The organism is Streptomyces sp. NPDC053542 (genome assembly GCF_044544685.1).
Lineage (GTDB): Bacteria > Actinomycetota > Actinomycetes > Streptomycetales > Streptomycetaceae > Streptomyces.
The window spans coordinates 442,391-500,061 of sequence record NZ_JBITXL010000007.1; the positions used below are offsets into that span (position 1 = coordinate 442,391).

Sequence of the window (57,671 nt, forward strand, 5' to 3'; positions counted from 1 at the left end):
ACAAGAAGGACGGCTCCAGCAAGGTCGCGGGCAAGTTCGCCGTCGCGCCGTTGCCCGGTCTGGACGGCCCCGGCGCCTCCAGCCTCGGCGGCCACAATCTGGCCCTGTCGGCCTCGGCCACGAACAAGGCCACCGCGATCGACTTCATGAAGTTCTACTCCAGCGAGGAGACGCAGCGCTCCCGGCTGGCCGCCGCGCCGGCCGCGCCGACCTACGACGCGCTCTACAAGGACGCGAAGCTCGTCGAGAAGTACCCGTACCTCCCCACGCTCAAGGCGTCGATCCTGCACGCCGTACCCCGCCCCCGCGTCTTCCAGTACGGCGACATCACCGCGGCGATCCAGCAGGAGGCGTACGCCGCCCTGACCGGCAGCAAGAGCAGCGAGCAGGCACTGAAGGACCTCCAGAAGGACCTTCAGCGGCAGCCGGCGGCGGATTAAGGAGAACCGTCATGGTGAAGACACACAACCCGCCTGGATCCGCCGAGGGCCGGCACGACGACACCGCGGGCCGCGTGTACGGCGCCCCGCGCGAGAGTGCGCGCGGCGGCTCCTCCGCCCTGCCGCCCGCCTCGGCCGCGCGCCGGCGGCGCAAGCCCAGGGCGACCGCCGGCTCGGGCCGGCTCGCGGCCCTGCTGGTCTCCCCGACGCTGCTGGTGCTGACCGTCGTCGTCCTCTACCCGACGATCGTGGCACTGAAGGACTCGCTGTTCGGCACACCCGGCCTCGACCCGAAGACCGGCTTCGTCGAGGAGACCGACCCGTTCGTGGGGGCACAGAACTACACCGACATCTTCGGAGCGGCCGGCGAGCGCTTCTGGAACGCCTTCTGGAACACCTCGTTCCTCACCGTCACCACGGTCGCCATGGAAACGGTGATCGGCGTGGCCATGGCGCTCATCATGAACCGCGCGTTCCAGGGCCGCGCACTCGTACGGGCCTCCATCCTGGTCCCATGGGCCATCCCCACCGCCGTGACCGGTCTGCTGTGGCGCTGGATCTTCAACAGCAACGGCATCGCCAACGCCCTCATCGGGCAGCAGGTCCTGTGGACCACCGAGGGGTTCCACGCCAAGGCCGCGGTCATCATCGCCGACGTATGGAAGACCGCGCCCTTCATTGGCCTGCTCGTCCTCGCCGGCCTCCAGGTGATCAACAAAGAGGTCTACGAGGCGGCCAGGATCGACGGGGCCGGCGCGGTACGCCAGTTCTGGAGCATCACCCTGCCGCTGGTCAAGCCCGCCCTGATGGTGGCCGTGCTCTTCCGGACGCTGGACGCGCTGCGGATGTTCGACCTGCCGTACATCCTCATCGGCGCGCAGAAGGAGTCGGTGGAGACGCTGTCCATGCTCGCCCAGGACCAGGCCGCGAATGTGCGGTTCGGCCCGGCAGCCGCCTACGCGGTGATCCTCTTCCTCTACGTGTTCCTCATCGCGCTGGCCTTTGTCCGGCTGCTGGGCGCCAACGTCGTCGGCGACGACGACGCGGCACCCAAGCGCCGCCGCCGGTGGCTGCCCGTGCGTCGTCCCGCGGAGGTGGCGGCATGAACCTCGCACTGAACTGGCGCAAGTGGCTGCTGTACGCGGGAGTCGCCGCGGTCGTCGCCTACTGCCTGGCACCGTTCTACTGGATGCTGGTCTCCAGCCTGCGGCGTACCTCGGACATCTTCGAGAACTCGCCCTTCCCCACACACCTCTCCTTCGAGAACTACCTCGCGGTGCTCGACCCGTCGCAGTCCTTCACCCGGGCCCTGCTCAACAGCATCGTCGTGGCCGGCATCACCACCTTCCTGGCGCTGATCCTGGCGACCTTCACGGCGTACGCGATGGCCCGGCTGGAGTTCCGGCTCAAGCGGCTGGTGCTCACCGTGATCATCGCCACCTCGATGTTCCCCGTGGTCTCGATCGTGGTTCCGCTGCTGAAGATGTTCGTCGGCTTCGGCTGGATCAACACCTACCAGGCGATGATCGTGCCGAGCATGTCCTTCACGCTGCCGCTCGCGGTCTGGAACCTCACCGCCTTCTTCCGGCAGCTGCCGCAGGAGCTGGAGCAGGCGGCGATGGTCGACGGCTGTACGCGGGGCCAGGCGTTCCGCAAGATCATCATTCCGCTGGCCGCACCCGGCATGTTCACCACCGCGATCATCACCTTCATCGCGGCCTGGAACGAATTCCTCATCGCCCTGACGATGACGAACAAGCCGGAGATGCAGACCGCGCCCGTGGCCATCTCCAAGTTCTCCGGGGCGAGCCAGTTCGAGACGCCGTTCGGCAGCCAGATGGCGGCCGGCGTCCTCGTCACCGTCCCGCTCGTAATCATGGTGCTGTTCTTCCAGCGCCGGATCGTCGCCGGCCTGACCGCCGGTGCTGCCAAGTAACCGTAAAGACGTACCTTTTGACGAGGAGTCAGTAACGCATGTCCAGCACCGCACCCTGGTGGCGCGACGCCGTCATCTACCAGGTCTACATCCGCAGCTTCGCCGACGCGAACGGCGACGGCATCGGCGACATCGCCGGCATCCGCTCCCGGCTGCCGTACCTGAAGTCGCTCGGCGTGGACGCGATCTGGATCAACCCCTGGTACAAGTCGCCGCAGGCAGACCACGGGTACGACGTGGCGGACTTCCGGGAGATCGACCCCCGGTTCGGCACCGTCGAGGAGGCCGAGGCCCTCATCGAGGAGGCGCACGCGGCCGGCATCCGCGTCATCCCCGACATCGTGCCCAACCACGTCTCCGACCAGCACGTCTGGTTCCGGGCCGCGCTGGCCGCCGGGCCGGGCAGCCCCGAGCGGGACCGTTTCATCTTCCGGCCGGGGCGTGGCGCGGACGGCGCCGAGCCGCCCAACAACTGGAAGTCCTGCTTCGGCGGCCCGGCCTGGACCCGGCTGCCCGACGGGCAGTGGTACCTGCATCTGTTCGCCCCCGAGCAGCCCGACCTCAACTGGGAACACCCGGACGTGCGCGCGGAGTTCGAGGACATCCTGCGGTTCTGGTTCCGCCGCGGCGTGGACGGCTTCCGCATCGATGTGGCGCACGGCCTGATCAAGCACCCCGAGCTGCCCGACCTGCCGGCCCGCGAGGGCCCGGACCCACTGGCCCCGCACGGCGGGCTCGACCACCCCCACTGGGACCGCGACGGCGTGCACGAGGTCTTCCGCGCCTGGCGCCGGGTGGCCGACGAATTCCCCGGCGACCGGAAGTTCGTCGCCGAAGCCTGGACGCAGGCCCCCGACCGGCTCGCCAACTACGTACGCCCGGACGGCCTGCACACGGCGTTCAACTTCGACTACCTGATGACCCCTTGGGACGCCAAGGAGCTGCGCGAGGTCATCGACACCTCGCTCGCCACCCTCGGCTCGGTCGGCGCGCCGGCGACCTGGGTGCTCTCCAACCACGACGTGGTCCGCCACCCCAGCCGCTTCGGCCGCAAGGTGGTGAAGAAGTGGGTGGCCAACGAGGTCTACCGGCCCGAAGGCCCGCTCGATTTGGAACTGGGTACGCGTCGGGCCCGTGCCGCCGCGCTGCTGATGCTCTCGCTGCCCGGCGGCGCCTACATCTACCAGGGGGAGGAACTGGGCCTGCCCGAGGTCGAGGACCTGCCCGAGGAGGTGCTCCAGGACCCGACGTGGGAGCGGTCCGGGCACACCGACCGGGGCCGGGACGGCTGCCGCGTGCCGATCCCGTGGTCCGGTGAGCGGGCGCCGTACGGCTTCAGCCCGGACGGCGCGGCCGGCGAGCCCTGGCTGCCGCAGCCCCCGGAGTGGCGCGAGCTGAGCGTCGCCGCGCAAGAAGGCGACGAGGACTCCATGCTGGCGCTGTACCGCCGCGCCCTGCGGCTGCGCCGCGACCACCCGGCGCTCGGCGACGGGACGCTGACCTGGCTCGACGCCCCGGAGGGCGTACTCGCCCTGCGCCGCGAGCCGGGCTTCCTCTGCGTGGTCAACCTCTCGGCCGAGCCGTACGCCCTGCCCGCACACAAGGACGTACTGCTGGCCAGCGGCCCGCTCGCGGACGGCCGGCTGGCACCGGACCAGGCGGCGTGGCTCGCGCTGTGACCACCTCCTGCCCCGAAGGAGTTACCGACATGGAGTACCGCACCCTCGGACCCAGCGGCTGCGGCGTCTCGGCGCTGGCCCTGGGCACCATGACCTTCGGTCATGAGACCGACGAGGCGGGCGCGCACGCCCAGCTGGACCGCTTCGTCGAAGCCGGTGGCACCCTCGTGGACACCGCCGACGTCTACACCGCGGGCGCGTCCGAAGAGATCATCGGGCGCTGGCTCGCCGCCCGCCCCGCTGACGTCACGGACCGCGTCGTCCTCGCCACCAAGGGCCGCTTTCCCATGGCCGAGGAGCCGAACGGCGCCGGGCTCTCCCGCCGCCACCTGCACCGCGCGCTGGACGCCTCGCTGCGCCGGCTCGGCGTAGAGACGGTCGACCTGTACCAGGTGCACGCCTGGGACCCGCTCACGCCCATCGAGGAGACGCTCCGCTTCCTCGACGACGCGGTACGCCAGGGGAAGATCCACTACATCGGGCTGTCCAACTTCACCGGCTGGCAGATCCAGAAGACCGTCGACGTCGCCGACTTCCGGGGCCTGGCCCGCCCGGTCACCCTCCAGCCGCAGTACAGCCTGCTCTCCCGCGAGATCGAATGGGAGATCACGCTGGCCTGCGCCTCCGAAGGGCTCGGGCTGCTCCCGTGGAGCCCGCTCGGCGGCGGCTGGCTGACCGGCAAGTACCGCCGGGACGCCCGGCCCGCCGGCGCCACCCGGCTCGGCGAGAACCCGGAGCGCGGCGTCGAGGCGTACGACCGGCGCGGCGGCGTCGCGCGCACCTGGGCCGTCGTCGACGAGGTGCGCGCGGTGGCCGAGGAGCGCGGCGTCTCCATGGCGCAGATCGCGCTGGCCTGGGTACGCGACCGCCCGGCCGTCACCTCGGTGATCCTCGGCGCGCGGACCGTTGAACAATTGGACGACAACCTCGCGGCGGCCGGCCTGCGCCTGTCGGACGAAGAACGGGACCGGCTGGACAAGGTGAGCGACCCGGGCGCCGCCGACTACCCGTACGGCGGCCCGGGCCAGGAACAGCGCAGCCGGAAGGTGGCCGGCGGGCGCTGACGCGCGGACACGGCACGGCGGCCGGCGGGCCCCAGGGACCCGCCGGCCGCCGCATCGTCGTCTAGCGCCCCGACCTGCGGATGTCGACATCCGCCGCGCGGACGTAGCCGACCCGGTGGCCGACCTGGATCTCGTAGTACGCGTCCTTGCCGCGCACGACCACGTGCTTGCTCGTGTCGAACGTCGGTGCGTAGAAGTACTCGCCGAGCGTCCAGTCGCCGACCGCGTAACGCTGGCCGGCCTTCAGGGTGTACGGGAGCGGCGAGACCGACTGGACCGGGACGCCGGCCGGGTAGGCGGCCTTCTCCGGGTAGGCCCGGCCGTAGACCGGGACCTCGGTCCTGCCCGCCTTCGGGACGGCCACCCAGCCCCTGGCGTCCACCGCCGTCGGCTCCGCCTCAGGGTTGTGGAACCACGCCTTCTGGCCGAGGTACCAGATCGCCGTCCAGTCGCCCTTCCGCTCCGCGACCGCGAACTGCTGGCCCGTGCTGGCGCGGGCGCCGGTGTCGTTCACCCCGGTGGTCGAGTCAGCGCCTCCCGGGTGCAGTCCCTCGTCCTTGATCAGCGGAGCGTCCTCGCTGGGCGCCGAGTACAGGCGTACCGCGCCCGAGCCGTGCGGGGCGCACGGTTGGCCCGCCTTCTCGCAGCCGGTGTACGCGGGCTGGTTCTCCTCGTACTCCGGGCGGATGGTGACCAGGCCGCCGTGCGGCCCCGCGGTCGGCGCCAGCGGCCTGCCCAGCAGGATGAAGTAGTGGTCCCAGTCCCAGTACGGGCCCGGGTCGGTGTGCATGCCCTTGATCGAGGCGGTGGTCGTCCCCGGCACGTTGTCGTGCCCGAGGACGTGCTGCCGGTCCAGCGGGATGTCGTACTTGCGCGCCAGATACCGCACCAGGCGCGCGGAGGTGCGGTACATCGCCTCCGTGTACCAGGCGTCCGGCGCCGCCAGGAAGCCCTCGTGCTCCAGGCCGATGGAGCGGGAGTTGATGTACCAGTTGCCCGCGTGCCAGCCGACGTCCTTGGTCGGGACGTGCTGGGCGATCAGCCCGTCGGAGGACCGGAGGCTGTAGTGCCAGGACACGTACGTCGGGTCCTGCACCAGCTTCAGGGTCGTCTCCCACGTCGCTTCCGTGTCGTGGATGACGATGTAGTCGACGGACTGGTCCTCGGGGCGGTCCGCCAGGTCGTGGTTGCCGTAGTCGTCGTCGCCCAGCTCCTGATACGGCGCGGGCACCGACTCGCACGCCACCTCCGGCGGGCACTCGGTCTTCCCGGAATCCGCCTCGCGCAGGCCCAGTACGCGGGTCTGGGCGCGGTCGGGGGTCAGGCCCGGGGACTTGGCGAGGGTGACGCGCTGGCCGGCGTCGGTCGTCCGGGACGCGCCGTCACGCAGCACGTCGTACACCTGGTCGGCGAAGACGGTGGCGCCCTTCGCCTCGCTCGCGCCCGAGTAGCGGGCCACCGCCGCGTACCAGTCGGCGGGGTCGGCGCTCGCCTTCAGGCCGAGCCTGCGCTGCTGGTCGGCGAGGAGGGCCGCGCCGCCGCTGATGTTCGCCGCGGCGTTCTCGCGCAGCTCGCGCGCGGACAGGCCGGTGAGCGCCGCGGCCTTCGGCAGCGTCCGCAGCCGCGCGGGCAGCTCCGAGGTCTTCGGCAGCGCCGCCTCGGGGGCCTTGCGGGGGCGTGCGTCGTCGCCGCGGGCGTCCTCGGTGCCCTCGCTGTGGTGCGGTGCCTCCCGGGCGAGCGCGGTCCGCGCGTCGGTGAGGTGCATCGGGCCGTAGCCGCCGGCCACGCTGGGCGCGCCCTGGTGCCCGTCCCAGCGGGACTCCAGGTAGGCGACGCCCAGCAGTACGCTCTGCGGCACGTCGTACCGGGCGGACGCGTCGGCGAAGGCACGCTGGAGAGAACCGGCGTCCGAGCCCGCGGTGGCGGTGGGCGCGGCCGAGACCAGTGGCAGAAGGAGGGCGGCCACCGCGACGGCGGTACCGGCCCTCCTCGTCGTTCTGCGGGGGGTGCGGAGAGCGTCGCGTCTGGCGACGCCGACAGGGGCGGATCCTCGCAATGCAGCCTCCTCGGGCCGGCCCGTACCGGGCGGTGTGGCGGATGGTGCGCCGTTGGGCGTGCGGGAACCTGTCAAGAGGTATCGGTTCACCGACGATCCGTCAATCACCCCGCAACCGGCCGATTTCGCAGGTCGGCGCGGGGCCCGAGAAGTTTTCGCGCCCCGGGCGCCGGGCCTGGGACGCGTCAGTGGAATGGACCAATGCCGGAGGGGACAACGGGCCGTGCACCGCTCGGAATCCGTACCGTCACGGGGTGCGTGAGGGTGATGCCCCGGAGCGCGCCACCGTACGCCACCCCACGCATACGGGAGCGGCGCGCCTCGGCCTCGAAGCACGCATACGGGAGCGGCGCGCCCCAGCACAGGCGCGCCGCTCCGTTTCCCCCCGTCGGCGGATCAGCGGGTACCGACCGCCGCCCGTACCGCACGCCGCGCCATCTGGGCGTCGTCGTGCAGCCGCCGCAGCAGCAGGCGTTGTTCCTCGCCCGCCGCGGGCGCCCCCGGCTGTCCCTGACCGGTGGAACCGGGCGGTACTTCCTCCCGCATGGTCCGCTGTACCGCGGTCTCGTAGCGCCGGATCTCCCGGGTCAGCACCAGCATCAGATTGACCAGGAAGGAGTCCCGGGCGGCGGGACCCGCGGCCTGCGCGAGCTGGCTGATCTGGCGGCGGGCGACCGGCGCGTCACCCAGCACCGACCACAGGGTCGCCAGGTCGTAGCCCGGCAAGTACCAGCCGGCGTGCTCCCAGTCCAGCAGGACCGGGCCGGCGGGCGAGAGCAGGACGTTGTTCAGCAGCGCGTCGCCGTGGCAGAACTGGCCGGGGGAGTGCGCGATGCCGTGCATCAGCTTCTGCAGGTCACCCAGGTCCCGGTCGGTCAGCAGGCCGAGGTCGTGGTACCGCCCGATGCGGTTCGCGTAGTCCAGGGGGGCGTCGAACATTCCGGCCGGCGGGCGCCAGAGGTTGATCCGGCAGATCGCCCCGAGGGCGGCCCGGACGTCCGCGCGCGGCGGCCCGTCCGTGGGATGCCGCTGCACGGCGGCGACCCGGCCGGGCATGCGTTCGACGACCAGCGTGCAGTTGTCAGGGTCCGCGGCGACCAACCTCGGCACGCGCACCGGTGGACGGTGGCGTACGAAGGCGCGATACGCAGCTATTTCGTGCCGGAACCGCTCGACCCACGCCGGCGAGTGGTCCAGTAAACACTTCGCCACCGCGGTCGTGCGCCCGGTGGTACCGACGAGAAGGACGGACTTCCCGCCCCGTCGCAGCACCTGGACGGGGTTGAACTCCGGACAGATGCGCTGCACCGAGGCGACCGCCGCGCGCAGTTGCGCGCCCTGGGGGCCGGACAAATCGAGTCTCCCGCTGAGCGGTTGCGGTGCTGCTCCCTGGGGGCGCCGGAGGCGGCCGCCCGGAGGCCCGGCGGCCATTCCCGAGGAGTGAGCGGGATCGAGGTACGGACCGCTGCCCGTGGGCTGCGGGCGGTACGGCCGGGGCGGGGCGGTCGCGGCGGACGATGCTGCGTACATGGGTGGATGAGGTCCCTTCGTGCGCCGACGAGTGGCGTTGCGCCACCGGCCCGGTGAGGGTCGACACCCTGGGGAATGCGTTTCCGCCACCGGGCCGGGGGCTGCGTCTCTACAGAACACGCGACTACGGGTGGCAGACCATCTGGCGGACCCTGGCGAACCCTGGCGAATGCTCGCCCGGCACATGACGGCCGGTTACTGTCAACTCAGTCGAGGAACCTGGGGGCTTGACGTGAACAGGGAGCCGAACACCCGTCTCGCGGACCTTTTCCAGCTCGCCGGCTGGTCGAAGGGCGAGCTGGCGAGGTTGGTCAACCGGCAGGCGGCGGCCATGGGCCACCCGCAGCTGGCGACCGACACGTCCCGAGTCCGGCGCTGGATCGACATGGGGGAGACCCCGCGGGATCCGGTGCCGAAGGTCCTGGCATCCCTGTTCACCGAGCGCCTCGGCCGTGTCGTAACCACCGAGGATCTCGGCTTCGCACGTTCAGGGCGCGCGGGGAAGCGGCAGGGCGCCGACGGCCTGCCGTGGCCGCCCGACCGTACGGCTGCGGTCCTCACGGAATTCACGGGAATGGACCTCATGCTCAACCGACGCGGCTTGGTGGGCGCGGGCGCGGCGCTCGCCGCCGGTTCCGCGCTCAGCAGCGCCATGTACGACTGGCTGCACGCCGACCCGGCCCTGGCAGCCGACGCACCCCGTACCGACAACCCCCTCGGCCACACCCTCGACCAGGCCGGCCTGGATCGCTACGAAGCGGCCCCCGTGGGCTCGCAGGAGATCGACGCGCTGGAACGCTCGGTGGAGGTCTTCCGCGCCTGGGACGCGTCCCGCGGCGGCGGGCTGCAGCGCAAGGCCGTGGTGGGCCAGCTCAACGAGGTGGGCGGAATGCTCGCCTACCGCCATCCCGAGCACCTCCAGCGGCGGCTGTGGGGCGTGGCGGCCAATCTCGCCGTCCTGGCCGGCTGGATGTCCCACGACGTGGGCCTGGAGCCCACGGCGCAGAAGTACTTCGTCATCGCCGCGCACGCGGCCCGTGAGGGCGGCGACCGCCCCCGGGCCGGCGAGGCGCTGTCCCGGGCGGCGCGCCAGATGGTCCATCTGGGCCGCCCGGACGACGCCTTGGACCTGATGAAGCTCGCCCAGTCCGGCTCCGGTGAGGAGACCCTGCCGCGCACGCGTGCGATGCTGCACACGATCGAGGCGTGGGCGCAGGCGTCGAAGGGCCACGGGCAGGCGATGCGGCGCACTCTCGGCGAGGCCGAGGAGCTGTTCGTCTCGGACAAGCGGGACGTGCCGCCGCCCAGTTGGATGCAGAGCTTCGACGAGGCCGATCTGCACGGCATGGAGGCCCTGGCGTACCGCACGCTCGCCGAGCACGACCCCAAGGCCGCCAAGGTCGCCCAGGGGCACGCGCGGCAGGCGCTGGCGCTGCGCAGGGAGGGCTACCAGCGCTCGCAGATCTTCGACTATCTGTCGATGGCCTCCGCCCTGTTCATCGCCAACGATCCCGAGCAGGCGGACCGGTACGCGCGGCTGGCCCTGGTGTCGATCGGGGAGAACTCCTCGCACCGCACCTGGGACCGGCTGCGCGAGATGTACCGGCTCACCGGGCAGTACACCGACTACGCCAAGGTCCAGGACCTGCGCGAGGAGATCAGGCTCGCCCTGCCGAAGCAGAAGAAGCCGAAGGACCGCAACGGGCAGGCGTGAACGGCCACTGGAGCTGCCCCCAAGACCTCGGGGCGGTTTCCCGTGTGCCGTCTGTCCTGTTGGTCAGTCACCGATCCTGGCGATCAACACACACGCGTCGTCCTCCCGTTCGGCGCTGCCGAACTCCTCGACGACGATACGGACGCTCTCCTGCGCGCTCCGTGCCGCCGCGAACCGGGGGGCGAGGGCGAGCAGCCGCTCCGCGCCCTCGTGCGTGCTGTCCGCGTCGGGCGTACGGCGCCGGGGCACCAGCCCGTCGGTGTACAGCACCAGCAGGTCTCCGGGCTCCAGTTGCACGCTGCGCTGCGTGTACACCGCCCCGGAGGTCGCGCCCAGCAGCACGCCCTCGGGCGGCTGCAGCGCCCGTCCCTGCCCGTCCCGGAACAGCAGCGGGGCGGGGTGTCCGGCCTGCGCCCAGTCCAGTTTGCGGGTGGCCGGGTCGAAGAGGCAGCACACCGCGCTGCCCAGGGCGGGCTGCGCGGAGGTGTCCAGGAGCTGGTTGAGGTAGCCCATCAGGGGGCCCGGCTCCTGGCCCGAGACGGCCATGCCGCGCAGCGCGCCGAGCAGCATCGCCATGCCCGACGTGGCGGTCACACCGTGCCCGGTGAGGTCGCCGGCGCTCAGCAGCGTGCGCCCGTCGGGCAGCTGCAGCGCGTCGTACCAGTCGCCGCCGACGAGGGCGCTGGAGCCGGAGGGGAGGTAGCGCGCGGCGAGGTCCAGGGCGACCGGGCCGCCGTGCGGGAACCGCAGGGAGCCGCGCCACGGCGGCAGCACGGCTTCCTGCAGCTCGACCGCAAGCCGGTGTTCGGTCTGCGCGATGTGCCGTTGGCGCTGCAGCGAGTCACGGGTCTCGCGCACCGCCCTCTGGCTGCGGCGCAGCTCGCTGACGTCGCGCAGCACGGCCCACATGCAGGCCGTGCTGCCGTCGGCGTCGAGCACCGGCTCGCCCACCATGTGCACCGTGCGCACGCTCGTGTCGGGGCGCACGATGCGGAATTCGCCGTCGATCGGCTTGCCGTCCACCAGGCAGTCCGTGACCATCGCGGTCACCAGAGGCTGGTCGTCGGCGAAGATCAGGGAGGGCAGCTCGTCCAGGGTGAGCGGCCCGTCGGCGGGCTCCCGGCCGAAGATCCCGAACAGCTCTTCGGACCAGCTGGCCTCGTCCGTCAGGAGATTCCACTCGGCGCTGCCCACACGGGTCAGCAGCGAGCCGCGGGCCTGCGCCTCGGGGTCGGGGCCGAGCGGGGCCGCGGGATGCGGCAGGGACTCGTCCAGGCCGTCCAGGGGCCCCGACGGCAGACCCTCTCTGAGCTGGTCCAGATGGCCACCGAGGTCGTCGAGGTGGTGGACCGCGAGGTCGCACAGCGCCCGCTGCCAGCGCAGCCGGGCGTCCTCGTCCGGGTGGCCCTCGGCCGCGGCCTCGCGGCGCACGGCGTCCAGACTGCCTCGGAGCCGGCGTGCCTGAGAGATGAGTGCGTCGACGGCGCCGCGCTCGGGCGGCTGCGCGTGATGATGGTCCGCGAAGAGATGGGACGGCATGACGTACTCCGATATCAGGCGGCGCGCGGCCATGTCTGTGGCCTCGTCGGCCATGTCTGATGGAAGGGCCGGTAACGACTGTTGCACAGGCTGCGACCGCGCGTAAGGGATTTGGCATGACCCGATACGGTGGTGCGCATGGCATATGCCCCCGGCTGTGCCCCGGTAACCCGCCCGGGCGCTGCGGAATCCGTCGCTCCGGGCTAGGCTTCGGCCGCCGTACGGCAGTCGTTCCGCCGATCCACCCTGGGGAACGACGCATACGGCCCGCGGACACCGGCAAGAATGCCGGTCAGCGGAAATCCCGTTGCCAGCCAGTCCCCCGCACCGGATGCTGACCTCATGTTCGATCCAGACATAGCGCCCAGTGGCACCCTGCTCGGCCTCCTCCAGCGAGGCCGCGGCGACGGGACCCTGCATGCCTTGGCGGCGCCCCGGGCCGAGGCCCTGGCCGCCCTCAACGACAGCGTGCTGCGCGACCCCCGGCGCGACTGGCAGCTGGAGAACCGCTCGCTGTACTACGCACGCCTTTACCTGCAGCTCGACGGCGGTCTCGAAGAGATCGAACGGCACCTCTTCCACCCCGACGACCGCACCGACACCCGTGAGGAGCGCACCGGCCTCGCGCTCTCCGTCCTGGGCCACCTCGCCTCCTACGGGCGCGACGCCGCGCTGCTCCTGTTGCGCAGCTACGCCGCGGTCGGCGGCAACTGGCGCTGGGCCCTGGACGAGCTCGCCCTGCGCGACGACGACGAGGGCCTGGCCTCCCTGGCGCCCGCCGTGCTGGCCCGGTTCCCGGAGACCCCGGAGGGCGAGGCCGAGCTGGCCGCTGCCGTACGGGACGCGTTCGAGCCCCGTCCCTGGCGGCTGTGGGCCGAGGACGCCCGGTACGGCGCCCGCGTGCGCGCCGCGGGGGAGCAGGGCTCCTTCGACCGCTGGCAGCGCCAGCTCACGCCGAGCGGCCCGCGCCCCGGCTGGAGCGTCCGTGAGGTACTGCAGTGGGCCGAGGACGGCAGTGCCGAGCGGCCCGCCGAGTGGCGGACCGGCGCGGCGGCGCGCTGCCTGGGCGCGGTGGCCGGCCCCGAGGACCGCCCCGAGCTGCTGGCGGCCGCCCGCAGCGGTCCGGACGCCGCGCGCGCGGCCGCGCTGCGCCACCTCGCCGAACGGGACGACCCCGAAGCGCTCGACCTGATCGAGGCCGCCGCCTCCGACCCGCTCGCCTGCACGGAGCTCGTCGAGGCAGCGACCGGCGCGTTCTGCCGCATGCGCTCCGTGGCGGCCGTCGAACGCGCCCGGGTCTGGGCCCGCCGCCCGGACCGGCTGGGCGCCGTGGCCGCCGCGCTCCTGGCCCGCCGCGGCGGCGCCAGGGACGCCGACACGGTGCTCGCCGCGCTCCGCAGGACCGTGCAGGCCGAGGGCCCGGACGCGGCCGGCCTGTGGGAGCTGGCCGACGGCGTCGGACGGCTCGGCGTCGAGTGCGCCGCGCCCGTACTGCGCCACATCTACCGCGAAACCTCCTCCTCCCACCTGCGCGGCCGGGCCGCCGCCGCGCTCGCGGCCACCGACCCCGGCTTCGCCGCGGGCTTCGCCGTCGAGTGCCTGTGGGACTGCGAGGAGACCACCCGGGAGCTCGCCGCCCGTACGGCCGCGACCGGCGACGCCCGCGTCGTCGAACAGCTCCGCCGGCTCGCCGCCGATCCGGCCGAGGAGACCGAGGTCCAGACCGCCGTACGGGGCCGGATCGGGCCGGACGCGGCGGAGGTCTGAGGAGGCCCGAGGGGCACGCCGCGCTTATGGGGGCGGGCGCTGTCCTATGGGGGCCGGGTGCCGCCTTCGGGGCCCGTGCGCCGTTCTCCTTCATGTGGCGCGTCGTCGCTCTCCGTACGACGCGCTGCCGATCCCACTCGGGCGTGGCCGACCGCCGCACGGAGTACGTGGCCGTGGACGCGCCTACGGGATAGGGCGCAGCCGATACGGGCAGAGAACTGCCGTACGGAAGCGGTGGCGAGCCGGCCGAGGTCCCGCCGCACCGCCTTCGTGCCGAGCGCGGTACGTCCGCGGCCGCACGAGGTCCCGCGTCGTCGCGTCCCAGGAGGCAGCAGGAGATGACCCCGCAGAGCGCGCACCTCCCCGCGGTGTCCGACGAGGTGCGCCGGGCGCTCGGCGCAGGGCGCCCAGTGGTCGCCCTGGAGTCGACGATCTTCACGCACGGGCTGCCCCGGCCGCGCAACCTCGCCATCGCACGCGAGGCCGAGGAGATCCTGCGCGCCGCCGGCGTGGTGCCGGCGACGACCGGCGTGGTGGCGGGGGTCCCCACCGTGGGCCTCTCCGACGCTGGGATCGAGCGGCTGTGCACCGCGGACGGCGTGGCCAAGGCGAGCGTCCGCGACCTGCCGGCCGCGATCGCCACCGGCCGGGACGCCGGGACGACGGTGGCCGCGACCGCGCACCTCGCCCACCTCGCGGGCATCCAGGTGTTCGCGACCGGGGGCCTGGGCGGGGTGCACCACGGGGCGCGCACCAGTTTCGACGAGTCGGCGGACCTGGTGACCCTGGCCCGCACTCCGGTGACCGTGGTCAGTGCCGGGGTGAAGTCCGTGCTGGACATCGGGGCGACCCTGGAGCGCCTGGAGACCCTGAGCATCCCGGTCGTCGGCTACCGCACGCGCAGCTTCCCCGGCTTCTACGTCGCCGACTCGGGCCACGGGATCGACACCTCGGCGGAGTCGCCCGAGGAGATCGCCGCGATGATCCGGGCCCGGGACGCGCTCGGCCTCCGCTCCGCGCTGCTGGTCGCCAATCCGGTACCACGTGACCGCCAGCTCGATCCGGAGCTGCACGAGCGGGTGCTGGCCGAGGCGTGGGACGCGGCGGCGCGAGCGGGCGTCTCAGGGGCCGCCACGACGCCGTTCCTGCTGGACCACATCCGCCGCGCGACCGGCGGCCGCAGCCTGGACGTCAACGCCGAGATCTACCGCAACAACGTCACCGTCGGCGCCGAGATCGCGCGGGCCCTGCGCACACCGGGGGCGCCGGCCTGACACCGAGGGCCTCAAGGGGCCGACGACGGAACGCTCATGGGACGTTCCCCCGCTGGAAAGATCCCCGTGGCCCGGTCCACGCCCGGCCCGCCGACAACACGGGTATGCGTGTCGCCATCGTCACCGAATCCTTCCCGCCCGACGTCAACGGCGTCGCACACTGCACCCTGGAAACCGCCCGGCACCTGGTGCGGCGCGGCCACGAACCGCTGGTCGTCGCCCCGGCGGCGGCCCAGGACCCGGCGGCCGGGCGGACCCCGCCGTGCCCGGTCGTCCGCGTGCCGTCGCTGCCGCTGCCCGGATACCCGCAGGTACGGGTGGCGCTGCCGGGCCGCCGGCTGGCCGCCGCGCTCGCCGCGCACCGGCCCGACCTGGTCCACCTCGCGAGCCCCTTCGTGCTCGGCGTGCGCGGCATGGCGGCCGCGACCCGGCTGGGCGTGCCGGCCGTCGCCGTGTACCAGACCGACCTGGGCCGCTACGCCCGCACGTACCTGGGTGCCGGCACCGGGGCGGCCTGGCGGCGGCTGCGCGCCGTGCACACCGCCGCGGACCGCACTCTCGCCCCCTCCACCGCCGCCGCCCGGGAGCTGGCCGAGCACGGCGTGCCCCGGGTGCGTCTGTGGCCGCGCGGGGTGGACTCCATGCGCTTCCACCCGGCCCGCCGCGACGAGGTGCTGCGCAGTTCGCTGGCTGCCGGGCGCGAGGTGCTGATCGGGTACATCGGGCGGCTCGCCCCGGAGAAGGAGGTCGGGCTGCTCCGGGAGGCGGCGCGGCTCCCCGGGGTGCGGACCGTCGTGATCGGGGACGGGCCGAGCGCCCCGGGGCTGCGCGCCGCGCTCCCCGAAGCGCGCTTCCTCGGCCGCCGTACCGGGGACGAACTGGCGCGGCTCTTCGCCACCCTGGATGTCTTCGTGCACACCGGGCCGTACGAGACCTTCGGACAGACCGTGCAGGAGGCGATGGCCAGCGGAGTGCCGGTCGTGGCGCCGGCGGCGGGCGGACCGCTGGACCTGGTGACCCACGGGCGCACCGGGCTGCTCGTACCGCCCGGTGACGCCACCGCGGTCCGCGACGCCGTACAAGTGCTCGCCGGCAATCCGAAGCTGCGCGCCGCCTACGGGGCGGCGGCCCGGGCGGCGGTCGCGGACCGCACCTGGGAGGCGGTCGGCGACCGGCTGCTGGCGCACTACGAGGACGTACTGGGACACCGGGAGGCGGTGGCGGCGTGAGCGGCACGAGGCGTGACGGTACGGAGGACAGCGGTACGGAGCACGGTATGGCGTATGCGGATACGGCGTACGCGGGGACAGGGCACCACGGGGGCACGGGCCGCGAGGGTCTCCGGATCGTCCGGCTCGCCAACTTCGTCACCCCGGCGTCGGGCGGGCTGCGCACAGCGCTGCGCGAACTGGGCGAGGGCTACCGGGCGGCCGGCCACGACCCGGTACTCGTCGTGCCGGGCCCGGCCGCGAGCGACGAACACACCGCACAGGGGCGGGTGATCACCCTTCCGGGCCCGGTACTGCCCGGCACCGGCGGCTACCGCGTCCTCACCGGCCGGGCGCGCCTGGAACGCCTGCTGCGCACCCTCGCGCCGGACCGTCTGGAGGTCTCCGACCGCACCACGCTCCGCTGGACCGGCGAGTGGGCCCGGCGCGCCCGGGTGCCGGCGGTGATGGTCTCCCACGAGAGCGTCGACGGGGTGCTGCACACCTGGGGCGTGCCCCGCCTCGCCGCCCGTTGGGCCGGTGACCGGCTCAACTCCCGTACGGCCCACGCGTACAGCCGCGTCGTCTGCACGACCGAGTGGGCGGCCGCGGAGTTCACCCGGACCGGCGCGCGCAACGTGGTCACCGCGCCGCTCGGCGTCGACCTGTCCCGCGCCCACCCCGGCTGCCGCAGCCAGGAGCTGCGCCGGCGGATCGGCGGCGGCGCGTCCGCCGTGCTCCTGCTGTGCTCCCGGCTGTCGGTGGAGAAGCGCCCGGCAAGGGCCCTGGAGGCCCTCGCGCGGCTCCGCGCCGACGGGGTGGACGCCGCCCTGGCCGTGGCCGGTGACGGTCCGCTGCGGGCCCGTCTGGAGACCCGGGCCCGCGCCGAACGCCTGCCGGTGGCCTTCCTCGGCCACGTCGCCGATCCCGGCGCGCTCGCCGCGCTCCAGGCCAGTGCCGACGTCCTCGTGGCGCCCGGTCCCGCCGAGACCTTCGGCCTCGCCGCTCTGGAGGCGCTGGCCTGCGGCACCCCGGTCGTGGCCAACGCGGGCTCCGCCCTCGCCGGGCTGATCGGCCCCGCGGGCGAGACCGCACTCGACGACGGTGACAGCATCGCCGCCGCCGTACGGGGGGTCCTGGCGCGCCCCGAAGGGCCGCGCCGTACCGCGGCCCGCCGCCGCGCCGAGCACTTCGGCTGGCACACCGCGGTCAACGCCTTCCTCGCGGCTCACGACGCGGCTCTGCTCGCCGTTCCGCAGGCGCAGGGCGTCCGGGGCTGACGACCGGTCGGCGTGGCCGCGCGGCGGGCTCAGCCAGGAGCCGCGCGCGCACCGCACGGTCCCGCCGTGCGCGCCGGTCCGTTGTCACAATGGCCGCATGACGGGACGCTGGGAGTTCTGGATCGACCGGGGCGGGACCTTCACCGATGTGGTGGCGCGGCGGCCGGACGGCGCGCTGGTCACCCGGAAGCTGCTCTCGCACCACCCCGAGCGGTACGACGACGCTGCCGTGGCCGGGGTCCGTGAGGTGCTGGGGCTGGGCCCCGGGGAGCCGGTGCCCGCCGAGCGGGTGGCCGTCGTCAAGATGGGCACCACCGTGGCCACCAACGCCCTCCTGGAGCGCAAGGGCGAGCCCACCGTGCTCGTCACCACGCGCGGTTTCAAGGACGCGCTGCGCATCGCGTACCAGAACCGGCCCCGGCTGTTCGACCGGCACATCGTGCTGCCGGACGCGCTGTACGACCGGGTGATCGAGGTACCGGAGCGTGTGGACGCGCACGGGGAGACGGTCACGCCCCTCGACGCGGACGCGGCCCGGGAAGCGCTGGCCGCCGCGCACGAAGCGGGCCTCCGCAGCGCCGCCATCGTGCTGCTGCACGGCTACCGCCACCCCGCCCATGAGAAGCAGCTCGCCGAGCTGGCCACGGACGCGGGGTTCACGCAGGTCAGCTGCTCGCACGAGGTGAGCCCGCTGATGAAGCTCGTACCGCGCGGTGACACCACCGTGGTGGACGCCTACCTGTCACCGATCCTGCGGCGCTACGTGGAGGAGGTCGCCGCACAACTCCCCGGCATCCGGCTGATGTTCATGCAGTCCAATGGGGGACTGCGGCAGGCGGAGCACTTCAGGGGCAAGGACGCGGTGCTCTCCGGGCCGGCCGGCGGCGTCGTGGGCATGGTCCGGTCCGCCGCCGAGGCCGGGCACGACAAGGTGATCGGCTTCGACATGGGCGGCACGTCCACCGACGTGTCGCACTACGCGGGCGAGTTCGAGCGCGTCTTCGGCAGCGAGGTCGCGGGCGTCCGTATGCGCGCCCCCATGATGAACATCCACACGGTCGCGGCCGGCGGCGGCTCCGTCCTGCACTTCGACGGCCGCCGCTACCGGGTGGGGCCCGACTCGGCGGGCGCTGTCCCAGGGCCCGCCTGTTACCGCCGCGGCGGCCCGCTCACCGTCACCGACGCCAACGTCATGCTCGGCCGCATCCAGCCCGCGCACTTCCCCGCGGTGTTCGGGCCGCACGGTGATCAGCCGCTGGACCCGGAGGAGGTGCGCGAGCGCTTCGAAGCGCTCGCGCGGGAGGCGGAGCGGGCGGTGGGCGACCGGCGCGGCCCGGAGGAGGTCGCCGCCGGGTTCCTGGACATCGCCGTGCTGAACATGGCCAACGCGGTCAAGAAGATCTCGGTCCAGCGCGGCCACGACGTCACCCGGTACGCGCTCACCAGCTTCGGCGGCGCGGGCGGCCAGCACGCCTGCGCGGTCGCCGACGCGCTCGGCATCGGCACCGTGATCGTCCCGCCGCTGGCCGGCGTGCTCTCCGCGTACGGGATCGGGGTCGCCGACGCCACCGCGATGCGCGAGCAGTCCATCGAGACCGAGCTGACGGCCGGCGCCATGGACCGCGTCCGCGCGACCTGTGACGACCTTGCGGCGCGCACCCGTGAGGAGCTCCGCGCCGACGGCGTGCCCGAGGAGAGCATCACCACCCGGGCCCGCGTCGTGCTCCGGTACGCGGGCACCGACGCGGGCATCCCCGTACCGCTGGCCGACGCCGACGACATGGCGGCCGAGTTCGCGCGCGTCCACCGTGCCCGGTACGCCTTCACCATGGACAAGCCGCTGATCGCCGAGGCGGCCTCTGTGGAGGCCGTGGGGGCGGCCGGTGGCACCTCGGGGCACCGCAGCCTCGCCGCGGAGCGAGAGGGCGAGCTGCGGCCGCTGGACACGGTGCGGATGTTCGTGGGCGGACGGTGGCAGGAGACCCGGCTGTACCGCCGGGCGGACCTGCGGCCCGGTGACGCCGTGACCGGGCCGGCGATCGTCGTCGAGGACGACGCGACGACCGTCGTCGACCCCGGCTGGCGGGCGGCCGCGGGCGACCAGGGGCATCTGCTGCTCACCCGGGTCGAGGCGCGTCCGGAGCGCACGGCTGTCGGCACCGCCGCCGACCCGGTCATGCTGGAGGTCTTCAACAGCCTCTTCATGGCCATCGCCGAGCAGATGGGCGTACGCCTCGAAAACACCGCGCACTCCGTGAACATCAAGGAGCGGCTGGACTTCTCCTGCGCGCTCTTCGACGCCGCCGGCAATCTGATCGCCAACGCGCCGCACATCCCCGTCCACCTGGGCTCGATGGGCGAGTCCATCAAGGAGGTGCTGCGCCGCCGCCGGGACGACATGCGCCCCGGTGACGTGTACGCGATCAACGACCCGTACCACGGAGGAACGCACCTCCCCGATGTCACGGTCGTCACCCCCGTGTTCGACGAGCGGGACGAAGAGCTGCTCTTCCTGGTGGCCTCCCGCGGTCACCACGCCGAGATCGGCGGCATCACGCCGGGCTCCATGCCCGCCTTCAGCCGCACGATCCAGGAGGAGGGCGTCCTCTTCGACAACTGGCTGCTCGTACGGGACGGGAGGCTGCGCGAGGAGGAGACGCGGCGGCTGCTCACCGAGGGGCCGTACCCCTCGCGCTCCCCGGATGCCAACATCGCCGACCTCCGGGCGCAGATCGCCGCCAACGAGAAGGGCATCAGGGAACTGCACAAGATGATCGGGCAGTTCGGCCTCGACGTAGTGCGTGCCTACATGGGCCACGTGCAGGACAACGCCGAGGAGTCGGTGCGCCGGATCATCGCCGGGCTCGCCGACGGCTCCTTCCGGTACGAGACCGACAGCGGTGCGGAGATCCGGGTCGCGCTCACCGTGGACCGGGAGGCGCGCAGCGCGGTGCTCGACTTCGCCGGTACCTCGCCGCAGCAGCCCGGCAACGCCAACGCGCCCAGCTCCGTGGTGATGGCCGCCGTCCTGTACGTCTTCCGCACCCTGGTCGCCGAGGACATCCCGCTCAACAGCGGCTGCCTCAAGCCCATCGAAGTGCGCATCCCGGAGGGCTCGATGCTCGCGCCGGTCTTCCCGGCCGCCACCGTCGCCGGGAACGTGGAGACCTCCCAGGCGGTCACCGGCGCGCTCTACGGGGCGCTGGGCGTACAGGCCGAGGGAGCCGGCACGATGAACAACGTCACCTTCGGGAACGACCGCGTGCAGTACTACGAGACGGTCGCCAGCGGCTCGGGCGCGGGCGACGGCTTCCATGGGGCCGACGCCGTGCAGACGCACATGACCAACTCCCGCCTCACCGACCCCGAAGTGCTGGAGTGGCGCTATCCGGTACGGGTGGAGGACTTCTCCGTACGGGAGGGCAGCGGCGGCCGCGGGCGGTGGCACGGCGGCTGCGGCGTCACCCGCCGCATCCGGTTCCTGGAGCCGATGACGGTGGCGCTGCTGACCGGGCACCGCAGGGTGCCGCCGTACGGCATGGCGGGCGGCGGACCGGGCGCACGGGGCGAGAACCGCGTGGAGCGCGCGGAGGGCGGCACGGAGCGGCTGGAGGGCTGCGATGTGGCCGAGGTGGGCGCGGGCGACGTGCTGGTGCTCCGCACGCCGGGCGGGGGCGGGTACGGGCCGCCGCAGGGCTCGTAAGCCCCCGCGCGGCACGGCAGTTCCCGCGCAGCCCGCCAGTTAAGTTTTCTGAGTTCCTGTGTAAGAAGTCTTGTCCCGTGGGCCGGTGGGTCTTAGGTTCCCGGGCATGGCACACGAGACCGCCGACGAGCGGCACGAGCCCGACGACGTTCCTGTGGGCCACCGGCTCCGCGCCCTGAGGCGCGCCCGGCGGCGCACGTTGCGGGCCGTCGCCGACGCCGCCGGGATCAGCGAGGGGTACCTCAGCCAGGTCGAACGCGGCATCGCCAACCCGAGCATCGCCACGCTCCAGCAGATCGCCGCCGCGCTGGGCCTGAAGATGGGCGACCTCTTCGCCGCGGACTACACGACGGGGCCGCGCGTCCTGAAGGCGGCCGCGGCGCCGAGCCTGACCTTCGGGGTGCTGGGGCGCAAGTTCCGGCTCACCCCGGGCCCGCAGCACCATCTGGAGGCGTTCCTCGGCGAGTTCGAGCCCGGCGGGTCGACCGGCGACCGGCCCTACACGCACGGCGACTCCGAGGAGTTCCTCTACGTGCTGGAGGGCGAGGTCGAACTGCACCTGGAGGGCGAGCGCTTCGCCCTCGGGCCCGGCGACAGCATCCGGCACAGCAGTGCCGTCCCCCACAAGCTCGTGGAGACCGGCGGCGACGGCGCCAGGGTCCTGTGGGTGATCAGCCCGCCCAGCTACTGAGCGACGGAGGTCGCGATGACGTTGAACGGCAACATCTCCTTCTGGTACCGCCAGACCGGCGTCCCCAGCCGGCGCGACCCCCTGGACGGCCCGGCCGACGCGGACGTGTGCATCGTCGGCGCGGGCTTCACCGGGCTGTGGACCGCGTACTACCTCAAGAAGGCCGACCCGGGACTCCGCATCGTCGTACTGGAGCGGGAGTTCGCGGGCTTCGGGGCCTCCGGGCGCAACGCCGGCTGGCTCAGCGGCAAGATCGCCGGTTCCCCCGCGGTGTACGCACGGGAGCGCGGGCCGCAGTCCGTACGGGACCTGCAACGGGCCATGAACGCCACGGTGGACGAGGTCATCGCGGTGGCCGCGGCCGAGGGCATCGACGCCGACATCGTCAAGAACGGCTACCTGACCGTGGCCCACCGGCCCGCCCAGCTGCCGCGATTGCGCGCCGCACACGAGAAGTCCGTGCACTGGGGCAACGCGGACGAGGTCCTGCTCTCGGGGCGCGAGGTGCGCGACCGGGTGGACGTGGCCGGCGCGCTGGGCGGCGTGCACAACCCGCACTGCGCCCGTGTCCACCCGGCCAAGCTGGTGCAGGGCCTCGCCCGGACGGTCGCCGCCCTCGGGGTGACGATCCACGAGTCCACGCCCGTCACCCGCATCGCACCGGGGCGCGCCGAGACGCCCTTCGGGACGGTGCGGGCCCGCCGCGTCCTCCGGGCCACCGAGGGGTTCACCAGCGACCTGTACGGCGAGCGCCGCACCTGGCTGCCGATGAACTCCTCCATGGTGGTCACCGAACCGCTGCCAGAAGAGGCGTGGAAGACCATCGGCTGGGACGGCCACGAACTGCTCAGCGACCTCACGCACGCCTACACGTATGCGCAGCGCACCGCCGACGGGCGCATCGCGATCGGCGGACGCGGCGTCCCGTACCGCTTCGGGTCCCGCGTGGACCGGGACGGCCGGACCAGCCCGAAGACCGTACGGGCGCTGCGCGTCACCCTGGCAAGGCTGCTGCCCGCGACCGCCGGCGTGCGGATCGACCACGCCTGGTCGGGCGTGCTGGCCGTGCCGCGCGACTGGTGCGCGTCGGTGTCCTTCGACCGGCGTACGGGGCTGGGCTGGGCCGGCGGCTACGTCGGGCACGGCGTCGCCGCGACCAACCTGGCCGGCCGCACCCTGCGCGACCTCGTACTGGACCGGGACACCGAGCTGACCCGGCTCCCGTGGACGGGCCACCGCACGCGCGCCTGGGAGCCGGAGCCCGCCCGCTGGCTCGGCGTGCACGGCATGTACGCCGCGTACCGAGCAGCGGACCGCAGCGAAGCCACGCGCCGCACCACCACCGCCCCCATAGCCAAGATCGCCGACCGCATCTCGGGACGCTGACATGGACGCCACCACTTCGCAGTCCGCCAGATCCGCCGTCCACGAGGGCGACAGCCGTACCGCGCGCCGCGCGGGTCTCGCCTCGTTCATCGGCACCACCATCGAGTGGTACGACTTCTACATCTACAGCACCGCGTCCGCGCTGGTCCTGGGGAAGCTGTTCTTCCCGGCGACCTCCTCGGGCACCGGGATGCTGGCCTCCTTCGGGACGCTGTGGCTGGGCTTCCTGGCGCGCCCCATCGGGGGCATCGTCTTCGGGCACCTCGGGGACCGCATCGGCCGCAAGAAGACCCTCGTGACGACGCTGCTCATGATGGGCGTCGCCACCACCCTCATAGGGCTGCTGCCCACATACGGAAGCGTCGGGATGCTGGCCCCCGTACTGCTCATCGTGCTGCGCATGGTGCAGGGCGTGGCGGTCGGCGGGGAATGGGGCGGCGCGGTGCTCATCGCGTCCGAACACGCCCCCAAGGGCCGCGGACTGTCCTTCGGGGCCTTCGCCCAGCAGGGCTCGCCGGCCGGGTCCATCCTGGCCACGCTGAGCTTCGCGCTGCTCACCCAGCTGCCGGACGCGTCGTTCGACGCGTGGGGCTGGCGGCTCCCGTTCGTCTTCTCGGCGCTGCTGGTGATCGTCGGGCTGGTGATCCGGCTGCGGGTGGCGGAGTCCCCGGAGTTCACCCGGCTGCGCACGAAGCGGGAGGTGGCCCGCGTACCGCTCGGCGAGGTGCTGCGCCGGCACCCGGGCACGCTGGTACTGGGCGTGCTCGCCAGCTCCATCGGGATCGCGGCGACCTACTTCATCACCACGTTCATCCTCTCCTGGGCCACCGGCGACCTCGGCTTCGACCGCTCCACCATGCTGAACGTGCTGCTGGTCTACAGCGTGGTGCAGTTCCTGGCACAGCCGCTGGGCGTGGTCCTGGCGGAACGGTTCGGCACCGCCCGTACGGTCGGCACCCTGCTGACGCTCAACTTCCTGCTGGTACCGGTCATGTACGCCCTGGTCGCCACGGAGAACGCGGTCGCCGCCGGCTTCGGCATCTCGCTGCTCGGGGTGACCGGCGCGATGAACTACGCGATCCTGGCGGGCCTGCTCGCCCAGGCGTTCCCCGCCCGCGTCCGGTACACCGGCATCTCGCTGTCGTACCAGCTGTGTTCGGCGCTGATCGGCGGCACGGCCCCGCTGGTGGGCGAGTGGCTGTTCACGTCCAGTGGCGGCTCCATCGTGCCGGTAGCGGTCTACCAGATGGCGCTCGTCGTGGTGTCGCTGGTCTGCTCCCTGGTCGTGCTGGCCCGCAGCGCGCGCCCGGCCGACGCGTAGGGCGGCCGGGCGGAGAAAAGGCCCTCAGCCGGGCGGAGAAAGGCCCTCAGGAGGCGCTGTGTGCCCGTACGAAGCGCACCGGGGTCCCCGGCGTGGCCTGGGCGGCGGTGGAGAGCGCGGACTCCCGGACGACGCCGATGACCGGGTAGCCGCCGGTTGTGGGGTGGTCGGCGAGGAAGAGGACCGGGAGGCCGTTCGGGGGGACCTGGACGGCGCCCAGGGCCATGCCCTCGCTGGGGAGTTCGCCGTCCCGGGCGCGCTCCAGGGACGGGCCCTCGGTGCGCAGGCCGATGCGGTTGCTCGCGGACGACACCCGCCAGACGCCGGTCAGGAGGGTGCGCACGCCCGCCCCCGTGAACCAGTCGTCGCGCGGCCCGAGGCGGACGGGCAGGACCAGTTCGCGTGCCGGGCCGGCGTGCGGGACCGCGTCGGCCGCGGGCACCGGCGCGCCCGGTGTGCCCAGCGGCAGCACGGCGCCGTCGGTGAGCGGGTCGGGGCCGAGCCCCGAGAGGAGGTCGGTGGCGCGGCTGCCGAGCACCGGCTCGGCCTCGATGCCGCCCGCGAAGGCCAGGTAACTGCGCAGCCCGTAGGTGGCGGTGCCCACCTCCAGGACGGCGTCGGCCGGTACGTGCACCGGGGCGCCCCAGGCGACGGGGCGGCCGTCGACGGTCACCGGGCAGGGCGCGCCCGTGACGGCCACGGTGCCGGCGCTGCGCATACGTATCGCGCACCCGGTGACGGTGGTCTCCAGGGTGGCCGCCCCGGGGCCGTTGCCGACGAGGCGGTTGGCCAGGCGGTGGGCGTCGGCGTCGAGCGCGCCGGAGCGCGGGACGCCCAGGTGGGCGTGGCCGGCGCGGCCGAGGTCCTGGACGGTGGTCAGTGCTCCGGCGCGTACGACGGCGAATGCGCGGTCGGTCACTGGGCCGCCTCCGGGTGCGGGTCGAGCGGTTGCGGGACGAAGCGTACGAGGGTCCCCGGTGCGAACAGCGCCGCCGGCTCCCGGGACGCGTCCCACAGCACGGCGTCCGTGGTGCCCAGCAGCTGCCAGCCCCCGGGAGAGGAGCGCGGATACACGCCCGTGTACGGGCCGGCGAGGGCGACCGAGCCCACGGGGAGGCGGGTCCTCGGGGTGGCGCGCCGCGGCACGTGGTAGCGCTCGGGCAGCCCCGTGAGGTAGCCGAAGCCGGGCGCGAAACCGCAGAAGGCCACGCGGAATTCGGTACCGGAGTGGATCCGTACGACCTCCTCCGGAGTGACGCCCCACAGCTCGGCGACGTCGGCCAGGTCGGGGCCGTCGTACCGGACGGGCACTTCGAGGGTCCGCGCCCCGGAGCGGGTGGCCGGGGGGATGTCCCAGCCGGTCAGCTCGGCCGCGAACCGCTCCGGTTCGGCGAGCCCGTCGATCAGTACGGTGCGCGCCGCGGGGACGATCTCGCGGGTGGCGGGCAGCCGGCCGGCCGCGGCGCGGCGCAGCAGTTCGGCGTGGAGCGCCTCGACGGCCGCGCCGCTGTCGAGCTCGACGAGCAGGCCGTGGTCGCCCACGGGCAGGGTGCGCATACGGAGGCCGCGGTCCTCGGCGCTCCGGGTGCGGTCCTCGGTGGGGGCCGGGAGCGCGGTCATGCGAACGCCGCCACACGGACGCCGGCCGCCGTCAGTTCGTCGCGTACGCGCCGTGCGAGGGCCGCGGCGCCCGGGGTGTCACCGTGCAGGCACAGCGACTGCACGTCGACCTCCACGCGCTCGCCGTCGAGGGAGGTGACGGCGTGGTCGCGGGCGAGGCCGAGGGAGCGTTTGACGACGGCGTCCGGGTCGTGGACGACCGCGCCGGGCTCCCGGCGCGGGACCAGGGTGCCGGCGGCCGTGTAGGCGCGGTCGGCGAACGCCTCCGTGACGGCGGGCAGCCCGGCGGCGTGCGCCGCCGCGTGCAACTGCGAGCCGGGGAGCCCGAGTACGGGAAGCCGACCGGCCGCGCGCCGGATGCCGGCCACGATCGCGCCGGCCTGCTCGGTGTCGTGGACCGCACGGTTGTACAGCGCGCCGTGCGGCTTCACATAGGAGACGCGGGAACCCGCGGCGCGCGCGAAGACCTCCAGCGCGCCGATCTGGTACGCGATCTCATCGGCGAGCTCGTCCGGGGGCACGTCCATGGCGCGGCGCCCGAAGCCGGCGAGGTCGCGGTAGGACACCTGGGCGCCGATGCGGACGCCGCGCTCGGCGGCCGTCTCGCAGACCCTGCGCATCGTCGACGGGTCGCCCGCGTGGAAGCCGCACGCGACATTGGCGCTGGTGACCACGGAGAGCAGACTGTCGTCGTCGGTGAGGTGCCACCGCCCGAACCCTTCACCGAGGTCGGCGTTGAGGTCGATCACCGGGTCCGTCATGTGCGTCCGTTCCAACAGTGCCGGCGGGGCCGGACAAGGGGCAGGGCAAGGCAGAGCCGGCCGGCCCGTTTCCGTAGCGGCTGTCCTCCTGGGGCGCTCGGGCCGACCGGCTTACCGCTTCAAGCTAGAGGATTGTTGAACGATAGGACAAGAGGGTTGTTGTCTTGTTCGTCGATCTGGGATTGACTGCGTGCCCTTGCGGGCGGCCGCGCGGCCGCCGTACGCGGTCACGGTGACCAGGGGGACGAGAGTGAGGCGCGAGGTGGCGAAGGGGATGGACCGGCGGATCGAGGAGCCCGGCGGGCTGGCGATGGATCGGGCGCTGCTGGGGCGGACGAGTACCGCCGAGCGGGTCGCGGACATACTGCGCGACCGTATCGCTGAGGGCTTCTTCCCGCCCGGGGCGCGGCTGTCGGAGGACTCCATCGGCGGGGCGCTGGGCGTGTCGCGGAACACGCTGCGGGAGGCGTTCCGGCTGCTCACGCACGAGCGGCTGCTGGTGCACGAGCTGAACCGGGGCGTCTTCGTGCGGGTGGTCGCGGTGGACGACCTCGGCGACATCTACCGGGTGCGCGGGATGATCGAATGCGCTGTGATCCGCGGCCTGGGCGAGCCGCCGTACGCGCTGGACCAGGTCGAGGCGGCCGTGGTGGCGGGGGAGCGGGCCGCGCTGGAGCGGTCCTGGCAGGACCTCTCGACGGCCAATATCCGCTTCCACCAGGCGCTGGTCGCGCTGGCCGGCAGCCCCCGCACGGACGAGCTGATGCGCGGTGTCCTCGCGGAGCTGCGGCTGGTGTTCCACGTCATGGACGACCCGCGCCGCTTCCACGAGCCGTACCTCACGCGGAACCGCCAGATCCTCGAAGCGCTGCAGGGTGGCGACGTGGTCCAGGCGGAACGGCTGCTGGCGTCCTACCTGGAGGATTCCCGGGCCCAGCTGTCCAGCGCGTACGCCCAGCAGGTCGCCGGACAGGCTTCCCGCAGGTGACAAGAAGCCGGTTTCCGGCGGGTAACGAGAATCACCCACCTATTGTCGGATCGTAGAACGATCCTCTACCGTCCTGGCACATCCCCACGAGACCCGTGGGCTTCTGCGTGCGAAAGGCGGTCCCGTGATCGTTCTTCTCGGCGTTCTCGTGGTGATCATCGGATTTGCCACGCGTCGCAATCCCTTGCTGGTGGTGGGGGTGGCGGGCATCGCCACCGGATTCCTCGGCGGGCTGTCACCGCAGAAGGTCCTCGCGGCCTTCGGTGACGGCTTCGCCTCCAGCCGGGCAGTGACGATCTTCGTCATCACGCTGCCGGTGATCGGCCTCCTGGAGCGCCACGGCCTCCAGGAGCAGGCCCGCAACCTCATCGCACGCTTCGCGAAGCTGACCACCGGACGCTTCCTCACGCTCTACCTGGTGCTGCGGCAGTGCTTCGCCGCGCTCGGCCTGAAGGACCTCTTCGGGCCCGCGCAGACGGTGCGCCCGCTCGCCGCCCCGATGGCCGAGGGCGCGGCCGAACGCCGCTACGGAGCGCTGCCCGACAGGACCCGCGAGAAGATCCGGTCCTTCACCGCCAGCGCGGACAACGTCGGGCTCTTCTTCGGCGAGGACGTCTTCCTCGCCGTCGGCTCGATCCTCCTGATCACCGGCTTCGCCAACTCGACGTACCAGACCCACCTCGAACCGCTCGAGCTCGCCCTCTGGGCCATCCCGACCGGGATCTGCGCGCTGCTGATCCACGGCGGCCGGCTGCTCCGCATGGACCGCACGCTGGAGCGCGAACTGCTCGGCGCCCAGGCCGAACTCGCCACCCAGGAGGCCGCGAAGTGATCAAGGCAGAGTGGTTCTACTGGCTCGTCGGCGCGCTCTTCCTGGTGATGGCCGCCCAGATGGCCGCCGACCGCAGCAACCCGAAGCGCTTCGGTACGGCAGCCTTCTGGGGCCTGCTCGGCGCCGGCTTCGTCTACAGCTCCTGGGTCGTCGACAAGTCGGCACCCGCCGAGCCCCTCGGTGCCGCGGTCCTCGTGATGATCTGCCTGGCCGGCTTCGGGTTCACCGGCCGCGGCAAGCCCCGGACGACCACCACGGAGGAGCGGCGGGCGAGCGCCCGTAAGCACGGCAGCAAGCTGTTCATCCCCGCCCTGACCATCCCCGCCGTCGCCCTGGTCTGCGCCGCCCTCGTCCCCAAGCTCTCCTTCGGGGGCACGCCGCTCCTCCAGGAGGGCAGCGAGACCATCCTCGGGCTCGGCATCGGCGCCATCGTGGCGCTCGTCCTCGCCATGGTCATGCTGCGCGAGAAGGAGGCCGCGGCGCCCCTGCACGCGGGCCGCTCGATGCTGGAGTCCATGGGCTGGGCGATGCTGCTGCCGCAGCTGCTCGCCACGCTCGGCACGATCTTCGCGGTCTCCGGTGTCGGCAAGCAGGTGGGCATCCTCACCAAGGCGGTGCTGCCGCACGGCTCGGTGATCACCGCGGTCGTCGTCTACTGCGTCGGGATGTTCCTGTTCACGGTGATCATGGGCAACGGCTTCGCGGCGTTCCCCGTCATGACCGCCGCCGTCGGCTGGCCCGTCCTCATCGAGCAGTCGCACGGCAACGCGCCGGCGATCCTCGCGATCGGCATGCTCTGCGGCTTCTGCGGCACGCTCGTCACGCCGATGGCCGCCAACTTCAACGTGGTGCCCGCCGCGCTGCTGGAGCTGAAGGACCAGTACGGTCCGATCAAGGCCCAGCTGCCCACCGCGTTCGCGCTGCTCGGCTGCAACATCGTCATCATGGCCGCCTTCGCCTTCTGACCCCACCGCACACGTCCGACGACGCCGAGGAACAGCGCATGACACGGGTACTTCTGACGGGTTTCGCCCCCTTCGACGGGGAGCGCGTCAACCCCTCCTGGCAGGCCGTCCAGGCCGTCGCGGCCGACCCGCCGCCCGGCTACGAGATCGCGACCGCCGAACTGCCCTGCGTCTTCGGTGCGGCGAACGACGCGCTCCGTAAGGCCGTCGCGGACGCCGACCCCGAGATCGTGCTCTGCGTCGGCCAGGCCGGCGGCCGCCCGGACGTCACCGTCGAGCGGGTGGCCATCAACATCGATGACGCGCGCATTCCCGACAATTCGGGTGCGCAGCCCATTGATGTACCGATCGTCGAGGACGGCCCCGCCGCGTATTTCGCCACGCTCCCGGTCAAGGCGTGCGTCGCCGCCGTGCGGGAGGCCGGGCTCCCCGCCTCGGTCTCGCAGACCGCGGGCACCTTCGTCTGCAACCACGTCTTCTACGGGCTGATGCACCTCGTCGCCACCGAACGCCCCGCCGTGCGCGGCGGCTTCGTGCACGTCCCGTACGCTCCTGGGCAGGTCACCGACCAGGGCAAGCCGTCACTGCCGGTCACCTCCGTCGCCGAGGCGCTGCGCGTGATCATGATCACGGCGGCGGGGCGCGAAGAGGACATCAAGGCCGTGGGCGGCGCCACGCACTGACCTGCGAGGCCGTGCCGTTTCGTCCGTTGTCAGTGCGACGGCCTAATCTGTTCACCGTGACTTCTCCATCCCCCCAGAGCGCTGCGTCCCAGTTCAGCGGGGTGACGCGGCCCGCGCCGGGCCCGGCGGCCGACGAGGGCCTGGCCCGGCGGCTGCGCGCGCTCGCGTGCACGGCCCCGCTGCACGACCTCGACGCGCGCAAGGCCAACCTCGCGGGGGAGTACGGCGTCTACGCCATGGCCGAGGTCGCCCTCGCCGCCATCGATCTCGTCACGCTCCACATGGACTTCGACACGGGCGCCGACCACGAACAGATAGTGGCCAGGCTGCTGCCCCGCATCGCGGCCCAGGCCCCGCGCCGCCCCGCGGCGGAGCACGAGCGCGTCGCCCGCTGGGTCCTGGAGAACCTGATCAACGTCGGCAGCGTGGACCGCGGCTTCCGCGCCGTCTACGGCACGTTCTCCGCCGAGGGCGACTACGTCCGCAGGGACTACGACTTCAAGCTCATCGAGGAGGTCCCGGGCCCCGGCGGCACGGTCTACCTCCGTACCACCGACGAAGCGGTCAACGTCCTGGTGGGCGCGCTGGACACGGACGTCACCAGCGCCCAGATCGCCGCCGAGGTCAAGCTCGAGGTGCTCATCAGCCGCGGCCGCCTCGCCGACGCCCAGCTCGCCGCCGAGCAGGCCCGGTACCGCACGGTGCAGTACGCCGAAACGCTCCGCAAGACCCTCGACGCCACCCGGCGCAACGTCCGCGCGGTCGACTGGCTGCGCGCCGTCCCCGACATGATCACCGAGGCGCTCGACCACGTGGCGGACCGGTACCGCCACGAGAACGCCATCCTGACCAACATCCGCCGCGCCCGCGACGAGGCCGAGGGACCCGAGCACAAGAGGCGCGCCGCCGAGCTCGTCGACATCGTCAAGGACTGCATCCGCCGCCACACCCAGCTGCAGTCCCGCCTCCTGGAAGCGGGCCCGCTCTTCCGCGCCGAGCAGGACCGCCAGGCGTTCGCGCCGCCCGCCGCGCACGCCGGACTCGACCTGTACGGCCAGCTCGTCGCCCCCGTACTGCCGCTCCCCGTCGAGCAGTCCACCCGGGTCACCGACGCCTTCTTCGCCAAGGGCACCGGCCTGCGCACGCCCACCGCCGTCCGGGTCGGCGACCTGGTCGAGATGCTGCTCAGCCCGCCCCAGGAGCGCGCACATCTGGGCGCCGAGATGCCCGAGCCCGACCTGATCGCCACGCCCGACGACAGCCGGTTCAGCGAGGAGCAGCTGGACGCCGCGACCGCGCTGCTCACGCTGCCCCCGGACGCGCCGCGCCGGCTCTCCGGACTGCTCGCCGAAGCGCGCCGCCAGGACCCCGAACTGCCGTACCTGGTCGCGCTGATGGCCGTGCACGCCGCCAGCCCGCCGGTCGGCACGGCCTACCGCCAGGGCGAGGAGAATCTGCTGTTCGCCGTGGACGACGGTACGGAGCTGGTCGACCCGGAGTTCGGCGGCGCCGACCTGATCGTGGGCACCGCCCTGCTGGACGCGGCCGGCATGGCCGCCGAGCGGTCGGAGGTGGCGTGATGCCGGGAGCCGTGGACGCCGCGCGCGTCGGAGCGCCGGCCGGGACCACGACGGCGGCCCGCCCCGTGGCGCAGCCCGCAGCCGTGCACGCCACCCGCCCCAAAGCGCCCGCCGCAGCGGGGCTTGTGCAGGGGCGCAGCAGAGTTGAGACCGTGAGCCGCAAGGAGCCAGATTCGTGACCGAGTACGACGCCGACGACGCCGCGCGGCCGGACCCGACGGCCGCCGCGGGCGACGGCTGGGGTGTGCCCGCACCCGAGGCGGAGCCGCCCGCCAAGGGTCCCGCGCCGGTCACCCCCGCCGACGCGGCGGACGCCGCCCGCCTGGTCTCCTTCGGCCTCCAGCCCAAGCTGCTGCCGGCCCGCGACGTCGAGTACGGCGAGCTGCTGCGGCGCTATCGGGACGAGCCCGCCTTCGCGCGGCTCACCGACGCCGTCGCCTCCGGGCTCGGCCTGGTCGTCCTGGAGGTCTCCACCCGCGCCGGAATGGCCGTCACCGCCGCCGAGGACTCCGTCTTCGCGGTCCGCATGGGCGACTACGCGCGCCGCGCCTCCACGGACTCGGGCGACCGCTTCCTGCACGGCCTCGCGCATCTGGCCGTCGCCGCGATGGCCTTCCCGCGCCCCGAGGACCTCGCCGACGACGGCTACATCGGCCGCATCACCGTCAACGGAGTGGACGCCTTCGTCCGCCAGGCGTGCCGCCGCCTGGAGGAGCGCGCCGCCGAGGCCGGCGAGAACACCGACCCCACCAGCGGCGCGCCCGGCCTGGAGGCGTCCTGGCGGGTCTACGCCCGGCGCAGCTCGACGGGCGCCACGAAGGACGCGCGCCGGCTGGCGGGTTCGACTACCGGCATCATCGCCAAGGCCGTCTCCTTCCTCGTCGACTCCGGCTTCCTGCAGCGCACCGGGGACGACGCCGGAGGCGCGTACCGCACCACCGCCCGGTATCAGCTCCAGGTGCGCGACATGGCGGGTACGGCCGCCATGGCCGAGCTGCTGGAGCTGGGCGTCGTCCCGATAGCGGACGGCAGCGCCTCGCTGCTGCCCGCGGAGGACACCGACGACCTGGACCTGGTCGCCGACGCGGGACTGCCCTTCCACTCGGGCTGACCCCGCCTCCGTACTCCTGAATCCACGGCCGGCCCGCCGGCCGGCCACCACCGATCACCATCACCACAACGAGAGTCCGCCGCTATGTACGAGCTGTCCCGGGTTCGCCTCTACTCCATCGGGCCCGCCGGTGCGCGCTACGCCGACACGGTCCTGGACCTGCGCGGAGTCGGTGAGCCGGTGCCCCGGCCGGCCCCGGCGCAGGCGGACTTCTTCGAGGAGGAGCCGGTCGGCCCGCCGCGCCGCCCGGCCCCCGCCGGCGTGCTCTTCCTGGAGAACGGCGGCGGCAAGTCCGTACTGCTCAAGCTGATCTTCTCGGTCATGCTGCCCGGCCACCGCAACACCCTCGGCGGCGCCAGCTCCGGTGTGCTGCGCAAGTTCCTGCTCGCCGACGACTGCGGTCACGTCGCGCTGGAGTGGCAGCACACGCTGACCGGCGAGACCGTCGTGGTCGGCAAGGTCAGCGAGTGGCGCGGCCGCCAGGTCTCCAACGACCCGCGGAAGTTCGCCGAGGCGTGGTACAGCTTCCGCCCGGGCCCCGGGATGAGCCTGGACTCGCTCCCCGTGGCCGAGTCCACCGCCGTCCGCCCGATCGTCGAGGGCGCGTCCGGTGCGCAGGGCCGCCGCCGCACGATGAAGGGCTTCCGCGACGCCCTCACCGAGGCCGGCAAGAACTACCCCAACCTCGACGTGGCCTGGGTCGAGATCCACGAGCGCTGGAACGAACACCTGGGCGAGCTGGGCCTGGACCCCGAACTGTTCCGGTACCAGCGCGAGATGAACGCCGACGAGGGCGAGGCGGCCGGCCTCTTCGCCGTCAAGAACGACTCCGACTTCACCGACCTGCTGCTGCGCGCGGTCACCGACACCCGCGATACCGACGGCCTCGCCGACCTCGTGCACGGCTTCGCGCACAAGCTCGGCCGGCGCGCCGAGCTGACGGCCGAGCGCGACTTCACCGCCGGTTCCCTCGACCTCCTCTCGAAGATCGCCGAGAACGCCGAACACCGGGAGCGCGCACGGGAGGTGCACGCCGGGGCCGAGCGCCGCACGCGCCACCTCGCGCAGCGGCTGCACGCCCGCGCCACCGAGGAGCGCGGCCGCGCCGCCGAACTGGCCGAGCAGGTCGCCGCCGCCTCCCGCACCGTCACCGAGGCCGAGGCCACCCGCGAGCGCCGCTCGCTCATCTCCGCCGAGATCGCCTACCGGCACGCCTCCCTCGCGCTGGCCGCCGCCGAGAAGGGCGCCGCGGCCCAGCGCCGCGAGCTGAACGACGCCCGTACGTTGCACGCCGCCTGGCAGGCCGCCGAGACCGTCCTGCGGCACCGCGCGGCCGCCGACCGCTCGGCGCGCGTCGCCGCCGCGATCCAGGAGGCCGAGCGGGACGCCGCGCCCGCGCTCGCCGCCCGCAGCAAGGCCGCCGCCGACCTCGTACGGGCGCTGCACGCCGCCGCTACGGAGGCCGAGACCTGGGCCAACCAGGAGGAGGAGCGGTCCGCCGCCCTCCAGGAGACGGGCGAGTCGGCGCATCGTGACGCGACCGCCGCCGCGACCGCCGCTCAGCGCGCCCGCAGCGAGACCGAGCACCTCAAGCAGCGGCTGGCCGAGGTCGAGCAGGAGACGGCGGAGGCGGTACGGGCCGGCTGGCTGGACGACACCGCCCCGGACGCCGACCCGGCACGCGCCGCGCTCGCCGCCACGGACGCGGAGAAGGCCGCGGTCGAGTCCTGGGACACCGCCCGGGAGGCGGCCCGGCAGACCGCCGACCGCGCCAAGGAGGCCGCGGCCCGCCAGTCCCGCGCCGAACTGGCCGCGGCCCGCGCGGAGGACGCCGCGCTCGCGGCGGAGCGCGCGTACGACGCGGAGCGCCGCGCCGCCGAGTCCATCGGCGCGGAACCGCGGCTCGCGGAGCTGCTGGGCATGGAGTCGGCCCCGGACGCGGTCGCGCCGGGCCTTCCGGGGCAGCGCGGCGGCGGCCGCCCGCTCGCCGCGGAGGCCCAGCAGCCGCTGCGGGTGACGGTCCGGCTGGACGACGAGGAGGCGGCGCTCGCGGACGACGGCGAGCCGGACGACGGGTACTTCGCCGGGCCCGTCACAGGCGGCGGCGTGCCCGTAGAGGCGCGCCCCGCGGCCCCTGAAGAGACCACCGCCGCCACCGGGGACGCGATGTCCGTACGGGGCGAGTCGTGGGCGTCGGGCGTCGTGGGGCCCGGCGCGTCCGAGGAGGCGGATGTTCCTGAGGCCGACTCCCGGCCGGCAGGCGGACGTGGCACGTACGCGGCCGAGTCCGGCTCCCGGGACGAGGTCTCGGCACGGATCGACTCGGCCCCGGAGGGCGGTGACGCCCCGGCGGACCCGTCCGAGAGCGCGCGGTCCGAGGCCGCCGACGAGGCGCCGACGACCGAGGCCCCCGATGAGGCGCCGGATGCCGGTGCCCCGGACGCCGCGGTGTCCGCGGCGGACGAAGCCTGTCCCGATGACGACGGTGACGGCGGGACATCCGGTGCGGCCCCCGCCCGCCCCCGGCTCACCGGCGCCCGCGGCCCCCTCTCCGCCGAAGAGGTCGACCGGAACGCCGACGCGCTGCAGCAGCTGCTCGACGACAGCGTCAGCTCCGCCGAGCGCCAGCTCTTCGAGATGCGCACCGCCGCGGCCGACGACTCGCGCATTCTCGGCGCGCTCGGCGACGGCGGCCTGCTGCCGCCCGGCCCCGATGTCCTCGCGGCCGTCGAGTACTTGGGCGAGCACGGCGTCCCGGCCCTGCCCGGCTGGCGCTACCTCGCCCAGGCAGTCGACCCCGTCGACCACGCCCGCGTGCTCGCCGCCCGGCCCGAGCTGGTCGACGGCGTGATCATCACCGACCCCGACACCCACGCGCGCGCCCGCGACGTGCTGGCGCAGGCGGCCCTGCTGCCGCGCTCCGCCGTCGCCGTCGGCACGGCGGCGGCCCTGCTCGCGCCCACCCCGTCGCCGGACGCCCAGGACACCGGCGTCTTCCTCGTCCCGCCGAACCCGGCGATGCACGACGAGTCGGCCGCCGACGAGGAGCGGCAGGCGCTGCGTGCCCGCGCCGCGGCCCGCGACGAGGAGATCCGCCGGCTCGCGGCCCGGCTCTCCGCCGACCGCGCGCTCGCCGCCCGGCTGTCCTCCTGGCGTACGGGCTGCCCGGCCGGCCGGCTCGCCGAGCTGGCGGCCGCGGCCGAGGAGACGCGTACGACGGCCGACGCCGCCGCCGAGGAGCTGGCGGAGTCCCGTACGGCACGCGCCGAGGCGGACGAGGCGGCGGCCGAGGCCGCGCGCGTCCGGGACGAGCGGGGCGAGGCCGCGCAGCGCGCCCGCCGGGTCGCCGACGCGCTGGCCGGCCTCGCCTACCGGCTGCGTGAGCGCGCCGCCTGGCAGACCAAGCTGCGTGAACTGGCCGACGAGAGCGCGGAGTACGAGGCGCGCGCCGAGGAGTGCGTCGACCGGGCCCGCGCCGCCGACGAGGACCGCCGCGCGGCCCAGCGCGCCGCCGACGACGCCCGCCGCACCGCCCGCGCGCTGCGTGCCGAGCGCGCCGAGATCGCCGGTGTGCCGGACGACCTGGGCGAGGAGGAGGCCCCGCCGGAGTCCTCGCTGCCCACCCTGCGCGAGGCGTACCGTGCGGCGTCCCAGCTGTACGAGAAGGTCGGCGTCGGCGCCGATCTGCGGGCCGAGCAGGCCCGCGCCGAGGGCGACGAGAGCAACGCGCGCAACGAACTGGACCGGCTCACCAACAAGGTCCGTACCCGCGCCGAGACGCTGCTGCAGAGCCCGGACGCGGCCGACGGCCCGTCCCGGCAGGCCGCCGCGGCCCGCGCCGAGGAGCTGGTCGCGATGCTGGAGTCGCGCGCCTCCGCGGCCAGTGAGCAGCTGGGCCGGCTGCGCGGTGAGACGGAGCGGCTGGCGCCGCCCGAGGGCGTCGAGGCCCACACCGAGCTGCCCGAGGAGCTGGTCCCGGCCGACGCCGAGCGCGCCAAGGAGCTGCTCCGCAGCGCCAACGCCGAACTGGCCACCGCCACCGACGCGCTGGAGACCGCCCGCGCCACCCACGCCGAGCTGCTGCGCAGCCACCGCGCCGCCGAGGACGCGGCCGGCGGCTTCGACGAGACCGCCGCGATGCTGCGTGACATCCTCCGCGACAACGGCGCGGAGGAGGAGCAGGAGGCGCCCGAGCCGTACCGCGGCCGCCTGGAGGAGGCCCGGCAGGCCGCCGCCGAGGCCCGCCGCTCACTGCGCGGCTGCGCGAGCGATCTGTCGGCAGCCGATGCGGCGGTCCGCGAGGCGAGCGACGTCCTCGTACGGCACGCCAACTCCACGCGGTACGAGATGGTCAAGACCCCGGCCCGGCAGCAGATCCGCGAGCTGCCCGCCGCGGCGCTGCCGGACCACGCCGCGAAGTGGGCCGAGGCGTTCGCGCCCCGGCTGCGGGTGCTCACCGACGAGCTGGCGCAGCTGGAGCGCAACCGCGACAGCATCGTCGACCGGCTGCGCGGCCTGGTGGAGTCCTCGCTGGCCACGCTGCGTTCGGCACAGCGGCTCTCCCGGCTGCCCGAGGGGCTGGGGGAGTGGTCGGGCCAGGAGTTCCTGCGCATCCGCTTCGACGACCCGGACCAGGCCACGCTCACCGAGCGGCTCGGTGAGGTCATCGACGAGGCGACCCGCGCGGCCGTCAAGCGCAACAGCGACCTGCGCCGCGACGGCATGTCCCTGCTGCTGCGCGGCGTCGCGGCGGGGCTCCAGCCGCGCGGCGTGGCCGTGGAGATCCTCAAGCCGGACGCGGTACTGCGCGCCGAGCGCGTCCCCGTCGGGCAGATGGGCGACGTCTTCTCCGGCGGCCAGCTGCTCACGGCAGCCATCGCCCTGTACTGCACGATGGCGGCGCTGCGCAGCAACGACCGCGGCCGCGACAAGCAGCGGCACGCCGGCACGCTGTTCCTGGACAACCCCATCGGCCGCGCCAACGCCACGTATCTGCTGGAGCTCCAGCGGGCCGTCGCCGACGCGCTCGGCGTCCAGCTGCTCTACACCACCGGCCTGTTCGACACCACGGCTCTCGCCGAGTTCCCGCTGGTCATCCGCCTGCGCAACGACGCGGACCTGCGCGCGGGCCTGAAGTACATCAGCGTCGAGGAACACCTCCGCCCCGGCCTCCCGCAGCAGCGGCCCGACTCGGAGACGATCCACGGCGAGATCACGGCGACGCGGATGTTCAAGCGGCCGGAGGAACAGGAGACCCCACGCGTGCCGCAGGCCGACCGGACGTCGAAGAACGGCCCGGCGACGCCGGATCCGGGGGAGACGGAGCAGTAACGCGCGGCGCCCTTCGTATGGTGGTGCTCCGAGTCGGGCGAGCACTGGGGTGGGGCCGTGGCGACGGAAGAGACGGGGGCCGCGGGGGGCCGGTGGGTCCCCGAGCCGGGGCAGCTGCTGCTCGCGGGCGCCGTGGCAGCGGCCGGCCTGGGCGTCGTGAGCCTGTGGTGGGCGCTGCCGGCCGCGGTCTGCGCGTTTCTGGCGGGGGGTCGGCCCGGCCGGACGCGCCCCGTGGCGACGGTCCTGGTCGCGGCGCTGGCGGCCGGGGTACTGGCCGTTTCGGTGGAGCCCACGTGGATCTCGCGGGGGAGCCGGTACGTGGCCGTCGTGGCCGGTGCCGTCATGCTGCCCTGGTTCGTGGGCCGGTTCCGACGGCAGTACCGCGACCTCGTGCGGGCCGGATGGGAGCGCGCCGCGCAACTGGAGCGCGAACAGCAGCTCGTCGCGGAGCAGGCCAGGTTGCGTGAACGGGCCCGCATCGCGCAGGACATGCACGACGTGCTCGGCCACGATCTCAGCCTGATCGCGCTCTCGGCCGGCGCGCTGAAGCTCGCACCCGGTCTGACGGACACCCACCGGGCGGCCGCCCAGGACATCAGGGCCAGGGCGGCGACCGCCGTCGAGCGGCTCGGCGAGGTGGTCGGCGTCCTGCGGCAGGAGGCCGGGGAGGCACCGGCGAGGCCCGGCGACGCGGGCGTCGCGGACCTCGTCGACCAGGCGTCGGCGTCCGGCCTGGCGGTCGAACTGCATACCGTCGGCGCCGCGGACGGCCTGCCGGCGATGGCCGAGCGGGCCGTGCACCGCGTCGTACAGGAAGCACTGACCAACATCGCCAAGCACGCGCCGCACTCGACGGCGACCGTCCGCCTCCGGCACCTGGCCACGGAGACCGAGGTGCGGGTGGAGAACGGCCCGGTACCCGCCGCCGCCCAGGACCGGCCCCAGGGCGCGGGCTCCGGGCTCATCGGGCTGGACGAACGGGTGAGGCTGGCCGGGGGCACCTTCACGTACGGCCCCACAGAGCACGGCTTCGCCGTTCTCGCCAGGTTCCCGCACGCCGCGCCGGCCCGGCCGCTCCGGGACGACACACCCGCCGCCGGTGCTTCGTACGGCGCCGTTCCGGAGGAACACCGGCGCGCGCACCGCCGATTGGGCCGCACGCTGGCCGCCGCGGTCATGGTTCCGCTGGTCACGGCCGCCCTGCTGATGGGTTCGCTGCGCGTGTGGGACATGCTGACGGCCCGCGAATCGGTACTGGCCGCCGACGACTTCGCCCGGCTGCGGCCCGGGCAGTCCCGTGCCGACGTGGCGCGGTACCTGCCCGCCCGCGAGACGGCCCACCGGCCGGCCGCCGCCGAATCCGGGGGCCGGGGCACGGCGTGCGAGTATTACGCGATGACCGCTGATCCCTTCGACGACCGGTCGGGCGACGTCTACCGACTGTGCTTCCGGGCGGACACCCTGGTCTCCGCCGACGCCTTCACCGGGGCGGCCGTCCGATGATCCGGATTCTGGTCGCCGACGACGAGCCGATGATCCGCGCGGGCGTCCGGGCCGTGCTGTCCCACGCCCCCGACATCGCCGTCGTCGCCGAGGCCGGCGACGGGCACCAGGCGATCGATCTGGTCCAGCGCCACCGCCCCCAGGTGGCCGTGCTCGACATCCGCATGCCGGGCCTGGGCGGCATCGAGGCCGCCGCGGAGATCCGCAGGACGGTACCGGACACCGGCATCGTGATGCTGACGACCTTCGGCGAGGACGACTACATCCTCCAGGCACTGGGCGGCGGGGCCACGGGCTTCCTCCTCAAGTCCGGGGAGCCCGAGGAGTTGATCGCGGGCGTCCGGGCGGTGGCCGACGGCGCCGCCTACCTGTCACCGAAGGTCGCGGCGCGGGTCGTCGCCCATCTCGCGGCCGGCGGCGCGGGCGCCCTGGCCGGTCGCCGCCGTGCTGTCCGCGCGCGGATCGACGCGCTCACCGCCCGGGAGCGGGAGGTACTGGCGTTTCTCGGCAGCGGGCTGTCCAACGGTCAGATCGCCCGCCGGCTGCGCATCGCGGAGGGCACCGTCAAGGCCCACGTCAGCTCGATACTGGCCGGCCTGGGGGTCGACAACCGAGCGGCGGCGGCCGTCGCCGCCCATGAAGCCGGACTGGCCCGGCCGCCGATGCCCGAACAGCAGTGACGCCGCGCGTGCCGCCGGGCCCATGACGAGGAGCGGCAGCACCACGGCGGCGGTGGCGCCGAGGAGCGCGCCGGCGAGTACGTCGTGCGGGTAGTGGACCCCCACCGCCACCCGGAGCAGCGCCGCTGCCCCGGCCAGCGGCAGCGTGACCGCGGCGAGCCGGGGCCGCAGCAGCGCCAGCCCGACGGCCAGCGCGGTGGCCAGGGTGGCGTGGTTGCTCGGGAAGGACCAGTCACCGACCTCGGGGCACCGCGCGAGTGCCACGGCTCCCCGTAGCGCCCGGCAGGGCCGTTCCTCGTCCACGGCCAGCTTCACCGCCTCACTGAGCGCATAGGCGGCCACGGTGCCGGCGCCGATCAGGGCGGCTCCTGCGACCCCGCGGGCATCCCTGCGCCGGAGGGCGGCCCAGCACACCCCGATGAGCAGCAGGCCGAGCACCAGCAGCGTTCCCTCGGTGGCCAGTTCGAGAGCGGAGGCCGCCCACGGGGGCGCTGCCGCCACCGTCTGCGTCACCGAGCGGTACGCCGACGCCGAGGCGCCGCCGGTGACGTGTACCGGGGCGGCCTCGCCCAGTCCGCCCGGAGACAGCAGGCCGATGCCGCCCGCACCCGCAGCGGTCAGCACCAACGCGATCAGTGAACGGCGGCCGAAGGAGCAGGAAAGAAAGGGGTAGGAAAGAGATGGTGTCATGGCCACTGACCGTAGGAACGGTCACGGTTGGTGGCCCGAGCCGAACGTCAGAGGCGGTGTACGACCATCGTCAGGGTTGACACCGGGCCCCCGGCCCCGGAACAGGGGCTCACAGCACCGCCACCGACCGCAGCACTTCCCCTCGTTGCAGCCGGGCGAAGGCGTGTTCCACGTCGTCCAGCGGGATCGTTTCGGAGACGAAGGCTTCCAGGTTGAGCTTCCCGCGCAGGTGGAGGTCGATCAGGACGGGGAAGTCGCGGGTGGGCAGGCAGTCGCCGTACCAGGAGGTCTTCAGCGCCCCGCCGCGGGAGAAGAGGTCGTGCAGCGGGAGGTCGACGTGCTGGTCGCGGTCGGGGATGCCGGCCTGGACCAGGACGCCTGCCAAGTCCCGCATGTCGAGGGCCTGGCGGAAGGTCTCCGGGGTGCCGACCGCGTCGATCGTGACGTCCGCGCCGTGGCCGCCGGTCAGCGTGCGGACCGCCGCGACGGCGTCGGTCCAGCGGGAGTTGACGGTGTCGGTGGCGCCGAAGCGTTCGGCGGCGTCCAGCTTGCGGGCGTCCACGTCCACCGCGATCACCCGGCGGGCGCCGGCCAGCGAGGCGCCGGCGATCGCGGCGTTGCCCACCCCGCCGCAGCCGATGACGGCCACGGTGTCGCCGTTGCCCACCCGGCCGGTGTACACCGCGGCGCCGTACCCGGCCATCACCCCGCAGCCGATCAGCCCGGCGGCCTCGGGGCGGGCCGACGGGTCGACCTTCACCGCCTGGCGCGCGTGGACCAGCGCCTTTTCGGCGAACGCGCCGATGCCGAGGGCGGGGGTGAGCGGGGTGCCGTCGAGCAGGGTCGGCGTGCGCCGCGCGGTACGGGAGTCGAAGCAGTACCAGGGGCGGCCGCGGCGACAGGAGCGGCAGGTGCCGCAGGGGGCCCGCCAGGCGAGCACCACGTAGTCGCCGGGGGCGAGTTCGCCGCAGCCCGGGCCGGTGGCCTCGACGACGCCGGCCGCCTCGTGGCCGAGCAGGTAGGGAAACTCCTCACCGGCCGCGCCGTCACGGGTGCGCAGGTCGGTGGGGCACACGCCGCACGCCTGGATCTGTACGAGCACTTCCCCCGGGCCCGGGTCGGGCACCAGGACCGGCAGGACCTCGACCGGCGCCCCCTTCTTCACGGCGATGGCGGCGCGGGCTTCGTGCGGCATGTCGTCACTCCTCGACAGCGCCTGCGGCGGAGGCTGGGGTGCCCGGTGCTTGTTGCCTATTGTGCGGCCTGTTGCACCATAGGAGACATGCTGGGATTTGCGCCGCGATCCGTCAAGGGGGTTCGACGCCCGCGCGCGGACCGATTTCGCGGCCGATTCCCCGGCCGCTGCTCAGCCCGCTTCGCCGTCGCTTTTCCGCTCGTTCCTCAGGCCGCGAAGCCCATGGCGCGGGTCTCAGGCCGCGAAGCCCATGGCGCGGGAGAGGTCGGCCGCCGCCTTCACGGCCCGCTCGGCGAGCTCCGGCAGCAGCTCCTGCTCCATTCGGTACGCCGGGCCGGACACGCCGATCGCGCCGATCACCGCGCCGTCGTGCGCCCGTACCGGCGCGGCCACGGCGTTCAGGCCGATCTCCAACTCCTCGGCCGTGCAGGCGTAACCAAGCTCCAGCGCGTCGGCCAGCTGTGCGCGCAGGGGCGCGGCGGTGAGGGTGTTCTCGGTGAAGCGGGGCAGCGAGCGGGCCAGCAGGCCGTCGCGGCGCTCCCGCGGCAGATGCGCGAGCAGCACCTTGCCGCTCGCGGTGGCGTGCAGCGGGGTGCGCCGGCCCAGCCAGTTGTACGCGGTGACCGCTGCCCCGCCGCGTGCCTGCATGATGTTGACTGCCGCGTCGCCGTCCAGTACCGCGATGTTGGCGGTCTCGCCGGTGTCCTCGGCCAGCGCGCGGCACACGGGGGCGCCCTCCTGCGAGATGTCCAGCCGGATCGCGGCGGCGCCCGCCAGCCGGAGCACGCCGGCGCCCAGGAAGTACTTGCCGCGCTCGCCTTCCTGTTCCACCAGTCCGCGGTTCTCCAGGACGCCGAGGATGCGGAAGGCGGTGGACTTGTGGACGCCCAGCTCCTCGGCCAGCTCGGTCACTTTGGCCTCGCCCAGCCGGGCCAGGCTCTCCAGCACACTCACCGCCCGGTCCACGGACTGGACGGAGCCGTTACCGCCGCGTGTGCTGTCGTCGGCTTCCTCGGTGGTCTCGTTGGCGCTCGTGTCGGTCGTTTTCGGCATGGGTCTCTGCGTCACCGCCCGTCGGCCCGGGGGCCAGTCGCCGGGAGCCCGTCCTGATCCGCTCCCGGATCTCGGTCTGTTGCGCTCTGCTGTTGCGCATCGCGCGGTGCGATGCGTGATAGGCAACGCCATCATACCGATCGGCGCCAAGGGAACCAGATGGTGAGCGCAACTTTTCGGAGTCCGGGCCTCCGGAAGGGGTTCCCGAAGGGTCTCAGGAAGAGGCTCGGCGCTACCCCGGGGAACCGGTCACGCGGCGGCCGAGCGCCGTTCCTGCCGGCGTGCGCGCCGCCGCTCCCGGCGCAGCGCCCTGGCCGTGCTGCTGGGTTGCGACTCCACGCCGTGCCGCTGGATCCACACCTGCCGGGTCACCCAGACATCCAGTACGCCCCAGGTCGCGACCACGGTCGAGGCGACCGTGCTGAGCACCGCGGGGAAGGCGAGCCAGGACCCGGCGAGCGTGCTGAGGAAGGCCACCATGGCCTGGACGAGCGTCAACGCCACGATGATGAGGGCCCGCACCGCGGCGGTACGCACCGGATCGGGCATACGGGGGCGGGCCGACGGCTCTTCCTGCCACAGCGTGCCGTCTCTGCCGAGGTCCATGAAGCCGTCACTCTCCCCGTACTTTCCCCGCCTGCCCGGCTGTTCGGTGACTGCCCGGATTTCCTCCGGTACATGCCGCCGTGCACCGTCACCGGGACTCATGGTCGCCCACCGCCGGCGCGGCGCGGACGGCGGGGGCCGGTTCTTTCCGGCCAACAGTCGTGGCCCGGAAGGGGGTGCGAGTGAGGTGGTGGAGACCACACGGGCGGGCGGGTTGTCCGGGAATCACCGGACAAGGGTGGCCATCCGGTCCTGACCTGCGGGCCGGTCCGTCGGACAGCTCTTAGAGTTGACCCCCCGACAGTAGTAGGCTCGCGCCGTTTGTTGACGGAACACCACCCCCGCGAGCCGGGGTTGACGTAGGGGAGGCCATGCGCTTTCGCGGGAAGTCCATCCGCCGGAAGATCGTGGCGTTGCTGCTCGTACCTCTGGTGTCCCTGACCGCCATGTGGGCCTTCGCCACGTACGTCACCGGCACCGAGGCCCGCCAGTTGCTGAAGGTCGCGGTCGTCGTCGACAAGGTCGGATACCCGACCGAGGACGCGGTACAGGCCCTGCAGAAGGAACGTCGCGCCACTCTCGTCTACCTCGCCGATCCGCGGATCGCGGGCTCGCTGACCGAGCTGCGCCGGCAGACCCTCGCCACCGACCGGGCCGTGGCCCGGCTGCGCGCCAACGCCAAGGGCTCCGACGTGCGCGAGGACCTCCTCGGGGGCGCGGGCTCGCGCCTGGAGACCGCCGTCAAGGGGTTCTCGCGCCTGGACGAGGTGCGCGACCAGGTGGAGAACAACACCCTCACCCGCCGCGAGGCGTTCGAGAAGTACAACGCCCTGGTCGACCCCTGCTACGTCTTCCTGGGCAGCATGCACTTCCTGCCCGACGCGAACATCTCCAAGCAGGGTGCCGCGCTGGTGGCGCTCACCCGCGGGCGCGAGGCGCTCTCGCGCGAGGACGCGCTGCTCAGCTCCGCGCTGGTGTCCGGCTCGATGTCCCGGCGTGAACTGCGGGACTTCTCCGACCGGGTGGCCGAGCGCAAGGTCCTGTACAAGACCAGCCTCACCGCGCTGCCCGCCGCCGAACGTGCCGTGTTCGAGGACTACTGGAACGACGCCAAGCCGCGCGAACTGGAAGCCTTCGAGGACGCGGTGATCGCGGCGGGGCCGTCCGGCGCCACCGGAGCCATCAACGCCGAGCGCTGGCACGCCACCGCGCAAAAGGTCCTCGGCGACCTGGACCGGATGGACAAGGAGGCGGGCGACCGCCTCGGGGACCGGGTCCAGCCCGCCGCGATGACCGTGCTCGCCAAGGCCGCGTTCGCCGGCGTCCTCGGCTTCGTCGCCCTGCTCGCCTCGATCATCGTCTCCTTCCGGCTCGGCCGCCGGCACGTGAAGGACCTCGGCCGGCTCCGCAAGGACGCGCACGAGGTGTCCGGTGTACGGCTGCCCAGCGTCATGCGCCGCCTCGCGGCAGGCGAACAGGTCGATGTGGAGACCGAGGCGCCGCGCCTGGAGTTCACCCAGGACGAGATGGGCCAGGTCGCGCAGGCGCTGCACACCCTCCAGCGGGCCGCGGTCGAGGCCGCCGTCAAGCAGGCCGACATGCGCCGCGGCGTCTCCGAGGTCTTCGTCAACCTGGCCCGCCGCAGCCAGGTCCTGCTGCACCGTCAGCTCACCCTCCTGGACGCCATGGAGCGCCGTACGGAGGACGCCGACGAGCTGGCCGACCTCTTCCGCCTGGACCACCTCACCACCCGTATGCGGCGGCACGCCGAGGGCCTGGTCATCTTGTCCGGCGCCGCGCCGTCCCGGCAGTGGCGCAAGCCCGTCCAGCTCATGGACGTCGTACGGGCCGCGGTCTCCGAGGTCGAGGACTACGAGCGCATCGAGGTGCGCAGGCTGCCGCGGCTCGCGGTGGACGGCCCGGCCGTCTCCGACCTCACCCACCTCATCGCCGAACTACTGGAGAACGCCACCGTCTTCTCGCCGCCGCACACCGCGGTGCAGGTGGTCGGCGAGCGGGTCGCCAACGGCTTCACCCTGGAGATCCACGACCGCGGCCTGGGCATGGCGTCCGACGCGCTCCTGGACGCCAACCTCCGGCTCGCCGAGACCCCCGAGTTCGAGCTGTCCGACACCGACCGGCTCGGCCTGTTCGTGGTCAGCCGGCTGGCCCAGCGGCAGGGCGTACGCGTCTCGCTGCAGCCCTCGCCGTTCGGCGGGACCACCGCGGTCGTCTTCATCCCCGGCACGCTGCTGACCGAGAGCCCCGACGGGCGCACGGAGGGCGGCCGCGACGAGGACACCGGCTCGATGCTGCGTCGCGCGGCGGCCGACGCGGCGCGTGGCGGGTCGCTGTCCGCGCTCGCCCAGGTGCCGGTGCCGCTGCCGCAGCGCGGCGCACCGGACGCGGCGGAGCGGGCCGCCGAGGAGGACGAGAGCGTCTACCGCGGCCCCCGCAGACAGCGGCGTACCGAGGACGGCCGCCCCGCGCTGCCGACCGGTCCGGTGCCCGCCGAGCGCGTGGAGCACGAGCCGGCCGCCGAACCGCCCCCGGGCGGCGGCCCCGCGCCGCTGCCGCGCCGCCGCCGCTCCCCGGTCCTGGTCAGGGACCACGGGCGGCCGGTGGAGGGCGCGGAGGCACGTGGCGAGGAGCGGCCTGCCGCGGAGGTACGTGGTCAGGAGCGGCCCGTAGAGCGCGCAGAGCCCGTGGAAACCGGAGAAGCGGCCCCGCCCGCCGGGAAGAGGCCGTCCGCCGCGGCGACCCCGCCCGCCCAAGAGGCGCAGCCCGCGCGGACCATGCCCGGTCTGCCCCGGCGGGTGCGACAGGCCAGCCTCGCACCCCAGCTCAAGACGTCGTCCGGCCGGCCGTCCGGCGCGGCGAACGAGGCCGCGGGCCCCGCGGCCGACCGCGACGCCGAGGACGTACGGTCCCGCATGGCATCGCTCCAGCGCGGCTGGCAGCGCGGCCGGCGTGAAGCCGGCGAAGACGGCAGCGCCACAGCACCGAGAAAGAACATGGGAGGGGACGGTCGATGACCGCACCGAAGGCAACAGCAGCCGGGACCGCAGGAAAGGGCTCGGGCGAACTGGGCTGGCTGCTCGACGAGCTGGTCGGCCGGGTGGGCTCCATCCGTGAGGCGCTCATCCTCTCCAGCGACGGCCTGGCCACCGGGGCCTCCGCCGACCTGCCCCGGGAGGACGCCGAGCACCTCGCCGCGGTCGCCTCCGGGTTCCACAGCCTGGCCAAGGGCGTCGGCCGGCACTTCGACGCGGGCCAGGTGCGGCAGACCATGGTCGAGCTGGACGAGGCGTTCCTCTTCGTGAGCGCCGCCGGCGACGGCAGCTGCCTGGCCGTGCTCGCCGACGCCGACGCCGATGTCGGTCTGATCGCGTACGAGATGACGCTGCTGGTCAAGCGCGTGGGTACGCACCTGGGTACGGCTCCCAGGACCGGTGGGCCCAGTTGAGGATGACGACGGTGACCGCATGAACCGAAAAGATCAGGCCGGGTCCGCAGCGGGCCCGGCCCGGTGGTTCGACGACGAGGCGGGCCCTGTCGTCCGTCCGTATGCCATGACCCGCGGCCGCACCGCCAGCGGCGCCGTCGCCCGGCTCGACCTGATCGCGCAGGTGATCGCGGAGAGCCGCGCCGACGAACCGGTCACCGATCAGTCCCTGTCGCCCGAACACCTCGACATCGTCGACCTCACCCGGGAGGCCCCGCTCTCCGTGGCCGAACTGGCCGCGGAGCTGGACCTGCCGGTCGGCGTGGTCCGGGTGTTCATCGGCGACCTGCTCGACGCGGAACTGGTCCGGGTCACCCGTCCCGTACCGCCCGCCGAACTCCCGGACGAGGACATCCTGCGCGAGGTCATCAATGGCCTGCGCGCTCTGTAAGAGCGCTTCGAGAGCCTGCGCCGCGGCGGCCCCCCGGGGCAGGCTCAGCCCCCTGTAGAGGCGCAGGCCCCCTACAGGGCCCGCGGTCTCAGCCCCCGTACAGCGCCAAGTACGGCGCCAGTGTGAACAGGGCCAGTACGAGGCACGCCTTGAGGGTGCGCGCGGGGAGCGCGCGGGCGAGGCGCCAGCCGATCAGTACGCCCGCGAGCTCCGGTGCGCCGACGAGCGCCGCCAGCGGCCAGTCCACCGCGCCGTGCGCCACATAGCCGAGCGTCCCCGCGGTCGCGATCACCACGGACTGGACCTGCGCGACGGCCAGCGCGGCCAGTACCGGCATCCGCAGCGCCACCAGCAGCGGCACGGTCAGCATCGGCCCGCCGACCCCGAACACCCCGCTCGCCACCGCGACACCGAAGCCGAGCGGTGCCGTCACCCGGGCCGAGGGGTACACCGCGTCCGTAGGCGCGGCGCGTCGCTCGCGGTACCACACCAGTGCCCCGACGAGCGCCACGAAGGCGCCCAGCAGCAGCCCGAAGGCGCGCCCGGAGACCAGGGTGTTGGCCAGGACGCCGAGCGGTGTGCCGAGCACCGCGGCGCCCGCCAGCACCCATGCCGTGCGCCGCGTGCGCGGCTCCCGCAGCTCACCGGAGCGCACGTACGCGGCCGTGCCCAGCATCCCGGTGGCGAGGTGCGTGACGATGGCGGTGCCCGCGACCTGGGCGGGGGAGAGGTCCGTCAGGACGAACAGGCCGACGGTCGCGAGCACTCCGCCCGGGCCCACGGCCGTGATGCCGACCCCGGCCGCCAGCCCGAAGAGCGCCAGGAGGAGCAGCGTCGTGGTGTCGGGCGCGAGGCCGGTCAACGCGCCTCCTTCGGGGCGGGCCCGCGGTGCAGCGTGGCATACAGGGCCAGCCGGTCGGCCCTGATGTGCAGCGACTCGGCGTCCACGGGGCGGCCGTCGGCGAGATGCGTGAGCCGTTCGATGGCGAAGACCGCGGCCCCCGCCTCCACGCCCAGCAGCGCCGCGGTGTCCGGCCCCGCGTTGACCGCGTGCACCGACACCTCGGCCCGGCCCAGCCGCTGCCCGGAGGTCTCCTCGATGAGCGCGAACAGGTCGCGGTGCGCGAGGTCGCAGCGGAGCAGCGGCATCCCGATGTCGGCCGTGAGGTAGGTGGTGTCCAGGGACAGCGGGAGGCCGCCCAGCCGGCGCAGCCGCTCGACGTGCACCGCGCTCTCCCCGGGGCGCAGCCCCAGCCGCTCCGCGATGGCCGCCGGGGGAGCGGGGACGGGGCGGGCGGCGCGTACCTCGTTGGTGACCGCGCCGTGTCCGGTCAGTGTCTCCGCCAGGCCCGCCAGCCGGTCCAGCCCGTGGCCGTACTTGGGCAGCACGACCGTCGTGCCCACGCCCTGTTTGCGGGTGATCAGCCCCTCGTTGCGCAGCAGCGCGAGCGCCTCCCGTACGGCGTTGCGCGACGCCCCGAGGTGCGCGCCCAACTCGCGTTCGCCGGGCAGCACGCCGTCCTCGTACGCGCCGCTGGTGATCCGCTGCCGGAGCACGTCGGCCAGCTGCCGGGCCCGCTCGGCGCGGGGCCGGGAGGACACCCAGGGCCCGCCGTCCCCGCCCTCCGCGCCCGGTGGTGCCGTCTCCCGCATCGCTGACTCCCTTCCGCGCCGCCCCGTCGTGCGCTGCCGCATCACCGGAGTCGCGCCCTCCGAAGCCGCCGACGGTACTCCCCGGGCGTTACGCCGGAGTTACGCCACCCAAGCTGACCTGCGTAAACGCTGGACCAGCGGGTTTCGTGGGAATACCGGGCCGTTCCGCCGGGCAGGCGCGCCCGTAAGCGGCGCCCCGTACGCTCAGTGATCATGAGCACATCAGCCGGGGGCGGTGCCGGACCCGAGTCTTGCCGTCGGTACAGTCGGTGCGGAACGATCCACTCCTACCCGGGAGTTGTCGTACTCCCCCCACTTGTCGTCAGCCGCGGTGTGCCGGTCCGTCGCTGACGCGGCAGCACCGAAAACGGAGGAAGCGGTCAATGGTCTTCGGGCGCGCTGAGCGACGCCGCAAGAAAGCCGTCGAGCCGGTCACGCTCAAGATCCTGGTCGCGGGAGGCTTCGGCGTCGGCAAGACGACGCTGGTCGGCGCGGTGAGCGAGATCAAGCCGCTGCGCACGGAAGAGCAGCTGAGCGAGGCGGGCCGGCCCGTCGACGACACCGCGGGCGTCGAGGGCAAGCACACCACCACCGTCGCCATGGACTTCGGGCGGATCACCCTCCGCGAGGACCTGGTGCTCTACCTCTTCGGCACACCGGGCCAGGACCGCTTCTGGTTCCTGTGGGACGAGCTCGCCACCGGCGCGCTGGGCGCCGTGGTGCTCGCCGACACCCGCCGCCTGGAGGACTCCTTCGCCGCGATCGACTACTTCGAGCGCCGCGGCATCCCCTTCACCGTCGCGGTCAACTGCTTCGAGGGCGCCGAGCAGTACCCCGCCGAGACCGTCCGCGACGCGCTGGACCTGGACCCGGACGTCAGCGTCGTGTACTGCGACGCACGCGAGAAGGGCTCGGCGCGTGACGTCCTCGTCGAGGTCGTGCAGCACGCGCTGCGCATGAGCGAGGAGCAGCGCGAGCCGGCGCTGTCCTGATCCGTGCGGCGGCCCGGCGCGGCCCGCTGAGCCCCGCCGGGACACGCCGCGCGGCCCGTACCCCGCCGTCCGGAGTACGGGCCGCGACGGCCCTGCACACGGGCCTGTACCGCGTGTTCACGGCCCCCGCAGGACGTCCTGCGCGCGTTCCTGCGCGGCTTCCTGCGCGCCGTCCTACTCGCCGTTCTCGTCCAGCCAGCCGAAGCTGCGTTCCACCGCCTTCCGCCACTGCGCGTACTCCCGCTCCCGGACCTCGCCCGGCATCCGCGGCGACCACTCGGCGTCCCGCTTCCAGTGCGCCTTCAGCTCGTCCAGGTCCCGCCACACGCCGGTGGCCAGCCCGGCCGCGTACGCCGCGCCCAGGCAGGTGGTCTCCGCGACCACCGGGCGGATCACCGGCACGCCCAGCACGTCCGCCTGGTGCTGCATCAGCAGGTTGTTGGCGGTCATCCCGCCGTCCACCTTCAGCGTCGTGATCTGCACACCGGAGTCCTGGTACATCGCGTCCACGACCTCGCGCGTCTGCCAGCTCGTCGCCTCCAGCACGGCACGCGCCAGGTGCGCCTTGGTGACGTAGCGGGTCAGGCCGGTGATCACACCGCGCGCGTCGGAGCGCCAGTACGGCGCGTACAGCCCGGAGAACGCCGGGACGATGTACGCGCCGCCGTTGTCGTCCACGCTCGCCGCCAGCGTCTCGATCTCGTCGGCCGAGCTGATGATGCCCAGCTGGTCGCGGAACCACTGCACCAGCGCGCCGGTGATGGCGATGGACCCCTCCAGGCAGTACACGGGGGCCTCGCCGCCCAGCTGGTACCCCATCGTGGTCAGCAGCCCGCTCTTGGAGGGCACGGGCCGGTTCCCGGTGTTCAGCAGCAGGAACGATCCGGTGCCGTAGGTGTTCTTGGCCTCGCCGACGCCGTAGCAGGTCTGGCCGAACACCGCGGCCTGTTGGTCGCCCAGCGCCGAGGCCACCGGCACGCCCGCCAGCTGGCCCACGGCCGTGCCGTACACCTCCGCCGAGGATTTGATCTCCGGCAGCACCGCCTCGGGGATGCCCATCGCCGAGAGGATCGCGGGATCCCACTGGAGGGTGGCCAGATTCATCAGCATCGTCCGGCCGGCGTTGGTCACGTCCGTGACGTGCACGCCGCCGTCCGTGCCGCCGGTGAGGTTCCAGATCAGCCAGGAGTCGATGGTGCCGAACGCGATCTCGCCGGCCTCCGCGCGCGACCGCAGCCCGGGCACGTTGTCCAGCAGCCAGGCCGCCTTCGGTCCCGAGAAGTAGCTGGCCAGCGGCAGGCCCGTGGCCTCACGGAACCGGTCCTGGCCGTCCGCGCCGCCCAGTTCGTTGCAGAGCGCCGCCGTCCTGGTGTCCTGCCAGACGATCGCGTTGTGCACGGGCTTGCCCGTCCTGCGGTCCCACAGGACCGTGGTCTCCCGCTGGTTGGTGATGCCGAGCGCGCTGAGCTGGTCGGCGCGCAGCCCGGCGCCCGCGAGCGCGCCCGCCACGACGGCCTGCACTTTGGACCAGATCTCGGTCGCGTCGTGCTCCACCCAGCCGGGCTTGGGGAAGATCTGCCGGTGCTCACGCTGGTCGACGGAGACGATCGCGCCGTCCTGGTCGAAGATGATGCAGCGGCTGGAGGTGGTGCCCTGGTCGATCGCGGCGACGTACTTCTGCGTGCTGTCCGTGCTGTCCGTCATGGCGTCTCCTCAGTCGGATGACCGCAGTCGGCGAGCGGTGGTGCCCGCAGCGCAAGGCTGCGGGCGGAACGGCGCGGTCGGAAGCCCGCGCACAGGGGCAGTCATGAACGATGCGCGCGCGGGAATGCGTTGAGGGCGCATGGACCCACCCGCGTGAGGCGTCAGAAGGCCGCGTTGTACACCAGGGCGGCGAGCACCGCGCCGATCAGCGGGCCCGCGACCGGCACCCACGCGTAACTCCAGTCGGAGGTGCCCTTGTTCGGGATGGGCAGCAGCGCGTGCGCGATACGGGGCCCGAGGTCGCGGGCCGGATTGATGGCGTACCCGGTGGGGCCACCGAGCGACAGACCGATGCCGACGACCAGCAGGGCGACGAGCAGCACGTTGATGCCGGAGCCGTAGACCCCGCCGTCGGTGCCGGGGATCGGGCCGATGCCGATGCCCTTGTTCTCGCCGAAGAACAGGATGGGCAGCACCAGGCCGACGGTCGCGATGATCTCGGTGACGAGGTTCGCCACCGGCTTGCGGATCTCGGGCCCGGTGGAGAAGATCCCCAGCGTCGGCTGGGCCTTGTCCTCCTGCGAGTTGGCCGCGAACTGCGCGTAGTACACGCCCCACGTCAGCGCCGCGCCGATGAGCGCACCGATGAGCTGCGCCGCCATGTACAGCGGCACCTTGGACCACGGCGTGCCGCCCGCGATGGCGGAGCCGAGGGTGACGGCCGGGTTGAGGTGGCCGCCGGACAGCGGTGCCGAGGTGTAGGCCCCGGCGAGTACGCCGAGGCCCCAGCCGAAGGCGATGGCCACCCAGCCGGCCGACTTCGCCTTGGAGTAGTGCAGCGTGACGGCGGCGCAGACGCCCGCGCCGAAGAGAATCAGGATCGCCGTGCCGATGACTTCGCCGACGAATATGTCCCCATTGGAATACATCTGCGGCTCCTTGGGCCCTTGCCCGGGGAACGGACCCCGGTCCTCCGTGCAGGGTGCGTACTTCTCCCATGGCCCGGCCACAGATTTCCGGACGCGCCACGGCAGCCGTACGGGGCGGAGCGGACGGCCGTTTTGTCCCGCATCCCGCCCGGCCTCCGCGACGAGCGTGTCAGTACGGCAAGGTGCCGGTGGGGCACAGAAACGCGCGGCGTCACCGCGCGGTCGGGGGGAGCCTGCGTACGGCACGCCGACTGACACCCGGAAGTGTTCACCGGCCGTGATGGAGCGTCAAGGACATGGACGGCAACGACTGACACCACTCAGTGCTCCGCACTTCTCAGGCGCCCCTGCTGCCCCTCCCCGTTCGCCCACTGTGCGCACGTGGAGGTCACCGGCAGATGCCCGGGGTGCGAGGGCGCGGGGCCCCAGGTGGCTGGGGTTCGACGGCGTGGGCTTCGACGGCGTGGGGCTCGGGACCGCCGGCGTAGGCCCTGGGGGCCGGTCCGGGCGCTGGGCCGGTCGCCGGGCCGGGCGCGGGGCTGGGCGTCCGGCTGGGCGTGGGGATGGTCGCCGGGCCGGGCATCCGGCCCCGGCGCACCTCGTGGTGGGGCGTACCGTACCGGCGCAGCACCCAGCTCCCGCCGGCCAGCCCCTTCGCCGCCTTCTTGAGCGGGGCGAGCGCGGCGGCCGCTTCCGCGTGCCCGGCGACCGCGCCGGCCGGGCACACCACCGTCGCCAGCGACAGCGTCACGGGACGCCCGCCCGCCGACCACGGCACGTCCAGTACGGCGGCCGCGACCGCCTCCAGACCCTCCGGATCGGTCAGCACCAGGAAGTCGTCGCCCCCGATGTGCCCCACCCGGCAGGCCGCGTCGCCGCGCGCCGCCCGGGCCAGCGCCGCGCCCACCGCCCGGATCAGCTCGTCCCCCGCCGCGAACCCGGCGCCGTCGTTGACCTGCTTGAACCCGTCCACGTCCAGCCAGCTCAGGGCCACGGCGCGGCCCTGCCCGAGCCGCCGGTCCACCTCGCCGTTGACCGCGTCGGAACCCGGCAGCCGGGTCAGCGGATTGAGCCGCGCGGCCTCCTCCACCCGGCTCTCCGCCAACGCCCGCAGGATGTCCGCCAGATGCACCACCCCGATGCACCGCCCCTGCTCGTCCACCACCGCCACGTCGTCACCCGTACGGTCCCGGTCGCCGTCCGCGATGACGTCCAGCACCTCCCAGGCGGTCGCGCCCGCGCCGACCGTACGCGGCCGGTCGCCCAGCCGCAGCGCCGGCCGGTCCGCGTACAGCGCGTGCCCGTACCGCCCGGACAGCGACAGCAGGAACCGGTCCCGGTCCACCGCCCGTACGGGAACGCCGCCCGCGTCCACCAACAGCACCCCGGAGACGTCCGGCAGCCCCGTGAGCCGCCGCCGCACCTCCTCCGCCGAAGCGGTCACCGGCAGCAACGCGGCCGGCTGCAGGAACTGCGCGACGGACGGCCCGTCTTGGCCGCCGGCGGGCATGGCGGGCGCGGGGTCCTGGGCGGAGCCGGGCCCCTGCGCGGACGCGGCCCGGGCCGGGCTCGGCACGGGCGCCGACGGCGCGGGTGCCGGGACGAAGACCTCGGCCGTGGGCCTCCGCGCGGGCGGCGCGAAGAGATGCCCCTGGGCAAGCTGCGCGCCCGCCCGCAGCACCGCCGCGTAACTCCGCTCGGTCTCCACCCCCTCCACCGACAACAGCCCGCCCAGCTCGTCGCAGAGCTGCCGCACCATCCGCACCACCGCCGCGCGCCCCGGCCGGGCGTCCAGGTCCGTGCAGAGCGAGGCGTCCAGCTTGATCACGTCCGGCGCCACATCCCCCAGCAGCCGCAGCGGAATGTCCCCGTCGCCCACCCCGTCCACGCAGATCCGGAAGCCGTCGGCGCGCAGCCCCGCCACCGCCTCCAGCAGCGCGCGGGCCGGCACATGCGTGTACGGCCCGGTGATATCCAGGGTGATCTCGCACGGCCGCCGCCCCACCGCACGTACCGCGGCGCGGAGCGCGGTCAGCTCCGGCAGCTCCGCCGCGGTCGTCGCGAAGAGGTTCACCTGCAGCGGCAGCAGCGTCTCGCGCTGCGTGGCGTGCCGCACCGCGAGCGCGGCCAGTTCGACGTCGATGCCGGGGGAACGGCGGGCCTGCGTGAGCACGTCCCCGTGCTCGGGGCGGGCGAGTATCTCCAGCGCGGCGACGGAACCGGTCGTGAGGTTCACGACGGGCTGGTAGGCGAATCGGAGCTGGTCCGTCCAGGCAGGCACGCGGACAGCATGCCCCCCTCCCGCCCCTCGCGCAGCAGGGTTCACGCGGTGTTCACGCACCCTTCGACGGCGTCGCGAGAATGCGGCGGGCGGTCCCCGCGCCCGTGACGCGGCCCGTACCGCCCCGGTACAGTCACCCGGCGCGATCAAGCCGCCCACCGGGGAGGAGACCGCATGGCCGAGGACAACGTGCCGGACACCAGGCCCGCACCGCCCGCAACCGCGGTCCGTCTGACCGCACTCACCAAGGACTTCGGCGCCGTACGCGCCGTCGACCACGCCGAACTCGCCATCCACGAAGGTGAGTTCTTCTCCCTCCTCGGCCCCTCGGGCTCGGGCAAGTCGACCCTCCTGCGCCTCATCGCCGGCTTCGAACGCCCCACCTCCGGCCGCGTCGAACTGGCCGGCCGCGACGTCACCGCCCTGCCCCCGCACCGCCGCGACGTGCACACCGTCTTCCAGGACTACGCCCTCTTCCCGCACATGACGGTCGAGCAGAACGTCGGCTACGCGCTGCGCGTCGCCGGCGTCCGCAAGGACGAACGCCGGGCCCGGGCCCGCGAGGCGCTCGCCACCGTACGGCTCGAGGACTACGGCGACCGGCGCCCGGCACAGCTCTCCGGCGGTCAGCGGCAGCGCGTCGCCCTCGCCCGCGCCCTCGTCGACCGCCCCGGACTGCTCCTCCTGGACGAGCCGCTCGGCGCCCTGGACCTCAAGCTCCGCCAGGAGATGCAGACCGAGCTCAAACAGATCCAGCGCACCACCGGCATCACCTTCCTCCTGGTCACCCACGACCAGGAGGAGGCGCTGACGATGAGCGACCGGGTCGCCGTACTCGACGGCGGCCGCATCGCGCAGACCGGCCCGCCGCTGGAGATCTACGACCGCCCGGCCACCGCCTTCGTCGCCGGATTCGTGGGTGTGACGAACCTGGTGTGCGGCGCGGCGGCACAGCGGCTGACGGGCCGCCCGGGCACGTACAGCATCCGGCCCGAGCGCATACGAATCACGCCACTCGACGCGCTGTACGGCGCCGGGCCGGGGAGCCCGGGGGAGCGGTCCGTGACCGGCCGGATCACCGACATTGCCCACGCCGGCCCGCACACCCGCTTCCGCGTCCGGCTCGACGAGGGCGGCGACCGGCTGACCGTCCTCCGCCTGAACACCTCCGGGTCCGTCCTGCCGGCCCGCGCCGACACCCCCGTACGCCTCGCCTGGGACGCCGACGACGCGTATCCCGTACCGGGCTGAGGCCCCGCGCTGCCCCGGCGGCCCGACGCGCCGGCCCGAAGTCCGGGCTCTGCCTACCGACTTGACCCGATCGTGTCCCGACGCGCACTGGTGGAGCACCGTCTTGATCCGGATACTGGCTCCGCTCGGAGCCTGTGTCTGACGCCGTGTGCGACGGGAGAGAACCGGATGCGCAACACGTACGTGTGGAAGGCCGCCGCGGCGGCCACGGTCCTGCTGCTGGCCGTAGGGTGCGGCTCCGGCGGAAGCGGCGGAGGCGGCGGTGACCGGGGCGGCGGCTTCCGCGCGCCGGACGTCCCCATGAAGAAGACGCTCGGCAAGGGCGAGGGCCAGGTCAACGTCATCGCCTGGGCCGGCTACGCCGAGGACGGCTCCAACGACCCGAAGGTCGACTGGGTCCACCCCTTCGAGAAGCAGACCGGCTGCAAGGTCAACACCAAGATCGCGGGGACCTCCGACGAGATGGTCTCGCTGATGAAGACCGGCCAGTACGACACGGTCTCCGCCTCCGGCGACGCCACCCTCCGCCTGATCGCCTCCGGCGACGCCGCTCCCGTCAACACCGACCTCGTCCCGAATTACAAGGACATCTTCGCGGGCCTCAAGAAGCAGCCGTTCAACTCCGTCGACGGGCAGATGTACGGCATCCCGCACGGCCGCGGCGCCAACCTCCTCATGTACCGCACCGACAAGGTCAAGCCGGCCCCCGACTCCTGGCGGGCCGTCTTCGAGGACGCCCCGAAGCACGCCGGCAAGGTCACCGCCTATGACTCGCCCAT

General features: G+C 73.6%; 43 protein-coding genes and 1 pseudogene (2 of these 44 running past the window's edge). 29 read left to right on the forward strand and 15 right to left on the reverse strand.

Features of this window, described 5'->3' with window-relative positions; all coding sequences use genetic code 11:
- The 5 genes in view from ACIGXO_RS22430 to ACIGXO_RS22450 are tightly spaced (at most 38 nt apart) and all read left to right on the forward strand, a layout consistent with a single transcriptional unit that may run on beyond the window.
- Positions 1-440, forward strand: the 3' portion of a protein-coding gene (locus ACIGXO_RS22430) for an ABC transporter substrate-binding protein (RefSeq protein WP_399789527.1). It extends 871 nt beyond the left edge of the window; 440 of the gene's 1,311 nt are visible here — the last part of the coding sequence; its start codon lies off the left edge, out of view; the stop codon is at positions 438-440.
- An 11-nt stretch (positions 441-451) separates the two neighbouring features.
- Positions 452-1,546, forward strand: a complete 1,095-nt coding sequence (locus tag ACIGXO_RS22435; protein ID WP_399789530.1) for a carbohydrate ABC transporter permease — start codon at positions 452-454, stop codon at positions 1,544-1,546.
- Positions 1,543-2,376, forward strand: a complete 834-nt coding sequence (locus tag ACIGXO_RS22440; RefSeq protein ID WP_399789533.1) for a carbohydrate ABC transporter permease — start codon at positions 1,543-1,545, stop codon at positions 2,374-2,376. Before ACIGXO_RS22435 ends, ACIGXO_RS22440 begins: the two co-directional genes overlap by 4 nt.
- A gap of 38 nt (positions 2,377-2,414) precedes the next feature.
- Entirely contained in the window at positions 2,415-4,055 is a 1,641-nt protein-coding gene (locus ACIGXO_RS22445; protein ID WP_399789536.1) for a glycoside hydrolase family 13 protein, read from the forward strand.
- A gap of 29 nt (positions 4,056-4,084) precedes the next feature.
- Positions 4,085-5,119 (forward strand): aldo/keto reductase, encoded by a 1,035-nt coding sequence (locus ACIGXO_RS22450; protein ID WP_399789539.1) that lies wholly within the window; start codon positions 4,085-4,087, stop codon positions 5,117-5,119.
- Between the two features lie 61 nt (positions 5,120-5,180).
- Here the strand turns inward: ACIGXO_RS22450 and ACIGXO_RS22455 are convergent, their stop codons facing one another.
- Together ACIGXO_RS22455 and ACIGXO_RS22460 are read right to left on the reverse strand one after the other, a co-directional pair.
- On the reverse strand, positions 5,181-7,175 hold the full coding sequence (locus ACIGXO_RS22455) for an N-acetylmuramoyl-L-alanine amidase (RefSeq protein WP_399789542.1): 1,995 nt from the start codon (positions 7,173-7,175) through the stop codon (positions 5,181-5,183).
- Between the two features lie 396 nt (positions 7,176-7,571).
- Entirely contained in the window at positions 7,572-8,705 is a 1,134-nt protein-coding gene (locus tag ACIGXO_RS22460) for an aminoglycoside phosphotransferase family protein (protein ID WP_399789544.1), read from the reverse strand.
- A 232-nt stretch (positions 8,706-8,937) separates the two neighbouring features.
- Between ACIGXO_RS22460 and ACIGXO_RS22465 the strand changes: the two genes are divergently transcribed.
- Positions 8,938-10,419 (forward strand): hypothetical protein, encoded by a 1,482-nt coding sequence (locus ACIGXO_RS22465; RefSeq protein ID WP_399789547.1) that lies wholly within the window; start codon positions 8,938-8,940, stop codon positions 10,417-10,419.
- Between the two features lie 63 nt (positions 10,420-10,482).
- Here ACIGXO_RS22465 and ACIGXO_RS22470 read toward each other — a convergent pair whose 3' ends face one another.
- Positions 10,483-11,958, reverse strand: a complete 1,476-nt coding sequence (locus ACIGXO_RS22470; RefSeq protein WP_399789705.1) for a PP2C family protein-serine/threonine phosphatase — start codon at positions 11,956-11,958, stop codon at positions 10,483-10,485.
- 342 nt (positions 11,959-12,300) lie between these two features.
- On the opposite strand from ACIGXO_RS22470, the gene ACIGXO_RS22475 reads away from it, so the two are divergent.
- The 8 genes from ACIGXO_RS22475 to ACIGXO_RS22510 all read left to right on the forward strand — a co-directional run bounded on the left by ACIGXO_RS22475 (position 12,301) and on the right by ACIGXO_RS22510 (position 24,588).
- On the forward strand, positions 12,301-13,725 hold the full coding sequence (locus ACIGXO_RS22475; RefSeq protein WP_399789550.1) for a HEAT repeat domain-containing protein: 1,425 nt from the start codon (positions 12,301-12,303) through the stop codon (positions 13,723-13,725).
- 338 nt (positions 13,726-14,063) lie between these two features.
- Positions 14,064-14,999: a pseudouridine-5'-phosphate glycosidase gene (locus ACIGXO_RS22480; RefSeq protein WP_399789553.1), complete on the forward strand. Its 936-nt coding sequence runs from the start codon at positions 14,064-14,066 to the stop codon at positions 14,997-14,999.
- A 104-nt stretch (positions 15,000-15,103) separates the two neighbouring features.
- Positions 15,104-16,228: a glycosyltransferase family 4 protein gene (locus tag ACIGXO_RS22485; protein ID WP_399789556.1), complete on the forward strand. Its 1,125-nt coding sequence runs from the start codon at positions 15,104-15,106 to the stop codon at positions 16,226-16,228.
- A 47-nt stretch (positions 16,229-16,275) separates the two neighbouring features.
- Positions 16,276-17,487, forward strand: coding sequence for a glycosyltransferase (locus ACIGXO_RS22490; protein WP_399789559.1), 1,212 nt, complete (start codon positions 16,276-16,278; stop codon positions 17,485-17,487).
- 97 nt (positions 17,488-17,584) lie between these two features.
- Positions 17,585-21,190 (forward strand): hydantoinase B/oxoprolinase family protein, encoded by a 3,606-nt coding sequence (locus ACIGXO_RS22495; protein ID WP_399789561.1) that lies wholly within the window; start codon positions 17,585-17,587, stop codon positions 21,188-21,190.
- Between the two features lie 106 nt (positions 21,191-21,296).
- Positions 21,297-21,881 carry a cupin domain-containing protein gene (locus tag ACIGXO_RS22500; RefSeq protein ID WP_399789564.1) on the forward strand — a complete coding sequence of 195 codons (585 nt, stop codon included), beginning with the start codon at positions 21,297-21,299 and terminating at the stop codon, positions 21,879-21,881.
- A 15-nt stretch (positions 21,882-21,896) separates the two neighbouring features.
- A complete protein-coding gene (locus ACIGXO_RS22505; protein WP_399789567.1) occupies positions 21,897-23,267 on the forward strand; it encodes an NAD(P)/FAD-dependent oxidoreductase in 1,371 nt (456 codons plus the stop codon).
- A 1-nt stretch (position 23,268) separates the two neighbouring features.
- On the forward strand, positions 23,269-24,588 hold the full coding sequence (locus tag ACIGXO_RS22510; protein WP_399789570.1) for an MFS transporter: 1,320 nt from the start codon (positions 23,269-23,271) through the stop codon (positions 24,586-24,588).
- A 46-nt stretch (positions 24,589-24,634) separates the two neighbouring features.
- Here ACIGXO_RS22510 and ACIGXO_RS22515 read toward each other — a convergent pair whose 3' ends face one another.
- From ACIGXO_RS22515 to ACIGXO_RS22525, 3 genes are read right to left on the reverse strand one after another with little or no spacing between them, the layout of a single operon-like run.
- On the reverse strand, positions 24,635-25,507 hold the full coding sequence (locus ACIGXO_RS22515) for a biotin-dependent carboxyltransferase family protein (RefSeq protein ID WP_399789572.1): 873 nt from the start codon (positions 25,505-25,507) through the stop codon (positions 24,635-24,637).
- The gene (gene pxpB, locus ACIGXO_RS22520; RefSeq protein WP_399789708.1) at positions 25,504-26,145 is read right to left on the reverse strand and encodes a 5-oxoprolinase subunit PxpB; all 642 of its coding nucleotides are present in this window, start codon (positions 26,143-26,145) and stop codon (positions 25,504-25,506) included. Before pxpB ends, ACIGXO_RS22515 begins: the two co-directional genes overlap by 4 nt.
- A gap of 59 nt (positions 26,146-26,204) precedes the next feature.
- Positions 26,205-26,969, reverse strand: coding sequence for a LamB/YcsF family protein (locus ACIGXO_RS22525; protein WP_399789575.1), 765 nt, complete (start codon positions 26,967-26,969; stop codon positions 26,205-26,207).
- Positions 26,970-27,243: 274 nt separating this feature from the next.
- On the opposite strand from ACIGXO_RS22525, the gene ACIGXO_RS22530 reads away from it, so the two are divergent.
- The 9 genes from ACIGXO_RS22530 (at position 27,244) to ACIGXO_RS22570 (ending at position 40,642) form a co-directional block, all read left to right on the forward strand.
- Positions 27,244-27,957, forward strand: coding sequence for a GntR family transcriptional regulator (locus tag ACIGXO_RS22530; RefSeq protein WP_399789711.1), 714 nt, complete (start codon positions 27,244-27,246; stop codon positions 27,955-27,957).
- Positions 27,958-28,081: 124 nt separating this feature from the next.
- Positions 28,082-28,789 carry a DUF969 domain-containing protein gene (locus tag ACIGXO_RS22535; protein ID WP_399789578.1) on the forward strand — a complete coding sequence of 236 codons (708 nt, stop codon included), beginning with the start codon at positions 28,082-28,084 and terminating at the stop codon, positions 28,787-28,789.
- Complete coding sequence (locus tag ACIGXO_RS22540; protein ID WP_399789581.1) at positions 28,786-29,754, forward strand: DUF979 domain-containing protein; 969 nt, start codon at positions 28,786-28,788, stop codon at positions 29,752-29,754. The genes ACIGXO_RS22535 and ACIGXO_RS22540 overlap by 4 nt, the downstream gene beginning before the upstream one ends.
- 38 nt (positions 29,755-29,792) lie before the next feature.
- Complete coding sequence (pcp, locus tag ACIGXO_RS22545; RefSeq protein ID WP_399789584.1) at positions 29,793-30,437, forward strand: pyroglutamyl-peptidase I; 645 nt, start codon at positions 29,793-29,795, stop codon at positions 30,435-30,437.
- 56 nt (positions 30,438-30,493) lie between these two features.
- Positions 30,494-32,017 carry a hypothetical protein gene (locus ACIGXO_RS22550; RefSeq protein WP_399789586.1) on the forward strand — a complete coding sequence of 508 codons (1,524 nt, stop codon included), beginning with the start codon at positions 30,494-30,496 and terminating at the stop codon, positions 32,015-32,017.
- A 175-nt stretch (positions 32,018-32,192) separates the two neighbouring features.
- Complete coding sequence (locus tag ACIGXO_RS22555; RefSeq protein WP_399789589.1) at positions 32,193-33,128, forward strand: hypothetical protein; 936 nt, start codon at positions 32,193-32,195, stop codon at positions 33,126-33,128.
- An 84-nt stretch (positions 33,129-33,212) separates the two neighbouring features.
- Positions 33,213-38,459, forward strand: a complete 5,247-nt coding sequence (locus ACIGXO_RS22560) for a hypothetical protein (RefSeq protein WP_399789591.1) — start codon at positions 33,213-33,215, stop codon at positions 38,457-38,459.
- Between the two features lie 57 nt (positions 38,460-38,516).
- Positions 38,517-39,962 carry a sensor histidine kinase gene (locus tag ACIGXO_RS22565; protein ID WP_399789594.1) on the forward strand — a complete coding sequence of 482 codons (1,446 nt, stop codon included), beginning with the start codon at positions 38,517-38,519 and terminating at the stop codon, positions 39,960-39,962.
- Complete coding sequence (locus tag ACIGXO_RS22570; protein ID WP_399789597.1) at positions 39,959-40,642, forward strand: response regulator; 684 nt, start codon at positions 39,959-39,961, stop codon at positions 40,640-40,642. The genes ACIGXO_RS22565 and ACIGXO_RS22570 overlap by 4 nt, the downstream gene beginning before the upstream one ends.
- Positions 40,643-40,684: 42 nt before the next feature.
- Here ACIGXO_RS22570 and ACIGXO_RS22575 read toward each other — a convergent pair.
- The 4 genes and pseudogenes from ACIGXO_RS22575 to ACIGXO_RS22590 form a co-directional block, all read right to left on the reverse strand.
- A pseudogene (locus ACIGXO_RS22575) lies at positions 40,685-41,332 on the reverse strand (phosphatase PAP2 family protein); the annotation flags it as partial.
- A 109-nt stretch (positions 41,333-41,441) separates the two neighbouring features.
- Entirely contained in the window at positions 41,442-42,527 is a 1,086-nt protein-coding gene (locus ACIGXO_RS22580; RefSeq protein ID WP_399789600.1) for an S-(hydroxymethyl)mycothiol dehydrogenase, read from the reverse strand.
- A gap of 234 nt (positions 42,528-42,761) precedes the next feature.
- The gene (locus ACIGXO_RS22585) at positions 42,762-43,580 is read right to left on the reverse strand and encodes an IclR family transcriptional regulator (protein ID WP_399789603.1); all 819 of its coding nucleotides are present in this window, start codon (positions 43,578-43,580) and stop codon (positions 42,762-42,764) included.
- Between the two features lie 249 nt (positions 43,581-43,829).
- Positions 43,830-44,288 (reverse strand): hypothetical protein, encoded by a 459-nt coding sequence (locus tag ACIGXO_RS22590; RefSeq protein WP_399789606.1) that lies wholly within the window; start codon positions 44,286-44,288, stop codon positions 43,830-43,832.
- Positions 44,289-44,557: 269 nt separating this feature from the next.
- On the opposite strand from ACIGXO_RS22590, the gene ACIGXO_RS22595 reads away from it, so the two are divergent.
- The 3 genes from ACIGXO_RS22595 to ACIGXO_RS22605 are packed head-to-tail and all read left to right on the forward strand — an operon-like array spanning position 44,558 to position 48,082.
- On the forward strand, positions 44,558-47,221 hold the full coding sequence (locus tag ACIGXO_RS22595; protein WP_399789609.1) for a nitrate- and nitrite sensing domain-containing protein: 2,664 nt from the start codon (positions 44,558-44,560) through the stop codon (positions 47,219-47,221).
- Complete coding sequence (locus ACIGXO_RS22600) at positions 47,218-47,652, forward strand: roadblock/LC7 domain-containing protein (RefSeq protein ID WP_399789612.1); 435 nt, start codon at positions 47,218-47,220, stop codon at positions 47,650-47,652. Before ACIGXO_RS22595 ends, ACIGXO_RS22600 begins: the two co-directional genes overlap by 4 nt.
- A gap of 19 nt (positions 47,653-47,671) precedes the next feature.
- Complete coding sequence (locus tag ACIGXO_RS22605; protein ID WP_399789615.1) at positions 47,672-48,082, forward strand: DUF742 domain-containing protein; 411 nt, start codon at positions 47,672-47,674, stop codon at positions 48,080-48,082.
- Between the two features lie 88 nt (positions 48,083-48,170).
- Here ACIGXO_RS22605 and ACIGXO_RS22610 read toward each other — a convergent pair whose 3' ends face one another.
- Positions 48,171-48,944, reverse strand: a complete 774-nt coding sequence (locus ACIGXO_RS22610; protein ID WP_399789618.1) for a sulfite exporter TauE/SafE family protein — start codon at positions 48,942-48,944, stop codon at positions 48,171-48,173.
- On the reverse strand, positions 48,941-49,735 hold the full coding sequence (locus ACIGXO_RS22615) for a GntR family transcriptional regulator (protein ID WP_399789621.1): 795 nt from the start codon (positions 49,733-49,735) through the stop codon (positions 48,941-48,943). The genes ACIGXO_RS22610 and ACIGXO_RS22615 overlap by 4 nt, the downstream gene beginning before the upstream one ends.
- A 383-nt stretch (positions 49,736-50,118) precedes the next feature.
- On the opposite strand from ACIGXO_RS22615, the gene ACIGXO_RS22620 reads away from it, so the two are divergent.
- Positions 50,119-50,727, forward strand: a complete 609-nt coding sequence (locus ACIGXO_RS22620; RefSeq protein WP_399789624.1) for a GTP-binding protein — start codon at positions 50,119-50,121, stop codon at positions 50,725-50,727.
- A 174-nt stretch (positions 50,728-50,901) separates the two neighbouring features.
- Here ACIGXO_RS22620 and glpK read toward each other — a convergent pair whose 3' ends face one another.
- From glpK to ACIGXO_RS22635, 3 genes are all read right to left on the reverse strand, one after another.
- Complete coding sequence (gene glpK, locus ACIGXO_RS22625) at positions 50,902-52,431, reverse strand: glycerol kinase GlpK (protein ID WP_399789628.1); 1,530 nt, start codon at positions 52,429-52,431, stop codon at positions 50,902-50,904.
- Between the two features lie 161 nt (positions 52,432-52,592).
- Positions 52,593-53,360 carry an MIP/aquaporin family protein gene (locus ACIGXO_RS22630; protein ID WP_399789631.1) on the reverse strand — a complete coding sequence of 256 codons (768 nt, stop codon included), beginning with the start codon at positions 53,358-53,360 and terminating at the stop codon, positions 52,593-52,595.
- A gap of 388 nt (positions 53,361-53,748) precedes the next feature.
- Positions 53,749-55,641: an EAL domain-containing protein gene (locus ACIGXO_RS22635; protein ID WP_399789634.1), complete on the reverse strand. Its 1,893-nt coding sequence runs from the start codon at positions 55,639-55,641 to the stop codon at positions 53,749-53,751.
- Between the two features lie 174 nt (positions 55,642-55,815).
- Here ACIGXO_RS22635 and ACIGXO_RS22640 point away from each other — a divergent pair, with 174 nt between their 5' ends.
- Positions 55,816-56,892 (forward strand): ABC transporter ATP-binding protein, encoded by a 1,077-nt coding sequence (locus ACIGXO_RS22640; protein ID WP_399789637.1) that lies wholly within the window; start codon positions 55,816-55,818, stop codon positions 56,890-56,892.
- Between the two features lie 168 nt (positions 56,893-57,060).
- Positions 57,061-57,671 carry the 5' portion of an ABC transporter substrate-binding protein gene (locus ACIGXO_RS22645; protein ID WP_399789639.1) on the forward strand. 595 nt of this gene lie beyond the right edge of the window, so the window shows 611 of its 1,206 coding nt (coding positions 1-611); its start codon is at positions 57,061-57,063; its stop codon lies off the right edge, out of view.

Coding starts and splice junctions, on each gene's coding strand:
- ACIGXO_RS22445 (WP_399789536.1), top strand. CDS start 2,415: ATGTCCAGCACCGCACCCTGGTGGCGCGACGCCGTCATCTACCAGGTC.
- ACIGXO_RS22460 (WP_399789544.1), bottom strand. CDS start 8,705: ATGTACGCAGCATCGTCCGCCGCGACCGCCCCGCCCCGGCCGTACCGC.
- ACIGXO_RS22585 (WP_399789603.1), bottom strand. CDS start 43,580: ATGCCGAAAACGACCGACACGAGCGCCAACGAGACCACCGAGGAAGCC.
- ACIGXO_RS22450 (WP_399789539.1), top strand. CDS start 4,085: ATGGAGTACCGCACCCTCGGACCCAGCGGCTGCGGCGTCTCGGCGCTG.
- pxpB (WP_399789708.1), bottom strand. CDS start 26,145: ATGCGCACCCTGCCCGTGGGCGACCACGGCCTGCTCGTCGAGCTCGAC.
- ACIGXO_RS22570 (WP_399789597.1), top strand. CDS start 39,959: ATGATCCGGATTCTGGTCGCCGACGACGAGCCGATGATCCGCGCGGGC.
- ACIGXO_RS22560 (WP_399789591.1), top strand. CDS start 33,213: ATGTACGAGCTGTCCCGGGTTCGCCTCTACTCCATCGGGCCCGCCGGT.
- glpK (WP_399789628.1), bottom strand. CDS start 52,431: ATGACGGACAGCACGGACAGCACGCAGAAGTACGTCGCCGCGATCGAC.
- ACIGXO_RS22605 (WP_399789615.1), top strand. CDS start 47,672: ATGAACCGAAAAGATCAGGCCGGGTCCGCAGCGGGCCCGGCCCGGTGG.
- ACIGXO_RS22490 (WP_399789559.1), top strand. CDS start 16,276: ATGGCGTATGCGGATACGGCGTACGCGGGGACAGGGCACCACGGGGGC.
- ACIGXO_RS22470 (WP_399789705.1), bottom strand. CDS start 11,958: ATGCCGTCCCATCTCTTCGCGGACCATCATCACGCGCAGCCGCCCGAG.
- ACIGXO_RS22580 (WP_399789600.1), bottom strand. CDS start 42,527: ATGCCGCACGAAGCCCGCGCCGCCATCGCCGTGAAGAAGGGGGCGCCG.
- ACIGXO_RS22480 (WP_399789553.1), top strand. CDS start 14,064: ATGACCCCGCAGAGCGCGCACCTCCCCGCGGTGTCCGACGAGGTGCGC.
- ACIGXO_RS22590 (WP_399789606.1), bottom strand. CDS start 44,288: ATGAGTCCCGGTGACGGTGCACGGCGGCATGTACCGGAGGAAATCCGG.
- ACIGXO_RS22615 (WP_399789621.1), bottom strand. CDS start 49,735: ATGCGGGAGACGGCACCACCGGGCGCGGAGGGCGGGGACGGCGGGCCC.
- ACIGXO_RS22525 (WP_399789575.1), bottom strand. CDS start 26,969: ATGACGGACCCGGTGATCGACCTCAACGCCGACCTCGGTGAAGGGTTC.
- ACIGXO_RS22485 (WP_399789556.1), top strand. CDS start 15,104: ATGCGTGTCGCCATCGTCACCGAATCCTTCCCGCCCGACGTCAACGGC.
- ACIGXO_RS22495 (WP_399789561.1), top strand. CDS start 17,585: ATGACGGGACGCTGGGAGTTCTGGATCGACCGGGGCGGGACCTTCACC.
- ACIGXO_RS22500 (WP_399789564.1), top strand. CDS start 21,297: ATGGCACACGAGACCGCCGACGAGCGGCACGAGCCCGACGACGTTCCT.
- pcp (WP_399789584.1), top strand. CDS start 29,793: ATGACACGGGTACTTCTGACGGGTTTCGCCCCCTTCGACGGGGAGCGC.
- ACIGXO_RS22505 (WP_399789567.1), top strand. CDS start 21,897: ATGACGTTGAACGGCAACATCTCCTTCTGGTACCGCCAGACCGGCGTC.
- ACIGXO_RS22630 (WP_399789631.1), bottom strand. CDS start 53,360: ATGTATTCCAATGGGGACATATTCGTCGGCGAAGTCATCGGCACGGCG.
- ACIGXO_RS22510 (WP_399789570.1), top strand. CDS start 23,269: ATGGACGCCACCACTTCGCAGTCCGCCAGATCCGCCGTCCACGAGGGC.
- ACIGXO_RS22600 (WP_399789612.1), top strand. CDS start 47,218: ATGACCGCACCGAAGGCAACAGCAGCCGGGACCGCAGGAAAGGGCTCG.
- ACIGXO_RS22595 (WP_399789609.1), top strand. CDS start 44,558: ATGCGCTTTCGCGGGAAGTCCATCCGCCGGAAGATCGTGGCGTTGCTG.
- ACIGXO_RS22440 (WP_399789533.1), top strand. CDS start 1,543: ATGAACCTCGCACTGAACTGGCGCAAGTGGCTGCTGTACGCGGGAGTC.
- ACIGXO_RS22435 (WP_399789530.1), top strand. CDS start 452: ATGGTGAAGACACACAACCCGCCTGGATCCGCCGAGGGCCGGCACGAC.
- ACIGXO_RS22475 (WP_399789550.1), top strand. CDS start 12,301: ATGTTCGATCCAGACATAGCGCCCAGTGGCACCCTGCTCGGCCTCCTC.
- ACIGXO_RS22620 (WP_399789624.1), top strand. CDS start 50,119: ATGGTCTTCGGGCGCGCTGAGCGACGCCGCAAGAAAGCCGTCGAGCCG.
- ACIGXO_RS22530 (WP_399789711.1), top strand. CDS start 27,244: ATGGACCGGCGGATCGAGGAGCCCGGCGGGCTGGCGATGGATCGGGCG.
- ACIGXO_RS22640 (WP_399789637.1), top strand. CDS start 55,816: ATGGCCGAGGACAACGTGCCGGACACCAGGCCCGCACCGCCCGCAACC.